Annotated in this window: 18 protein-coding genes and 3 pseudogenes (2 of these 21 running past the window's edge); 17 read left to right on the plus strand and 4 right to left on the minus strand. The window is 72.1% G+C overall.

Going from position 1 to position 57,671, the window contains the following annotated elements; genetic code table 11:
- From B7R87_RS01305 to B7R87_RS01375, 14 genes and pseudogenes are all read left to right on the plus strand, one after another.
- Positions 1–613, plus strand: the 3' portion of a protein-coding gene (locus B7R87_RS01305) for an ABC transporter permease (RefSeq protein WP_006350928.1). 323 nt of this gene lie to the left of the window's left edge; only the last 613 of its 936 coding nucleotides appear in the window; its start codon lies beyond the left edge, outside the window; it ends in the stop codon at positions 611–613.
- On the plus strand, positions 610–1,506 hold the full coding sequence (locus B7R87_RS01310; protein WP_130585415.1) for an ABC transporter permease: 897 nt from the start codon (positions 610–612) through the stop codon (positions 1,504–1,506). Before B7R87_RS01305 ends, B7R87_RS01310 begins: the two co-directional genes overlap by 4 nt.
- A complete protein-coding gene (locus B7R87_RS01315; protein WP_130585416.1) occupies positions 1,493–3,361 on the plus strand; it encodes a dipeptide ABC transporter ATP-binding protein in 1,869 nt (622 codons plus the stop codon). Before B7R87_RS01310 ends, B7R87_RS01315 begins: the two co-directional genes overlap by 14 nt.
- A 109-nt stretch (positions 3,362–3,470) precedes the next feature.
- The gene (locus B7R87_RS01320) at positions 3,471–4,526 is read left to right on the plus strand and encodes a 3-oxoacyl-ACP synthase III family protein (RefSeq protein WP_006350926.1); all 1,056 of its coding nucleotides are present in this window, start codon (positions 3,471–3,473) and stop codon (positions 4,524–4,526) included.
- A 4-nt stretch (positions 4,527–4,530) separates the two neighbouring features.
- Complete coding sequence (locus B7R87_RS01325) at positions 4,531–5,406, plus strand: 2-oxo acid dehydrogenase subunit E2 (RefSeq protein WP_006350925.1); 876 nt, start codon at positions 4,531–4,533, stop codon at positions 5,404–5,406.
- Positions 5,407–5,425: 19 nt separating this feature from the next.
- Positions 5,426–6,598 (plus strand): alpha/beta fold hydrolase, encoded by a 1,173-nt coding sequence (locus tag B7R87_RS01330; protein ID WP_198965069.1) that lies wholly within the window; start codon positions 5,426–5,428, stop codon positions 6,596–6,598.
- Between the two features lie 342 nt (positions 6,599–6,940).
- A pseudogene (locus B7R87_RS01335) lies at positions 6,941–14,914 on the plus strand (type I polyketide synthase); the annotation flags it as partial.
- Between the two features lie 275 nt (positions 14,915–15,189).
- A pseudogene (locus B7R87_RS34250) lies at positions 15,190–15,327 on the plus strand (hypothetical protein); the annotation flags it as partial.
- Positions 15,328–15,410: 83 nt separating this feature from the next.
- Positions 15,411–18,905 carry an SDR family NAD(P)-dependent oxidoreductase gene (locus B7R87_RS33345; protein ID WP_332903366.1) on the plus strand — a complete coding sequence of 1,165 codons (3,495 nt, stop codon included), beginning with the start codon at positions 15,411–15,413 and terminating at the stop codon, positions 18,903–18,905.
- A 39-nt stretch (positions 18,906–18,944) separates the two neighbouring features.
- Positions 18,945–26,641 (plus strand): annotated as a pseudogene (locus B7R87_RS34360) (type I polyketide synthase); the annotation flags it as partial.
- Between the two features lie 371 nt (positions 26,642–27,012).
- Positions 27,013–29,751: a type I polyketide synthase gene (locus tag B7R87_RS01360; RefSeq protein ID WP_233169011.1), complete on the plus strand. Its 2,739-nt coding sequence runs from the start codon at positions 27,013–27,015 to the stop codon at positions 29,749–29,751.
- 70 nt (positions 29,752–29,821) lie between these two features.
- Positions 29,822–34,576: a type I polyketide synthase gene (locus tag B7R87_RS01365; RefSeq protein WP_130585451.1), complete on the plus strand. Its 4,755-nt coding sequence runs from the start codon at positions 29,822–29,824 to the stop codon at positions 34,574–34,576.
- On the plus strand, positions 34,498–36,078 hold the full coding sequence (locus B7R87_RS01370) for an FAD-dependent monooxygenase (protein ID WP_100249299.1): 1,581 nt from the start codon (positions 34,498–34,500) through the stop codon (positions 36,076–36,078). Before B7R87_RS01365 ends, B7R87_RS01370 begins: the two co-directional genes overlap by 79 nt.
- Positions 36,075–37,283, plus strand: a complete 1,209-nt coding sequence (locus B7R87_RS01375) for an FAD-dependent monooxygenase (RefSeq protein WP_006350911.1) — start codon at positions 36,075–36,077, stop codon at positions 37,281–37,283. Before B7R87_RS01370 ends, B7R87_RS01375 begins: the two co-directional genes overlap by 4 nt.
- A 125-nt stretch (positions 37,284–37,408) precedes the next feature.
- Here the strand turns inward: B7R87_RS01375 and B7R87_RS01380 are convergent, their stop codons facing one another.
- Positions 37,409–38,947, minus strand: coding sequence for an MFS transporter (locus B7R87_RS01380; RefSeq protein ID WP_006350910.1), 1,539 nt, complete (start codon positions 38,945–38,947; stop codon positions 37,409–37,411).
- 226 nt (positions 38,948–39,173) lie between these two features.
- Between B7R87_RS01380 and B7R87_RS01385 the strand changes: the two genes are divergently transcribed.
- Positions 39,174–39,818 carry a TetR/AcrR family transcriptional regulator gene (locus tag B7R87_RS01385; protein WP_045853196.1) on the plus strand — a complete coding sequence of 215 codons (645 nt, stop codon included), beginning with the start codon at positions 39,174–39,176 and terminating at the stop codon, positions 39,816–39,818.
- Positions 39,819–40,026: 208 nt separating this feature from the next.
- On the opposite strand, the gene B7R87_RS01390 is transcribed toward B7R87_RS01385, so the two are convergent.
- A complete protein-coding gene (locus tag B7R87_RS01390) occupies positions 40,027–41,115 on the minus strand; it encodes an LLM class flavin-dependent oxidoreductase (RefSeq protein ID WP_233168733.1) in 1,089 nt (362 codons plus the stop codon).
- A 612-nt stretch (positions 41,116–41,727) separates the two neighbouring features.
- On the opposite strand from B7R87_RS01390, the gene B7R87_RS01395 reads away from it, so the two are divergent.
- Together B7R87_RS01395 and B7R87_RS01400 are read left to right on the plus strand one after the other, a co-directional pair.
- Positions 41,728–44,640, plus strand: a complete 2,913-nt coding sequence (locus tag B7R87_RS01395) for a helix-turn-helix transcriptional regulator (protein ID WP_130585452.1) — start codon at positions 41,728–41,730, stop codon at positions 44,638–44,640.
- Positions 44,641–44,767: 127 nt separating this feature from the next.
- The gene (locus B7R87_RS01400; RefSeq protein ID WP_006350905.1) at positions 44,768–45,277 is read left to right on the plus strand and encodes a flavin reductase family protein; all 510 of its coding nucleotides are present in this window, start codon (positions 44,768–44,770) and stop codon (positions 45,275–45,277) included.
- 141 nt (positions 45,278–45,418) lie between these two features.
- Here B7R87_RS01400 and B7R87_RS01405 read toward each other — a convergent pair whose 3' ends face one another.
- Together B7R87_RS01405 and B7R87_RS34025 are read right to left on the minus strand one after the other, a co-directional pair.
- On the minus strand, positions 45,419–46,162 hold the full coding sequence (locus B7R87_RS01405; protein ID WP_233168735.1) for an AfsR/SARP family transcriptional regulator: 744 nt from the start codon (positions 46,160–46,162) through the stop codon (positions 45,419–45,421).
- Between the two features lie 191 nt (positions 46,163–46,353).
- Positions 46,354–57,671: the 3' portion of a type I polyketide synthase gene (locus B7R87_RS34025; RefSeq protein WP_157997761.1), read on the minus strand. It continues 7,975 nt past the right edge of the window; only the last 11,318 of its 19,293 coding nucleotides appear in the window; the start codon falls outside the window, past its right edge; its stop codon occupies positions 46,354–46,356.

The following is a 57,671-nucleotide window of genomic DNA, read 5'->3' on the forward strand; positions in this document are numbered from 1 at the left end:
CGGCTTCGCGCTGGGCTGCGCCTTCGCCCTGCCGCTCGCGGTGGCCACCGCGGGCCGCCGCCCCGGGCTGCGGCGGCTCTCGGCCGCGGTCGAGCTGGTACTCGTCTCCACCCCCGCCTTCTGGGTGGGTGTGCTGCTGCTCGCCCTGCTGTCCTTCCGCTGGCAGCTCTTCCCGGCGGCGGGCGGCGAGGGTGTCCGGGCGCTGGTGCTGCCCGCGGTGACCCTGGCACTGTCCCTGGTCGGGGTGTTCGCACAGGTGCTGCGGGAGTCGATGGAGCACTCCCTCGGCCAGCCGTACGCACTGGCGTCCCGGGCCCGGGGCGCCACGGAGACCGATCTCAGGCTCCGGCACGCGCTGCGGCATTCGCTGGTACCCCTGGTCACCCTGTCGGGCTGGACCATCGGGGCCCTGCTCAGCGGCACCGTGATCATCGAGACGGTCTTCAGCCGTCAGGGTCTCGGTCGGCTGATGACGGCCGCCGTCAACAGCCGTGACCTGCCCGTGGTGACGGGGCTGGTGATCGCGTCCGCCGCCCTGTTCGTCGTCGTCAACATCCTCGTCGACTGGCTGTATCCGGTGATCGACCCACGGCTGAAGGAGGCGGTCGCATGACCACCGCGATCACCGGTACCGGCGCCGAGCCCGCCGCCGTGCGTACGGCGGCCCCGGAGCGCCGCCGCCGGATCCGGGTCCCGCACGCCGGGGCCACGGTCGCCGCCGCCCTGCTGGTCCTGCTGGCCCTCGCCGCCGTCTGGCCGGGGCTGTTCGCCACCCACGCGCCCCACGCGGTGGACCCGATCAGCGCCCTCCGGGGTCCTTCGGGCTCGCATCTGCTGGGCACGGACGAACTGGGCCGGGACGTGTTCAGCCGGCTCGTCCACGGCACCCGGCTCTCCCTACTGCTCGGTCTGGGTGCCACCGCGCTGGCCGCGGTGACGGGCATCCTCCTCGGCGTACTGGCGGCCACCTCGCCCCGGGCCGTCGACGAGGCGATCATGCGCGTCAACGATGTGCTGCTGGCCTTCCCCGGGCTGCTGCTGGCGCTGCTGGTCGTGGCGACCCTCGGCCCCGGCACCCGCAACGCGACGATCGCGATCGGCCTCTCCATGACCCCCGGCTTCATCCGGCTGGCCCGGGCCCAGGCGCTGACGGTGCGGAACGCCGACTATGTGACGGCGTCCCTGGGGCTGGGGGTGCGGCCCTCGGCGGTGTACCGCCGCCATCTGCTGCCCAACGCGATGCCGCCGGTCCTGGTCTTCGCCACGCTGAACGTCGGTACGGCGATCCTCTCCGGATCGGCCCTCAGCTTCCTGGGCCTGGGCCCCCAGCCGCCGACCCCCGAGTGGGGGGCGATGCTCGCGGAGGGCCGCAATTATCTGGACGCCGCGTGGACGGCCGCCGTCTGTCCCGGGCTGCTGATCACGCTGACGGTGGCGGCGATTCACGTCCTGGGCGGGGCCGCCCGGGCCCGAGTGGAAGGGACGGGTCCCCGTGGGACGCACTGACGAGGACGGGCAGGGCACGGCGCCGCTGCTCGTGGTACGGGGGCTGCGGGTGTCGTTCCCGGCCCCGGCGGGCGGCCGGGCGGTCGCGGCCGTACGCGGGGTGGACCTCACCCTGGCGGCCGGTGAATGCCTGGCCGTGGTCGGCGAGTCCGGCTCGGGCAAGACCGTGACCGGGCGGGCCCTGCTGGGCCTCGCGGGTCCGGCGGCGCGGGTGACGGCCGACCGGCACGAGCTGTCGGGCCGGGACGTACGGGAGCTGGACGAGCGCGGTTGGCGGACGCTGCGCGGCCGGCACGCGGGCCTGGTGCCGCAGGACGCGCTGGTATCGCTGGACCCGCTGCGCCGCGTGGGCACCGAGGTGACGGAGGCGCTGCGCACGCACCGGCTGGCCGGCCGCCGGGACCGGCCGGACCGGGCCGTCGGACTGCTGGAGAAGGTGGGGGTGCCGGAGCCCGCGATCCGGGCCCGCCAGTATCCGCACGAGCTGTCGGGCGGTCTGCGGCAGCGTGCGCTGATCGCGGCGGCACTGGCCGCCGGTCCCGGGCTGATCGTCGCCGACGAGCCGACCACGGCCCTGGACGCTACCGTGCAGGCCCGCATCCTGGACCTGCTGGCCGAACGCCGGGACAACGGCGCCGGGGTGCTGCTGATCAGCCACGATCTGGCGGTGGTCGCCAGGCTGGCGGACCGGGTCGCGGTGATGCACCGCGGTGTGGTCGTCGAGGAAGGGCCGGCCCGGCACCTGCTGCGCGCCCCCGCCCACCCGTACACCCGGGATCTGCTGCGCGCGGTGCCCGGATCGGGCACCCGCGGCACCCGGCTGTCGTCCCGCACCGCGCAGGACACCGCGCTGGACACCGCCGTTCCCGGCGAAGCCTGCGGATACGCGGACCGCTGCTCCCTCGCCGTGGAGCAGTGCCGTGCCGGAGAGCCGCCGCTGGTCCGGCTGCGGGGCGACGAGGGTCCGCTGGTGCGCTGCCCCCGCACCGGCGAGCCGTGGCCGGAGCCGGTGACCGTCGCACGCCGGCCGGCACCGTCCGGCGGCGGCCGGGCCGAGGTGCTGACCGCGGAGGCGCTGAACGCGTCCTTCCCCCTGCCCGGCGGAGGGCGGCGGCAGGCCGTGCGCGGGGTGTCGTTCACCCTGTCCGCCGGTGAGACGCTGGGCGTCCTCGGGGAGTCCGGTTCGGGCAAGAGCACCGTGGCGCGGATCCTGATGGGGCTGCTGGAACCGGACGGCGGCCGGGTGACGTTCCTCGGCGAGCCCTGGAGCGGGCTCCGGGAGCGCGAGCGCCGCGGGCGGCGGCGAAGCATCCAGCTGGTGCACCAGGATCCCTTCGGTGCCCTCGACCCCCGCTGGACCGTGCGGCAGGTGGTCGGGGAGGCGTTCGACGTCGCGGGCGTCAGCCGTCCGGGGCGGGCGAAGGAGCGCGAAGGGCAGGTGCGGGAGGTGCTGCGGCAGGTGGGCCTCGACGATGCGGTGCTGCACCGCCGCCCCCGCGACCTCTCCGGCGGCCAGCGGCAGCGGGTGGCCGTCGCCCGGGCGCTGGCGCCCGGGCCCGCGGTCCTGGTCTGCGACGAACCCGTTTCGGCTCTGGACGTCTCCGTACAGGCCCAGGTGCTCGACCTGTTCGCGGACATCCAGGCGTCGACCGATGTGGCCATGGTGTTCATCTCGCACGACATCGGCGTGATCCACCATCTCAGCGACCGGGTGCTGGTCATGCGGGACGGTGCCGTGGTGGAGGAGGGCGCGGCCGACGACGTACTGCTGCGTCCGCGGACCGCCTGGACCCGTGAACTGCTGGACGCCGTACCGCGGGCGGAACACGCATGGCGGGAGCCCCTGGTCCCCTGACGTCCACCGAACCACCCCGGGCCGGAGCTCTACCGCGGCCGAGCCGGGGCCCGAGTCCGACGCACGAGTCCGACGCACGAGTCCGTGTCCGCATCAGAGAGGTCAGCCCATGCCGTCCGCAGCCCCCACGTCCGACGACCGGCAGGTCCGCGTCCTGTCGGCGGCAACGGCCCTGCCGGGGCCGCCGGTGGACAATGCCGCCCTCGCCCGCCGGTTCGGCATGAGCCCCTCCTGGCAGGAGTGGGTCGACGTCTTCATCGGCACCCGCACCCGGCATCTCTCCATCGACCTGGAGACCGACGAACCGCTCTGCACCCTCGCGGACCTCGGCGAGTCCGCCGGACGGCAGGCCCTCGAAGCCGCCGGGCTGGATCCGGGCGCGGTCGATCTGCTGGTCCTGGGCACCGCGACCCCCGATCTGCTGATGCCCACCACCGCCAGTGTCGTCGCCGACCGGCTGGGCATCGACGATCTGCCCGTCTTCCAGCTCCAGTCCGGTTGTACGGGTGCCCTCCAGGCGATGAGCGTGGCGGCGCAGCTGCTGCGTGCCGGGGACCACCGGACCGCCCTGGTGATCGGCGGCGACGTCTGCGCCAGGGCCTTCGACCTCACGGCCGATCTGCGGACGATGCCACCCGAGGAGATGATCAACGCGGTGCTGTTCGGGGACGGCGCGGGTGCGGTGGTCCTGACGACGCTGCCCGTGCCGGGGGCGGTGACGCTGCGCCGGGTCCGTACCCGGCTGGTCGGACTGGGCCGGGAGCCCGGGCAGACCCTGGCCTGGTTCGGCCCCAACGAGCGCGACCGCGGCCTGCCGTCGGTGACGGAGGACTACAAGGCCATCGAGCGGCTCGTCCCGGAGATGGCGGTCGAGGTGTACGGCGAACTCCTCGCCGATCTGGGCTGGGAGGCGGACGAACTGGACTATCTGCTGCCGCCCCAGCTGTCGACCCGGATGACCGGGACGATCATGACGGCGCTCGGCGGAGGCGGCCGGGCGCGGGAGATCAGCTGTGTCACCCGCAGCGGCAACAACGGCAACGGCCTCCCGTTTCTGCAGTTGGAGGAGGTGCTGCCGCTGATGGCGCCCGGGGAACGCGCGCTGGGCATCGCCATCGAGTCCAGCAAGTGGATCAAATCCGGTTTCGCCCTGGAGAGGGAGTGACGTCATGGCCGCGACCCGGGTGGCGCGTGAGCGCCGCCATACCGTCTACTTCCTCAACGCCGTCCGGGACTTCGCGCCGGTCCATCTGGACACCGAGGTCGATATGACCGCCGTCCGGCGCCACCGGCTCACGGCACGGGACGCGGGGCGCCGCTACTCCCCCGTCGCCTATGTGCTCCACGCGGCGGGCCGGGCGCTGGCCGCCCGTCCCGAAGCCAATGCGGCGGTACGGGGCCGGATCTGGCCGCGGCTGGCACGCTACGACTCCGTCGCGGGCAAGCTGGCCCTGGACCGGACGCTCGGCGGGCGGCGCGTGGTGCTGGCCACGGTGATCCCCGGGCTGGAACGGGCGACGCTGGACACGATTCAGCGGCAGATCGACCGGGTCAGGGACGGCGACCCGGACACCCTGCCGGAGTTCGCGGGGGTCCGCAGGCTGCACCGGCTGCCCGCGCTGGTGGCCCCGCTGGCGTACCACGTGGCGACCCGCCGGCTGGCGGGCCGGGACCGGCGCAGCGGAACCTTCTCCGTCAGCTCCCTGGGCCACGGTCCGGTCGACGGCTTCCACTCGGTCGGCGGCACCACGGTGACCCTCGGGGTGGGCCGGATCCTGGACCGGCCGGTGGTCCGTAGCGGAGCGGTGACCGTGGCCCCGGTGCTGCGGCTGAACCTCACCTTCGACCACCGCGTGATCGACGGCGCCGAGGCGACCGATCTGCTGGCCGCCGTCAAGGAGGGGCTGGAGGGTTTCGCGGGCGACGAGGCGACGGACACGGTGGCCGGGGCGAACGGGACGGAAGCCGCCGTACGGGCCACCGGAAGCAGTGCGTCCCGTGCGACCGGCGCCGAAGCCCCGGCCGCACGGCCGGACCGGACCTGACGACACCCGGGAGCAGAACGTGACCGAACACAGCGCACCCCGCACCGATCCGGCCGGCCCCGGCCCCGTACCGGATGCCCGGCCCGTACCACCGCCCGCCAACGACCTCGCGGAGCTGAAGCAGTACGTCGCGGTCCATGCCAAGGCGCAGCGGATCCCGCCCGCGGTCCACGCCGATGTCATGGCCCGGATCAGGACCGACGATCCGGAGGGGCCCGGTTCCTGGGCGTACGAATGGTTCCGCGCCGGTGAGGCGGCGGAGGCCGCGGGGCAGCCGCTGGACGCCTGCCGCGCCTTCACCATGGCCCGCTTCCCGTACGTCGACGGCCCGGCCAGGGCCCGCGCCCTGGAGCGGGCCGCCGCGGCGTTCGACAGCTGGCGGCGCGACGGCACCCCCATCGAACCGCACTCCGTCGAACTCCCCGGGGGCACGGTCCGCTGCTGGACCGCCGGGCTCTCCGCGCGGGAGCCCCGTCCCCTTCTGCTGTTCACGGGCGGCATCGTGAGCACCAAGGAGCAGTGGGCGCCGGTGCTGACCCGGGTGGCGCGGCTCGGGATGGCCGGAGTGGTCACCGAGCTGCCCGGAGCGGGCGAGAACACCCTGGTGTACGGGCCGGAGAGCCCCGCGATGTTCTCGCGGGTGCTGGATTCGGTGGCCGACCGGGCCCAGGTGGACCGGACGTACGCGGTGGCGCTCAGCTTCAGCGGCCATCTCGCGCTGCGCTGCGCCCTCGACGACGGGCGGCTGCGCGGGGTGGCCACGGCCGGGGCACCGGTCCGGAAGTTCTTCACCGAGGCGCTGCCCGGCGGGACCGTACCGGCCGTCACCGTGAACACCCTGGCGCATCTCACCCGTCTGCCGCCCGCCGAGGTGCCCGGCCGGCTGCGGGACTGGGCCCTGTCCGACGCCGAGCTGGCGGCCATCGACATACCCGTCGGTTATCTGGTGAGCCGTCGTGACGAGATCGTGCCGCCGGGCGAGGCGGCGCTGCTGAGGCGTCAGGTGCGGCGGCTCGACGTGGTGGAGAACGACGATGTGCACGGCTCGCCCCGGCACGCGGGAGACACCCCGTTGTGGATGGTGCTGTCGCTGCTGCGGATGCGCGGTGAGCGGAGCGCCCGGCGGGCCGTGGTCTCCGCGCTCTGGCGTACGGCCCGGCTCCGCAGCCGGTGGGCGGCACGGACCGGCTGACCGGCCCGAAACGGGGCTACCGGCAGTTGCTCCGCACCGGCGGGACCCCGGGCGCCCACCGGGGCGGCGCAACCTCCGTATGCTCCGCACCGGTGGGCGCCGGTCTCTGCCTGCCCGGGCCCGGCCGTCGCACGCCACCGGCGAACGGCCCCAGGGGTCGGGCAACGCGCTAGCCGCGTCGGTAGCCGTTCTTTAGAGGAGCGTTGGCCCAGGACACGAGGGTGGTTGCGTGGCCCCCGGGCGTATCGCGCCCCCGGCGGGCCGCCGTTCCTCCCGCCCCGGCCGCCCCCTGTTTCCCGAGGGCAGTGCCGGTCCTTCCCCGATCCGGAGGGCAGTGTCCGTATGGCCAACGAGGACAAGCTCCGCGACTACCTCAGGCGGGTGACCGCCGATCTCCACCAGGCCCGTCTGCGCCTGCGGGAGTACGAGTCCGAGCGTCATGAGCCGATCGCGGTGGTCGGTATCGGCTGCCGGTATCCGGGCGGGGCGGACTCCCCCGAGGCGCTGTGGCAGTTGGTCCGTGACGAGACGGACGCCGTCGGCGGTTTCCCGGCCGACCGCGGCTGGGATCTCGACGCCCTCTACCATCCGGACCCCGACCATCCCGGCACCTCCTACGCCCGGGAGGGCGGGTTCCTCTACGACGCGCACCGGTTCGACGCCGAGTTCTTCGGGATGAGCCCGCGCGAGGCCCTGGCCACCGACCCGCAGCAGCGGCTGCTGCTGGAGACCTCCTGGGAGGCGGTCGAACGCGCCGGGATCAACCCGGTGGCCCTGCGCGGCAGCCGTACCGGAGTCTTCGCCGGGGTCATGTACAACGACTACGCCTCACGGATCACCCGGCCACCGCAGGGCTTCGAGGGGTACATCGGGGCCGGGAGCGCGGGGAGCATCGCCTCGGGCCGGGTGGCCTACACGCTGGGTCTTGAGGGTCCGGCGGTGTCGGTGGACACGGCCTGTTCGTCGTCGCTGGTCGCGATCCACCTCGCGGCCCAGGCCCTGCGGCGCGGGGAATGCACCCTGGCGCTGGCGGGCGGGGTCACCGTCATGGCCACCCCGAACACCTTCGTCGAGTTCAGCCGGCAGCGGGGGCTGGCGCCCGACGGACGGTGCAAGCCCTTCGCGGCCGCCGCAGACGGCACCGGCTGGGCGGAGGGCGTCGGCATGGTGGTGCTGGAGAAGCTGTCCGACGCCCGGCGGAACGGTCATCCGGTGCTGGCGGTGATCCGGGGTTCCGCGATCAACCAGGACGGTGCCAGCAGTCAGCTGACCGCGCCCAACGGCCCCAGCCAGGAGCGGGTGATCCGGCAGGCGCTGGACAGTGCGGGTCTGACGCCCGCCGATGTCGACGCGGTCGAGGCCCACGGCACCGGAACCACCCTCGGCGACCCCATTGAAGCCGGGGCCCTCCACCGCACCTACGGCACCGAACGACCCACCGGCCAACCCCTCTACCTGGGCAGCATCAAATCCAATATCGGCCACACGCAGGCCGCCGCGGGCATCGCAAGCCTCATCAAGATGATCATGGCGATGCGGTACGGAGAGCTCCCCAGGACCCTCCATATCGACGAGCCCACCCCCCACTCCTCCTGGGACGGTTCCCTCCAACTCCTCACCGCCGCCCGGCCCTGGCCCGATACCGACCGGCCCCGACGGGCCGCGGTCTCCTCCTTCGGCATCAGCGGCACCAACGCCCATCTCATCGTCGAACAGCCCCCGGCGACCACCGATGCGGCGGATCCCGCAGACCCGGCAGACCCCCGGAACTCTGAACCGCCGGGTACCGCGGTGCCCGTACCGTGGCTGCTCAGTGCCCGTACCGAACCGGCTCTGCGCGCCCAGGCCGCCCGGCTCCGGGCCCATCTCGACGCCCGTCCCGGACCGGACGACGCCTCCGTCGCCCATGCGCTGGCGGCGACGCGTCCGTCGTTCGTCCGTCGCGCGGCCGTCGTCGGCGGGTCCCGGCAGGAGATCGGCGCGGCGCTGGACGCGCTGGCCCGCGGTGAGCGCGCGCCGGGGGCGGTGCGCGGTACGGCCTTCGCGGGTGAGCACCGGATCGTGTTCCTCTTCTCGGGCCAGGGCAGTCAGCGCCCGGGCATGGGACGCGAACTCCATGCCGCGTTCCCCGTTTTCGCCGATGCCCTCGACGATGTCTGCGGACGCCTCGACCCGCACCTCCCGCGGCCGCTGCGCGAGGTGATGTTCGCCGGTGATCCGGGCGAGGACCCCCTGCTCTCCCGCACCCTGTACACGCAGCCCGCCCTCTTCGCCCTGCAGACCGCGCTGCACCGGCTGCTGGGCTCGTGGGGTGTCCGGCCGGACCGGGTGGCGGGCCACTCGGTCGGGGAGATCGCGGCGGCCCGTGCCGCCGGGCTGATCGGCCTCGACGACGCCTGTGCGCTGGTCGCCGCCCGCGGCAGGCTGATGGACGGGCTTCCCGCGGGCGGCGCCATGCTCTCCGTACGCGCCGGGGAGGAGGCGGTGGCGGCGCTTCTCGACGACGGGCCGTGGGCGGGCGGGGTCTGGCTGGCGGCCGTGAACGGCCCGGAGGCGACCGTGGTGTCCGGGGACGAGTCCGCCGTCGACGCCCTGGCGCTCCACCTGGCGGAGTCGGGTCACCGGACCCGCAGGCTGGCCGTCGCGCGGGCCTTCCACTCGGCGCTGATGGACCCGGTCCTGGACGAGCTGCGGGCGGTCGCGGCGGAGATACGGTTCCGGCCGCCCGCCGTCCCGCTGGTCTCGACCCTCACCGGGCGGCCGGCGGCGTTCGAGGAGCTGGCGTCGCCGGAGTACTGGGTCCGGCAGGCCCGGGAGACGGTCCGGTTCCACCAGGCGGTGACGGCCCTGCGGGAGGACGGGGTGACCGCCTGGGTCGAACTGGGCCCGGACAACACGCTGACGGCGCTCGCCGGGCCCGCCGTGGGCGATACGGCCGTGGTGACGGCCGTACTCGACCGGCGTCTGCCGGAGGCGACGGCGGCCGTGACCGCGGTCGCCCGGCTGCACACGAGCGGTGTGCCCGTCGAAACGGCCGTCCTGGTCCCGGCGCCCTCCGGCCCTCCTTCCGCGTCCGGCGGCGTGGGGGCACCTTCGGTTTCCCTGCCGACGTACCCCTTCCAGCGCACCTCGTACTGGCTGGAGGCCGACGAGCCCGCGGATCTCGCCGCGGCGGGTCTGCGCAGTGCCGGGCATCCGCTGCTCCGCGGGGAGTTGTCGCTGGCCGACGGCGGACGTCAGGTGTTCACGGGCAGGCTGACGCCCGGGGCGCTGCCGTGGCTGGCGGACCATACGGTGGCGGGCACCCCGGTCCTCCCCGGTGCCGCCCTCGTCGAACTGGCCCTGCACGCCGGTGCGGGCGCCGGCTGCGGCACGGTCGAGGAACTGGTCCTGGAGGCGCCCCTGGCCGTACCGGAGGAGGGCTGCCGGATCCAGCTCCTGCTGGAGCCCGCCGACGGGAAGGGCCGCCGGGCGTTCACCGTCCATGCGCACCCCGAGGGCGGCGAAGCCCTGTGGGACCGTCATGCCGCGGGCACGCTCGCCCCGCCCGGCGCCGTACCCACTCCCGCTCCCGCTCCCGGCACCGGTGGTGTTCCCGTGGAGTGGCCGCCGCCGGGCGCGGTTCCCGTCGAGGTGTCCGGGCTGTACGAGCGGCTGCCCGAACGGGGGTACGGCTACGGGCCGTCGTTCCGGGGTCTGCACGCCGTCTGGCGTTCGGGCCGCACCCTCTATGCCGAGGTCCGGCTGCCGGAGGAGGCCCGCGACCGCGCCGGACGGTTTGCCCTGCATCCGGCCCTGCTGGACGCCGCGCTGCACCCCCTCTTCCTGGACGAGGCTGCCGGGGGCGCCGGGGAGGAGCGGCCGGATCGCGTACGCCTGCCGTTCTCCTGGTCGGGTGTGACCCTGCGGGCCGACGGCGCGACCGCGCTGCGGGTACGGATCGGGCCGCACGGCAGCGGCGACGGCACCTGGACCCTGGAGCTGGCGGACGGCGAAGGGCGGCCGGTGGCCGAGGTCGCATCGCTGGCGCTGCACGACGTCCCCGTCGAGCGCATCACGGCCGGTTCCGGCTCCGCCGGGCCGCTGTACGAGGTGCGCTGGCCGTCCCTGGACGGCGTACCGGAGGCATCGGGCGAGGCACCGCCCGCCGTCGTGGACCTCTCCGTCGTGGACCGGGATGTCCTGGCCGCGGCGCCGCCCGGAGTGCCGCTGCCCGATCTGGTGGTGGCCGTCCCTCCTGTGCCCGGGGTGTCCGGCGACGGCACCCTGCCCGGGCGGGTGCGGACGGCCGTCGGCCGGATCCTCGCCTTCGTCGGGGGGTGGCTCGCGGACGACCGCCGCGGGGACAGCACGCTGACACTCCTCACCGGCCTGGCTGTACGGACGGGCCACGAGGCGCCCGGGTCCGGTGCCGACCTGGCGTCGGCGCCGCTGTGGGGGATGCTCCGCTCCGTCCAGAGCGAGCACCCCGGCCGGATCGTTCTCGTCGACGACGACGGGACACCGGCGTCCCGGGCGGTGCTCGGCGCCGCCCTGCGCACCGGGGAACCGCAACTGGCCCTGCGCGGCGGCACCGTCCGGGTGCCGCGGCTGGCCAGGGTCGCCCCCTCGGTCCACGGCACCGGTCCCGGACCCGTATTCGATCCGGACCGTACGGTCCTCGTCACCGGCGGCACCGGAACGCTCGGCGGTCTGGTGGCCCGTCATCTGGTCACGGAGCACGGTGTCCGGCATCTGCTGCTGACCAGCCGCAGCGGCCCGGCCGCGGAGGGCGCCGCCGAACTGCTCGCGGAGCTGGCCGCGCTGGGCGCCGACACCGCGCTCGTCGCCTGCGACACGGCCGACCGGGACGCCGTCGCCGCACTGCTCCGGGACCGCGCGGGGCGGCCGCCGCTGGGGGCCGTGGTGCATACGGCGGGCGTCCTCGACGACGGCGTGTTCGAAAGCCTCACCCCCGAGCGGTTCGACACCGTGCTCCGCGCCAAGGCGGACAGCGCCTGGCATCTTCACGAACTGACCGCGGACGCCGAACTGACGGCGTTCGTCCTGTTCTCGTCGCTCGCGGGCGTCGTGGGCAACGCGGGTCAGGCCGGCTATGCGGCCGCCAACGCCTTCCTCGACGCGCTGGCGGCCGAGCGCCGGGCCGCCGGACTGCCCGGAACCTCCCTGGCCTGGGGCCCCTGGGCCGAACGCAGCGCGATGACCGGCGGGCTGTCGGCGGCGGACCGGCAGCGCGCCCGGCGGTCGGGCGTACTGCCTCTGCCGACGCGGACCGCGCTGGCGCTGTTCGACGCCGCCCTGTCGGCGGACGTACCCCTCGCGGTGCCGGTACGGCTCGACCTCGCGGCCCTCCGCGCGACCGCGCCGGACACCGGGGGGCCGCTGCTGCGCGGTCTCGTCGGGCCGCCGCGCCGCAGGGCGGCCGGGAACGGCACCCCGGCAGCAGCGTCCCTGGCCCCGCTGGACCCGGCGGACCGGCCAGCCGCCCTGATCGACCTCGTACGGGGACAGGTGGCCGAAGTGCTGGGCCATACGGATCCCCAGGCCATCGACACCGAGCGGGCTCTCAGCGAACTCGGCTTCGATTCCCTGACCGCCCTCGAACTCCGCAACCGGCTCAACGAGACGACGGGTCTCCAGCTCCCGGCGACCCTGGTCTTCGACCGTCCGACCGTGGCGGCGCTCGCCGCCGAACTCGCCGCCCGGCTCTCCGGCGCGCCGTCGACCGTCCCCTCCGGCTCCGGCAGACCGGCCGCGACCGCGCTTCCGGCCGACGACGAGCCGATCGCGGTGGTCGGCATCGGCTGCCGGTATCCGGGCGGGGCGGACTCCCCCGAGGCGCTGTGGCGGCTCGTCTCGGAGGGCATCGACGCGGTCGGCGCCTTCCCCGCCGACCGGGGCTGGGACACGGAGCGGCTGTACGACCCCGATCCGGACCGGACCGGGCACACGTATGTACGCGAGGGCGGGTTCCTCTACGACGCGCACCGGTTCGACGCCGAGTTCTTCGGGATGAGCCCGCGCGAGGCCCTGGCCACCGACCCGCAGCAGCGGCTGCTGCTGGAGACCTCCTGGGAGGCGATCGAACGCGCCGGGATCAACCCGGCGGCCCTGCGCGGCAGCCGTACCGGAGTCTTCGCCGGGGTCATGTACAACGACTACGCCTCACGGATGCTGTTCCCGGCCGAGACACCGGAGGAGGTCGAGGGGTATCTCGGCTACGGCAGTGCGGGCAGCGTCGCGTCCGGCCGCGTGGCCTACGCCCTCGGTCTTGAAGGTCCGGCGGTGTCGGTGGACACGGCCTGTTCGTCGTCGCTGGTCGCGATCCACCTCGCGGCCCAGGCGCTGCGTCGCGGCGAATGCACCCTCGCCCTCGCGGGGGGTGTCACCGTCATGGCCACCCCGGCGACTTTCATCGAGTTCAGCCGGCAGCGGGGGCTGGCGCCCGACGGACGGTGCAAACCCTTCGCGGCGGCCGCCGACGGCACCGGCTGGGGCGAGGGGGTCGGAGTCGTCGTCCTCGAACGCCTCTCGGAGGCACGCCGGAACGGTCATCCGGTGCTGGCGGTGATCCGGGGTTCCGCGATCAACCAGGACGGTGCGTCGAACGGCCTCACCTCACCCAACGGCCCCGCGCAGGAACGCGTCATCCGCCAGGCACTGGAGAGTGCGGGACTGACCCCCGCCGATGTCGACGCCGTCGAAGCCCACGGCACGGGAACCACCCTCGGCGACCCCATCGAAGCCCAGGCCCTCCACCACACCTACGGCACCGACCGGCCCGCCGACCGGCCTCTCTACCTGGGCAGTATCAAATCCAATATCGGCCACACGCAGGCCGCCGCGGGCATCGCAAGCCTCATCAAAATGACCATGGCCATGCACCACGGGCGCCTGCCGGAGACCCTCCATATCGACGAACCCAGTCCGCACACCCCCTGGGACGGCTCCCTCCAACTCCTCACCACCGCGCAGGACTGGCCCGACACCGGCCGACCGCGACGCGCCGCCGTCTCCTCCTTCGGCATCAGCGGCACCAACGCCCACCTCATCCTCGAACAACCCCCCACCGAAGAACCCGAACCGGCGGATCCGGTGGCGGCGGTGCCGTGGATGTTCTCCGCGCAGTCGGAAGGCGCACTGCGGGAAGTCGCCGTACGGCTCCAGACCATGCTGGCCGACGATCCGGACACGGACATCGCAGCGGTCAGCCGGTCGCTCGCGGTGTCCCGGGCGCAACTGCCGCACCGTGCCGTCGTCGTGGGCGAGGACCGGGCGGAACTCCTCACCGGGCTGGGGGTGGTGGGCCGGGGTGGTGAGGCGGCGAATGTGGTCAGGGGGACCGCGGCGTCACGTCCGCTGACCGTGTTCGTCTTCCCGGGCCAGGGCTCCCAGTGGCCCGGAATGGCCCGCGAACTCCTCGACACCCAGCCGGTCTTCGCGGAACATCTCACCGCCTGCCACCACGCCCTCGCGCCCCACACCGACTGGTCACTCCTGGACCTCATCAACACCACCGACACCGCACCCGACCTCGACCGCACCGACGTCGTCCAACCCGCACTCTTCGCCGTCATGGTCTCCCTCGCCCGCCTCTGGCAACACCACGGCATCCACCCCGACGCCGTCATCGGCCACTCCCAGGGCGAAATCGCCGCAGCCCACATCGCCGGCGCCCTCACCCTCCACGACGCCGCAAAAATCGCCGCTCTGCGCAGCAAGGCCCTCACTTCCCTGGCGGGTACGGGAGGGATGGCGTCCGTACCTCTCCCGGCCGAAGAGGTGGCCGAGCGGCTGCTCCCGTACGGGTCCGCCCTGTCCGTCGCGGCTACGAACAGCCCGGTCTCCACCGTGGTATCCGGGGATGCCGGGGCCGTCGCGGACTTCGTGGAGGCGTGCAAGGCGGACCGGATCCGGGCGCGCACCATTCCGGTGGACTACGCGTCCCACTCACCTCATGTCGACGGGATCCGCGACGAGCTGCTGCACCTGCTGGAGGGGGTGGTGCCGGAGCACCCCTCCATCCCGTTCTACTCCACCCTCACCGGAACCCTCCTCACCCCCCACACCCCCCTCAACCCCACCTACTGGTACGACAACCTCCGCCACCCCGTCCACTTCCACCAAGCCCTCACCCACCTCACCACCCACCACCCAAGCCAACCCCTCCACACCATCGAAATCAGCCCCCACCCCATCCTCACCCCCGCCATCCACGACACCCACCCCACAACCACCACCACCCACACCCTCCACCGCAAACACCCCAACCACACCACCTACCTCACCAACCTCGCCCACACCTGGACCCACGGCACCCCCACCACCTGGCACCCCACCCACACCGGAACAGCCAGCACCAGCACCAGCACCAGCACCCACACCCCGACACCCCACACCCCCCTCCCCACCTACCCCTTCCAACACCACACCTACTGGCTCACCCCCACACCACCCACCACCCCCACAACCCCCACCACCCAACCCAACCCCCACCCCATCCTCACCACCAAAACCACCCTCGCCACCGACCACCACCTCTACACCGGAACCATCACCCCCACACCCACCCCTGGACCACCCACCACACCATCCTCAACACACCCCTCCTCCCCGGCACCACCCACCTCGAACTCGCCCACCACATCGGCACCCAACACCACACCCCCCACATCAACGAACTCACCCTCCACACCCCCACACCCACCCACCCCCACCAACCCACCCACCTCCAAGCACACCTCACACCCCCCAACCCCCAAGGCCACCGCACCCTCACCATCCACACCACCACCAACCCCCACACCACCCCCTGGACCCACCACGCCACCGCCACCCTCACCCCCACACCCACCACCACACCACCACCCACACCCCCACCACCTGGCCACCACCCCACACCACACCCCTCAACCTCACCCACCACTACCCCACCCTCCACACCCACGGATACACCTACGGACCCACCCTCCAAGGACTCACCCAAGCCCACCAACACCCCAACGGCACCCTCTACGCCCACACCCAACAACACCCCACCACCCACACCACAAACCACCACCACACCCTCCACCCCACACTCCTCGACACCACCCTCCACCTCCTCCCGCTCAGCGGTCCCGAACCGGACCCGGAGCTGATCCGGATCCCGTTCGCCTGGAAGAACGTGCAGTTCTTCGCCACCGGTGTCACCGAGCTACGGGTGCAGTGCATTCCGCGTGACGACGATTCGGTGTCGCTCTGGCTCACGGACACCTCCGGCGCCCCGGTGCTGTATGCCGAGGAGTTGAGCGTCCGTACGGTCTCCCGGGCCCGGCTCGCGCGTACGCTCGGCGCCTCGGACGGAGCCGGGGACGGGCTCTACCGGCTGGACTGGGAGGCGCTGCCCCCGGCCCGGGGCACGGTGCGGGCCCGGCGGTACGCGATCATCGGTCCCGCGGATCGCGGCGAGCCGCTGCGCCGGGCGCTGGCCTCGTCGGGCGGCCGGGTTGACGTCTACCCGGATCCGGCGGATCTGACCGATGCCCTCGATACGGGCGCGCCCGTACCCGATACAGTGCTGGCCCTCCCCTCGCCCGTACCGCCGTCCGGGACCGTTTCCGTGCCCGACGCGGTACGCGCTCTCGCGCACCGGACGCTGGAGCTGCTCCAGGCCTGGACGGCCGACGAACGGCTGGCCGCGACGGTACTGGCCGTGACGACCGGGGGCGCGGTGGCGGCCCGCCCCGGCGAGACGGTCACCGACCCGGGCGAAGCCGCTCTCTGGGGTCTGCTGCGTTCGGCACAGGCCGAACATCCGGGTGCCTTCGCCCTGCTCGACCTGGACGGCTCCGGGGATTCGCTGAGGGCACTGCCCGCGGCTGTCGCCGCGATCCGGGACGCCGACGAGCCGCAGCTCGCCGTACGGGAGGGCGCCTTGTTCGTCCCCAGGCTGGCGCCCGCAGCGGACGGCGACGCCCTGACCGTGCCGGACGGTCCCGATGCGGATGCCTGGGTGCTCGACGCCCGGCCCCGGGGCACGCTGGAGAATCTGGCGCTGAGGCCGTCGACCGCGGCCGGCGCGGAACTGGAGCCGGGGCAGATCCGGGTCTCCGTCCGCGCGGCCGGACTGAACTTCCGGGACGTCCTGATCGCGCTGGACATGTATCCGGGCAACGCGCCGATCGGCAGCGAGGCCGCGGGCGTGGTCCGGGAGGTCGGCTCCGATGTGACGGACCTGCGGCCCGGCGACCGGGTGTTCGGGCTGTTCCCCGGCGGTGTCGGCCCGGTGGCGGTGACCGACCGCCGGCTGGTGGCGCGGATTCCGGAGGGCTGGTCGTTCCCGCAGGCCGCGGTGGTTCCCGTGGTGTATCTGACCGCCTACTACGGGCTGGCCGATCTGGCGGCGCTCGGCGCGGGCGAATCGGTGCTGATCCACGCCGCGGCCGGCGGGGTGGGACTGGCCGCGATGCAGTTGGCGCGCCACTGGGGTGCCGAGGTGTACGGGACGGCGAGCCGTGGCAAGTGGGAGCTGCTCCGGCAGGCCGGGCTGCCGCCGGAGCGGATCGCGTCGTCGCGGGACACGGAGTTCGCCGACGCGTTCCTGGCGGCCACCGGCGGCCGCGGCATGGACGTCGTCCTCAACTCGCTGGCCGGGGAGTTCGTCGACGCGTCGCTGCGGCTGCTGCCGCGCGGCGGCCGTTTCGTCGAGATGGGCAAGCTGGACGTCCGTGACGCGGAGGAGACGGCGCGGCAGAATCCCGGGGTCCGGTACCGGCAGTTCGACATGGTGGAGGCCGGTCCTGAGCGGATCCGGGAGATGCTGGCGGAGATCCTGGCGCTGTTCGACACGGGTGCCCTGCAGCCACTGCCGGTCACTGCCTGGCCTGCGGCGAGTGCCTTGGAGGCGTTCCGCCATCTGGGCCAGGCGCGGCACGTCGGGAAGGTGGCACTGCGGGTGCCGCGGCCGCTGGACCCTCAGGGGACGGTGCTGATCACGGGAGGTACCGGCACGCTCGGCAGCCTTCTCGCCCGCCACCTCGTCACCGAACACCACATCACCCACCTCCACCTCGTCAGCCGCACCGGACCCGACACCCCCACCGCCCAAAACCTCCACACCGAACTCACCCGACTCGGCGCTCACATCACCATCACCGCCTGCGACACCGCCGACCCCCAAGCACTCCACCACCTCCTCACCACCATCCCCACCGAACACCCCCTCACCGCCGTCGTCCACGCCGCCGGGGTGCTCAGCGATGCGACGGTGACGTCGATGACGGAGGAGCAGCTCGACACGGTGCTCCGGTCGAAGGTGGATGCGGCGTGGCATCTGCACGAGTTGACGGCCGGTGCGGATCTCGCGGCGTTCGTGCTGTTCTCTTCGGCCGCGGGCACGCTGGGCGGGCCCGGTCAGGCGAACTACGCGGCCGGGAACGCGTTCCTGGACGCGCTGGCCCGGCAGCGGTCCCGGGCCGGTCTTCCGGCTTCGTCCGTGGTGTGGGGTCTGTGGGAGGACTCCAGTGGGATGACGGGCCATCTGACGGAGGGTGATGTACGGCGGCTGGGCCGGGGCGGGCTGCGGCCCCTGTCGTCGGCGGATGGCCTGGCGATGTTCGATGCGGCGCTGAGGTCGGCGGAGCCGGTGCTTGTCGCGGCCCGGATCGACGCCGGGGCGTTCGCGGCCGGAAACGGCATCGGCGGGGTTCCGGTGGTGCTGCGTTCGCTGGTACGGACGGATCCCGCCGCTCCCGTGGGCGGGTCCCGGCCGGGTCCGGAGCCCGGGGCCGGCCCTTCGCTGTCCGAGCGGCTGGCCGGGCTGACGGAGGCCGAGGCGGACGATGTCGTACTGGAGCTGATCCGGGAACAGGTGGCCGTCGTTCTGGGGCATCGGGGGTCCGATGCCGTACCGGCCGAGGAGGCGTTCAAGGATCTGGGCTTCGACTCGCTGACCGCCGTGGAGCTGCGCAATCGGCTCGGTGCGGCAACCGGTCTTGCGTTGGCGTCGACGCTGGTGTTCGACCATCCCACGCCGCAGGCCCTGGCGGAGCACGTCCGTTCCCGGATTGCCGCCACGGCTGTGGAGGAGGGGGCGGTACGGGAGGCGGGAGCGCCCGTACTGGCGGAGATCGAAGGGCTCGCGCGCACGCTCTTCGCGCTGTCCTCCCGGTCCCCCGAAGACCCGGACGGTGTCGAGGAGCGGCTACGGCAGCTGCTGCGCGACTGGCAGGAGCGCACCCGCCCCGCCGAGCGGGCGGACGATCTCTCATCGGCCTCCGACGACGATCTGTTCGAGGCGCTGGACCACGAATTCGGCACGGCCTGACCGGCCGGACCACGGACGTAACCGAGGAGTCGATCGCATATGGACGACGTGGAGAACGCGGGACGGGCGGGGCACGCCGGGCGGACCGAAGGCACGGGGCAGACGGAGAAGGCGGAGAACTCCGGCAGGCTCCGTGAGTACCTCCGGCGTGCCACGGCCGAGTTGCGGCAGGCCAATCAGAAGCTGCGCGACGCGGAGGAGGCGGAGCGGGAGCCGGTCGCGGTGATCGGGATCGGCTGCCGCTACCCCGGCGGCATCCGCAACCCCGACGACCTCTGGAACCTCGTCGCCGACGGCACCGACGCCATCGGCGGCTTCCCCACCGACCGCGGCTGGAACCTCGACACCCTCTACCACCCCGACCCCGACCACCCCGGCACCACCCATGTGCGGCACGGCGGCTTCCTCTACGACGCCCCCGCCTTCGACCCCGCCTTCTTCAACATCAGCCCCCGCGAAGCCCTCGCCACCGACCCCCAACAACGCCTCCTCCTCGAAACCACCTGGGAAGCCCTCGAACACGCCCGCATCGACCCCACCACCCTCCACTCCACCCCCACCGGCACCTACACCGGAGTGATTTCGCAGGAGTATTCGCCGCGGGCGGGTGAGCCCTGTGGGGAGTCCGAGGGTTTCTTCCTCGCGGGCAACACGACGAGTGTGGCGTCGGGGCGGGTGGCCTACACCCTCGGTCTTGAGGGACCGGCGGTCACCGTCGACACCGCCTGCTCCTCGTCCCTCGTCGCCGTCCATCTGGCGGCCCAGGCCCTGCGCCGCGGCGAATGCGCCCTCGCGCTCGCCGGGGGTGCGACGGTGATGGCGAAGCCGAGTCTGTTCACGGAGTTCAGCAGGCAGGGCGGGCTGGCGCCGGACGGGCGGTGCAAGCCGTTCGCGGCGGGCGCCGACGGGACGGGGTTTGCCGAGGGTGTGGGTGTGGTGGTGCTGGAGCGGCTGTCGGACGCTCAGCGGAACGGGCGCCGGATTCTGGCGGTGATCCGGGGTTCCGCGATCAACCAGGACGGCGCGTCGAACGGGCTCACCTCACCCAACGGCCCCGCGCAGGAGCGGGTGATCCGCCAGGCGCTCCACAACGCAGGGCTGACCCCTGCCGATATCGACGCCGTCGAAGCCCACGGCACCGGAACCACCCTCGGCGACCCCATCGAAGCCCAAGCCCTCCACCACACCTACGGCACCGACCGGCCCACCCACCAACCCCTCTACCTCGGCAGCATCAAATCCAACATCGGCCACACCCAAGCCGCCGCAGGCATCGCAAGCCTCATCAAAATGACCATGGCCATGCACCACGGACAACTACCGGAAAGCCTCCACATCGACGAACCCACCCCCCACACCCCCTGGGACGGCTCCCTCCAACTCCTCACCACCACCCAGAACTGGCCCGACACCGACCGACCCCGACGCGCCGCCGTCTCCTCCTTCGGCATCAGCGGCACCAACGCCCACCTCATCCTCGAACAACCCCCCACCGAAGAGCCCGAACCCCCACCCACCCCCGTACCGCCACACCCCTCCCGTGGCTGGTGTCGGCCGCTTCCCCGGACGCGCTGCGCGATCAGGCCCGTACCCTGCACGAGCGGCTCTCCGCCGCGGACGGCGAACACCCCGCGGACATCGGGTACTCCCTCGCCGTGACCCGTGGCGCGCTGGGTCACCGGGCGTCCGTCACCGGCCGGGACCGTGAGGAGCAGTTGGCCGGGCTCGCCGCCCTGGCCGCGGGGGAGTCCGCTGCCGGGGTGCTGACGGCGGAGCCCAGGGCACCGGGGAAGACGGTCTTCGTCTTCCCGGGTCAGGGCAGCCAGTGGGCGGGGATGGGGCTGAAGCTGCTGGCGGAGTCGGCCGTGTTCCGGGAGGAGTTCGAGGCCGTGGAGCGGGCGCTTCTGCCGCATCTGGACTGGTCGCCCGGCGGGGTGCTGCGGGGTGAGCCGGGGCAGCCTTCGCTGGAGCGTGTCGACGTGGTGCAGCCCCTGCTGTTCGCGGTCATGGTCTCCCTGGCCGGGCTGTGGCGGGCGTCGGGGGTCGAACCGGCGGCGGTCGTCGGGCATTCGCAGGGGGAGATCGCCGCCGCCTATGTGGCGGGGGCGCTGTCCCTGGAGGACGCGGCCCGGATCGTGGCCTCCCGCAGTCTGGTCCTGACCCGGCTGGTGGGCCGCGGCGGCATGGTGTCCGTGGCGGCGGGCGAGCAGCGGGTGGCGGGGCTCCTCGCCCCCTGGGAGGGCCGGCTGTCGGTCGCCGCCGTCAACGGTCCCGCGTCCGTCATCGTCTCCGGCGACGGCGAAGCGCTGGACGAGCTGCTGGCTGTCTGCGCCGGAGCGGACCTGCGGGCGCGCCGGGTCCAGGTGGACTACGCCTCGCATTCGGCGCATGTGGACGAGGTGCGCGCGGACGTCGTGGGCGGGCTGGCGGGGATCGCGCCGCGGGCCGCGCGGATCGCGTTCTGGTCGACCGTCACCGGGGCCCGGCTGGACACCGCGGAGCTGACCCCGGAGTACTGGTTCCGGAATCTGCGGGAGCCGGTACGGCTGGCGGACACGGTACGGGCCCTCGCGGGCCGCGGACACCACACGTTTCTGGAGATCAGCCCGCACCCCGTGCTGGGTCTCGGGCTCAGCGGCACCCTCGACGACTGCGTGGCGGACGGCGCGGGTGCCGTGCTCGGGACCCTGCGGCGTGACGAAGGCGACCGGTCGCGCTTTCTGCGGTCGCTGGCTGAGGCGCATGTCCGGGGTGTCCGGGTCGACTGGGAGCGGGCGTACGCGGGTGGGCCGTACCGGACGGTGGAGCTGCCGACGTACGCCTTCCAGCACCGGTCGTACTGGTTTGCGCACCACGCTCCGCACGGAACCGTCGCTGCCCCGGCCGTCGCGGACGGGCCGTTCTGGTCGGCCGTGGCGGATCCGGACGCCTCGGCGCTGGCCGGGCTGCTGGGGGTGGCCGAGGACGCGCCGCTGACGGCGGTGCTGCCCGCGCTGTCCGCCTGGCAGCGGCATTCCGCCGAGGCGGGGGCGGTGGACCGCTGGCGCTACCGGGTGGTGTGGAAGCCGCTCGCGGGCGCCGCGGCCACGCGCCGGGTCGACGGGGACTGGCTGCTGGTCGAACCCGACGTACCGGAGGCGAAGCCGTACGCCGACGCCTGCCGGTCCGCGCTGGAGCGGTCCGGCGTGCGGGTGGTCACGGTCCGGATCGGCGCGGACGGCACCGGGCGGGCGGCGGTCGCGGAACGCGTACGGGCGGCCGTCGGCGAAGGTGCGGACGCTCTCGGCGGTGTGCTGTCGCTCGCCGGGCTGGACGAGACGCGGGACCCCGGGCTGCCGTCGACGCCACGCGGTCTCGCCCTGACGGTCTCCCTGGTACAGGCGCTGGGCGATCTCGCTGTGGCCGCACCGTTGTGGTGCGTCACCCGGGGCGCGGTGGCCGCCTCCCCGGGCGAGCCGCTGCCCGCACCGGACCAGTCGCTGGTGTGGGGGCTCGGCCGGGTGGTGGCGCAGGAGCACCACGCGCGCTGGGGCGGGCTGGTGGATCTGGCCGCGGACCGGGCGGACGGTGCCGCGGGCGAGCTGCTGATACGGGCGCTGGGGGCGCCGGGCCGGGACGACCAGATGGCGCTGCGGGCGTCCGGTCTGCTGGGCCGGCGGGTGGTCCGGGCCCCCGCGGCCGGTGCGGCCCCCGGGCCCGGCTACCGTCCCCGCGGCACGGTGCTCGTCACCGGCGGGACCGGCGCGGTGGGCGGGCATGTGGCGCGCTGGCTGGCCCGGAGCGGTGTCCCGCACCTGGTACTGGCGTCCCGGCGCGGTGAAGAGGCTCCGGGCGCGGCGGAGCTGGGCGCCGAACTGGCAGCGCTGGGCAGTCGGGTGACGTTCGCCGCCTGCGACGTCTCGGACCGGGATGCGCTGGAGCGGCTGCTCGACGGGATATCCGGAGACGAACCGCTGACCGCGGTGATGCACACCGCCGCGGTCCTCGACGACGGGCCCGTGGACCGACTCGACGCCGAACGTCTGGAGCGGACCCTGCGGGTCAAGGTGGACACCGCCCGTCATCTGCACACGCTCACGGAGGGGCTGGACCTGGACGCGTTCGTGCTGTTCTCGTCCACCTCCGGCATGTTCGCCGCGGCCGGTCAGGGGAACTACGCGCCCGGCAACGCCTTCCTGGACGCGTTCGCCCTGTGGCGCCGGGAGCGGGGACTCACTGCCGTCTCCGTCGCCTGGGGCGCCTGGGGCGGCGGCGGGATGGCCGAGAAGCGGGCGGTGAGCGCCCTCCTGAACCGGCACGGTGTACCGGCGATGGACCCGCTGCTGGCCACGGCTGCGCTGGAGCAGGTGCTGACCCACGGGGAGACGGCCGTCGCGGTCGCGAACATCGACTGGGGCCGTTTCCACACGGCGTTCACCGCGGTCCGGCCGAGCCCGCTCTTCGAGGACGTGCCCGAGGCGGCGGGGACGGTGGACACCGGTGCCGGTGGCGATGCCGGGGACGGCGGCACCGGGCCGGTGGACGGTGGTTTCGCCGGCCGGCTGGCCGCCGCCACCGGCCGGGCCCGGCGGTTGCTGCTGGAGGACCTCGTGCGGCGGACGGCAGCGGCCGTCCTGGGGTACGGGGAAGCCGCCGAACTGGACGGCGGGCGGGCCCTGAAGGAGGCAGGTCTGGACTCCGTGACGGCCGTCGAACTGCGCAACCGGCTGGGGGCCGCGACCGGGCTCCAGCTGCCCGCGACCCTGGCGTTCGACCATCCCACCCCACGGGCCCTCGCCGGATTCCTCGACGCCCGGGCCGGCTCCGGCAGTTCCGCTGATTCCGGCAGTTCGGGTGAGCCGCACTCCGAGGCGCTGGCCGCGCTGGAGAGGGCCCTCGCCGGACCGGACGCCGCGGACGGAGCCGTCGAGTCCGTTCTGCCCGGGCTGCGGTCCCTGCTCGGGCGGCTGGAGGCGGCGGCCGGGGACCGGCGTGGCCGGTCCCCGGACGCGGACCTGGACGGCGCGACCCACGAGGACGTCTTCGCCCTGCTCGACCGGGAGCTGGGGCGCGCCTGAGCCGCCGCCACCGAACGCCCGCAGGGCCCCGTCGATCCGTACGGGACCGGCGGGGCCCGCGATCCGACCCCCACCCCACCCCCGACCCCACCTCGACGGCGCATGAGGACGAATGAGGCTCCCATGACGGAAGAACAGAAGCTCTTCGACTATCTGAAGCGGGCGACCGGCGATCTCCAGCAGACCCGCCGCCGTCTGCAGGAGGTGGAGTCGGCGGCGCGGGAGCCGGTCGCGGTGGTCGGCATCGGCTGCCGGTATCCGGGCGGGGCGGACTCCCCCGAGGCGCTGTGGCAGCTCGTCTCGGAGGGCAGGGACGCCATCACCTCGTTCCCCACCGGGCGCGGCTGGCTGCTGGACGAGTTGTACGACCCGGATCCGGAGCACCCCGGCACGTCCTATGTGCGGGAGGGCGGCTTCCTCCACGACGCGGACCGGTTCGACGCCGGAGTGTTCGGGATCAGCCCCCGGGAGGCGCTGGCCATGGACCCCCAGCAGCGGCTGCTGCTGGAGACGTCCTGGGAGGCGCTGGAGCGGGCCACCCTCAATGCCGACCGGCTGCGCGGCAGTGCGACGGGGGTGTTCGTGGGGGCGACGTTCACCGATTACGGGCACGGTCTGACGGCGGTGCCCGAAGGGGTCGAGGGATATCTGATCACGGGCAGCACGGGCAGTGTGCTGTCCGGTCGGATCGCCTACACGCTCGGGCTCGAAGGCCCGGCCGTGACGGTGGACACGGCCTGTTCGTCGTCGCTGGTCGCGATCCACCTGGCCGTGCAGGCGCTGCGGCGCGGCGAGTGCACCCTGGCGCTGGCGGGCGGTGCGGTGGTGATGGCGGAGCCGAACGTGTTCGTCGAGTTCAGCCGGCAGGGCGGGCTGGCGCCGGACGCGCGCTGCAAGCCGTTCGCGGCCGCCGCCGACGGCACCAGCCTCGCGGAGGGCGTGGGCATGGTGGTGCTGGAGAAGCTGTCCGACGCCCGGCGGAACGGTCATCCGGTGCTTGCGGTGATCCGGGGTTCCGCGATCAACCAGGACGGTGCGTCGAACGGGCTCACCTCACCCAACGGCCCCGCGCAGGAGCGGGTCATCCGCCAGGCACTGGAGAGTGCGGGACTGACCCCCGCCGATGTCGACGCCGTCGAAGCCCACGGCACGGGAACCACCCTCGGTGACCCCATCGAAGCCCAGGCCCTCCACCACACCTACGGCACCGACCGGCCCGCCGACCGGCCTCTCTACCTGGGCAGTATCAAATCCAATATCGGCCACACGCAGGCCGCCGCGGGCATCGCCAGCCTCATCAAATTGACCATGGCCATGCACCACGGCCTGCTCCCTCAGACCCTCCATATCGACGAACCCACCCCCCACTCGTCCTGGGACGGATCCCTCCAACTCCTCACCACCGCGCAGGACTGGCCCGACACCGGCCGACCGCGACGCGCCGCCGTCTCCTCCTTCGGCATCAGCGGCACCAACGCCCACCTCATCCTCGAACAACCCCCCACCGAAGAACCCGAACCGGCAGCCGACGGGCCCGCGGGACCGGCGCCGCTCGCCCACAGCGTTCCGTGGGTCCTGTCGGCCCACGACGAGGGGGCGCTCAGGGCGCGGGCCCGTCAGCTCCGGCGTCTGGTGGCCTCGGCCCCGGAACCGGATCTGGCCCGCATCGGAGCGGCACTGGCCGAGACCCGTGCGGAGTTCACCGAGCGCGCGGTGGTCCTGGGGGCGTCCCGGGAGGAATTCCACGAGGCCCTCGGCGTCCTGGGCCGGGGTGGTGAGGCGGCGAATGTGGTCAGGGGGACAGCGGCGTCACGTCCGCTGACCGTTTTCGTCTTCCCGGGCCAGGGCTCCCAGTGGCCCGGCATGGCCCGCGAACTCCTCGACACCCAGCCGGTCTTCGCGGAACATCTCACCGCCTGCCACCACGCCCTCGCGCCCCACACCGACTGGTCACTCCTCGACCTCATCAACACCACCGACACTGCACCCGACCTCGACCGCACCGACGTCGTCCAACCCGCACTCTTCGCCGTCATGGTCTCCCTCGCCCGCCTCTGGCAACACCACGGCATCCACCCCGACGCCGTCATCGGCCACTCCCAGGGCGAAATCGCCGCAGCCCACATCGCCGGCGCCCTCACCCTCCACGACGCCGCAAAAATCGCCGCCGTACGCTCCCGGCTCCTCGCCACGGACGCGCCGCCCGGCGGCATGGCCTCGGTCGCGCTCCCGGCCGACCGGATCGAACCGCTGCTCAAAGGCTTCGGAGATCTGCACACGGCCGCCTACAACGGTCCCACCACCACCGTCGTCGCGGGTGACGCGACGGCCCTGGAGGCCTTGGTGGCCGAAGTACGCGAACAGGGCCACCACGCCCGGATCATCAACGTCGGCTACGCATCCCACACCCCGCACATCGAAGTCCTGCGGGAGCGACTGATCAGCGCTCTGGAGGGGGTGGTGCCGGAGCACCCCTCCATCCCCTTCTACTCCACCCTCACCGGAACCCTCCTCACCCCCCACACCCCTCTCAACCCCACCTACTGGTACGACAACCTCCGCCACCCCGTCCACTTCCACCAAGCCCTCACCCACCTCACCACCCACCACCCGAGCCAACCCCTCCACACCATCGAAATCAGCCCCCACCCCATCCTCACCCCCGCCATCCACGACACCCACCCCACAACCATCACCACCCACACCCTCCACCGCAAACACCCCAACCACACCACCTACCTCACCAACCTCGCCCACACCTGGACCCACGGCACCCCCACCACCTGGCACCCCACCCACACCAACACAGGCACCGCCACCGGCACCGGCACCGGCACCCAGACCCCGACACCCCACACACCCCTCCCCACCTACCCCTTCCAACACCACACCTACTGGCTCACCCCCACACCACCCACCACCCCCACAACCCCCACCACCCAACCCAACCCCCACCCCATCCTCACCACCAAAACCACCCTCGCCACCGACCACCACCTCTACACCGGAACCATCACCCCCACACCCACCCCTGGACCACCCACCACACCATCCTCAACACACCCCTCCTCCCCGGCACCACCCACCTCGAACTCGCCCACCACATCGGCACCCAACACCACACCCCCCACATCAACGAACTCACCCTCCACACCCCCACACCCACCCACCCCCACCAACCCACCCACCTCCAAGCACACCTCACACCCCCCAACCCCCAAGGCCACCGCACCCTCACCATCCACACCACCACCAACCCCCACACCACCCCCTGGACCCACCACGCCACCGCCACCCTCACCCCCACACCCACCACCACACCACCCCCCACACCCCCCACCACCTGGCCACCACCCCACACCACACCCCTCAACCTCACCCACCACTACCCCACCCTCCACACCCACGGATACACCTACGGACCCACCCTCCAAGGACTCACCCAAGCCCACCAACACCCCAACGGCACCCTCTACGCCCACACCCAACAACACCCCACCACCCACACCACACCCCACCACCACACCCTCCACCCCACACTCCTCGACACCACCCTCCACCTCCTCCCGCTTCTCCACAGCGACCGGGCACGTCTGCCGTTCTCCTGGAGCGGAGTGACGATCTACCAGGAGGGCGTCACCGAGCTGCGGGTACGGATCAGCACGACCGGCCCCGAAACGGTCCGGGTGGAGATGTTCGACACCGGGAACCGGCCGGTCGCCCTGATCGAATCCCTCTCCGTCCGTCCGGTCACCCCCGCCCAACTCGCCCGGCTGATCGGTGTGGACAGCGATCCGCTCCACCGCGTCGACTGGGTCGTACCGGAGCAGTCCGTCGACAGCGATACCGCGCAGGATCTGAACTGGGCCGTCGTCGGTCCCGGTACGGAGCAACTTCGCTCGGCCCTGGCGTCGGCGGACGTCGTGGCCGCTCACTACCCCGACTTGGCGGCGCTCGGCCGTGCCGTGGAGCAGGGGGCCACCGTCCCGGACACCGTTCTGACCGGGGCCGAAAGCACCTGGTCAGAAAGCGCCGGAGCCGGAAGGCACGGTGTGGTCCCGGCCTCGCGCGCCGCCGCCGGAGCCGTACTGAACCTGCTCCAGGGCTGGCTGTCCGCGCCGTGGGCCCGGGACAGCAGGCTGGTCGTGGCCACCCGGAGCGCGGTCGCGACCGGGCCCGACGAGGATGTTCCCGCCCTGGCCGAGGCCCCTGTCTGGGGTCTTCTCCGCAGTGCCCTCACCGAGCATCCGCAGCAGTTCGCCGTGGTGGACACGGACGGTACGGAGGAGTCCGCCCGGGCCCTGGCAGGCGCCGTGGCCACGGGTGAGGACCAGCTGGCCGTCCGTACCGGAGCCGTACGGGTACCCCGGCTGAGCCGGGTGACCGAACCACTGGACACGGAGAGCCCCACGGAGACCCTCTTCGGATCCGGGACGGTGCTGATCACGGGCGGTACCGGCACCCTCGGCAGCCTTCTCGCCCGCCACCTCGTCACCGAACACCACATCACCCACCTCCACCTCGTCAGCCGCACCGGACCCGACAGCCCCACCGCCCAAAACCTCCACACAGAACTCACCCGACTCGGCGCCCACATCACCATCACCGCCTGCGACACCGCCGACCCCCAAGCCCTCCACCACCTCCTCACCACCATCCCCACCGAACACCCCCTCACCGCCGTCGTCCACGCCGCCGGAACCCTCGACGACACCGTGGTCGAAGGGCTGACGCCCGAGCGGCTGGACAGCGTCTTCCGGGCGAAGGTCGACGCGGCCTGGCACCTCCACGAGCTGACCCGGGAGCTGGACCTCCGCGCGTTCGTGCTGTTCTCGTCGGCGGCCGGGGTGATCGGTGCTCCGGGGCAGGGCAACTATGCGGCGGCGAACACCTTCCTCGACGCGCTGGCGCACCACCGCCGGGCGCTCGGTCTTCCGGCGACCTCCGTCGCCTGGGGCCGGTGGGAGGAGGCGAGCGGGCTGACGGGGAAGCTCGACGGGACCGATCTGGCCCGGATCGCCCGGGGCGGTGTCGCCGCCCTGCCGACCGGCACCGGTCTGCGGATGTTCGACCGTGCCCTGGCCGGAGGCGGCCCCCTGGTGGTCGGCGCCAGGCTGGACCCGGCGGCCCTCTCACCGTCCGACGGTGCGCCGGCCGCGGGGACCGTACCGGCAGTGCTGCGTTCACTGGTACGGACGGCTGCCCCGGCGGCCGGGAACGGCACCGCAGGACCCGTACCGCTGGCACAGACGCTGGGAGCCCTGCCCGAGGAGGAGCGGGACGGGTTCGTCCTCCGGCTGGTACGGGCCGAAGCAGCACGGGTGCTCGGTCATGCCTCGCCCGATTCGGTACCCCGGGACCGTCCGCTCAAGGAGCTGGGGTTCGACTCCCTGACCGCCGTCGAACTGCGCAACCGTCTCGGTGCACAGGCCGGTCTGAAACTGCCCGCGACGCTGGTGTTCGACCATCCCACACCGCTCGCGATCAGTGCGTTCCTCCGTTCGCAGATCGCCCCGGAGGAGACCGATCCCGCCGCCGCGCTCCTGGCCGAGCTGGACCGGATCGAAGAGACGCTGGTTGCGACGGCCCTGGAGGCGCCCCTGCGGGACCGGGTCTCGCAGAAGCTACGGGATCTGACGAACCGTTGGGAGGCCCCGCCGGACGGTGCTGCCGCCCCGGACGGAGTACCCCCGACGGAGGTCGTGGACGTCGGGGATTCGATCCGGTCGGCGTCCCGCGACGAGTTGCTCAGCTTTATCGACACCCAGCTCGGACGGGCCCGCCGATGAGGCGCGGCCCGGGCGCCGGACGAGGGAGCCCGGCAAGATCCGAAAGAGGCGACCTAGGAGGCCGGACCCCATGACGGAACCGGAGAGGACCACGGACGAGGAACTGGTCACCTATCTCAAGTGGGTGACGGCGGAACTCGCGGACAAGCAGCGGGAGCTGTCGGAGGTACGGGAGGCGGAGCGGGAGCCGGTCGCGGTGATCGGGATCGGCTGCCGCTACCCCGGCGGCATCCGCAACCCCGACGACCTCTGGAACCTCGTCGCCAACGGCACCGACGCCATAGGCGACTTCCCCACCGACCGCGGCTGGAACCTCGACACCCTCTACCACCCCGACCCCGACCACCCCGGCACCACCTACGTCCGCCACGGCGGCTTCCTCTACGACGCCCCCGCCTTCGACCCCGCCTTCTTCAACATCAGCCCCCGCGAAGCCCTCGCCACCGACCCCCAACAACGCCTCCTCCTCGAAACCACCTGGGAAGCCCTCGAACACGCCCGCATCGACCCCACCACCCTCCACTCCACCCCCACCGGCACCTACACCGGAGTGATGTACGGCGATTACGGCGCCCGGCTCTATCCGGCGCCGCGCGGCTACGAGGGCTTCGTGGGGAACGGCAGTGCCGGAAGTGTGGCGTCGGGGCGGGTGGCCTACACCCTCGGGTTGGAGGGACCGGCGGTCACCGTCGACACCGCCTGCTCCTCGTCCCTCGTCGCGATCCACCTCGCGGCCCAGGCCCTGCGCCGCGGCGAATGCACCCTCGCGCTCGCCGGGGGTGTCACCGTCATGGCCACCCCTGCCATCTTCACCGAGTTCAGCGAGCAGCGGGGGCTGGCGTCCGACGGGCGGTGCAAGTCCTTCGCCGCGGCCGCGGACGGCACCGGCTGGGGCGAGGGTGTCGGAGTCGTCGTCCTCGAACGCCTCTCGGACGCCCGTCGCCACGGGCGCCGGATCCTGTCGGTGATCCGGGGCTCCGCCATCAACCAGGACGGCGCGTCGAACGGGCTCACCTCACCCAACGGCCCCGCACAGGAACGCGTCATCCGCCAGGCACTCCACAACGCAGGCCTCACCCCCACCGACATCGACGCCGTCGAAGCCCACGGCACCGGAACCACCCTCGGTGACCCCATCGAAGCCCAAGCCCTCCACCACACCTACGGCACCAACCGCCCCACCCACCAACCCCTCTACCTCGGCAGCATCAAATCCAACATCGGCCACACCCAAGCCGCCGCAGGCATCGCAAGCCTCATCAAAATGACCATGGCCATGCACCACGGACAACTACCGGAAACCCTCCATATCGACGAACCCACCCCCCACACCCCCTGGAACGGCTCCCTCCAACTCCTCACCACCACCCAGAACTGGCCCGACACCGACCGACCCCGACGCGCCGCCGTCTCCTCCTTCGGCATCAGCGGCACCAACGCCCACCTCATCCTCGAACAACCCCCCACCGAAAAACCCGAACCCCCCACCCACCCCCGTACCACCCCACCCCTCCCGTGGCTGCTCACCGCCCGCTCCGAATCCGCCCTCCGAGCGCAGGCCGCGCGTCTGGCCGAGTATCTGGAGGCCTCGCCGGAGCTGCGCCCGGAGGACGTCGGGCATTCGCTCGCCGTCACCCGTGCGCCGCTGAACCGGCGGGCCGCGGTGACCGGCGGCAGCGCCGCCGTACTGCGGGAGAGGCTCGCCGCGCTGGCGCGCGGGGAGAGCGCGCCCGGTGTGTACGAGGGGCCCGCACGGCCCCCGGGCGGAGTCACGGCGTTCCTCTTCTCGGGTCAGGGCAGTCAGCGCCCCGGCATGGGGCGTGAACTGCACTCCGTTTTCCCCGTCTTCGCGGACGCACTCGACGACGTCTGTGACCGTCTCGACCCCCATCTCCCGCGCCCCCTGCGCGAGGTGATGTTCACCGACGACCCCGGCGACGACGCTCTCCTCACCCGTACCCAGTACGCGCAGCCCGCCCTCTTCGCCCTCCAGACCGCTCTCCACCGTCTGCTTCTGCAGGCCGGAGTGGTGCCCGAGATCCTGCTCGGGCATTCGGTCGGGGAGATCGCCGCGGCCCATGCCGCCGGGGCCCTCGGTCTCGACGACGCCTGTGCGCTGGTCGCCGCCCGCGGCAGGCTGATGGAGCAGGCGCCGGCGACGGGCGCCATGGTGTCCGTGCGCGCGCCCGAGCAGCAGGTCCTGGCGTCTCTGCGGGGGCTGGAGGACAGAGTCGCGATCGCGGCGGTCAACGGCCCGGCCTCCACGGTGATCTCGGGGGACGCGGACGCGGTCGAAGAGGTCGCCGCCCGGTGGGCGGAGCTGGGCCGCAGAACCCGGCGCCTCCGGGTGAGCCATGCGTTCCACTCCCCGCACATGGACCCCGTGCTGGAGGACTTCCGGCAGATCGCGAAGGGACTCGCCGTCCGGGCACCGAGGATCCCCCTGGTGTCGTCGGTCACCGGCGGACTGGCCGATCCCGGGCTGCTGGCGTCCCCCGACTACTGGGTGCGCCAGGTGCGGGACCCGGTCCGCTTCCTCGACGGGGTGCGCACCCTGGACTCCCGGGGCGTCGGCGTCTTCGTCGAGCTGGGGCCGGACGCGGTCTGCATCCCGATGGCGCGGGAGTCCGTGCCGGCGGGCGGGCCCGGGGCGCCCGAGCGGCCGTTCGTGCCCCTGCTGCGGCGGGACCGGCCCGAAGCGGAATCGGCGCTCGGGGCCCTGGCGCGGCTCTTCGTCCACGGGCTGGACGTGGACTGGCGGAAGATTTCGGCGGGCACCGGGGCGCGGGAGGTGGATCTGCCGACGTACGCCTTCCAGCACCGCTCGTACTGGCTGGACCCCGATCCGGCGCCGCCCGTCACCTCGTCGCCCTCGGAGGAGAGCTGGTGGGCGGCGGTCGACGGCGAGGACCCGGCCGCGCTGGCGGGCCTGGTCGGTCTGCCGGACGAGGCGGATCCGGCGCTCGCGGAGCTGCTGCCCGCGCTCGCCGCCTGGCGCCGGGAGGAGCGACGGTGGTTCCGGTGGGACTGGCAGCGGTCCGGTGAGCCGGGCGGACCGGAACCCGCACCGGCACCGGGCTGGTGGCCGGTGCTGATTCCAGCCGGGCACGAACGCGGCCCGCTGGTGGAGGCGGTGGTGGCCGCCTTGGAGGAGCGCGGGCTCCGTCCCGTACCCCTGTCCTGGGAACCGGCGGGCGCCGAGGCGGAACCGCTGGCGCGCGCCCTGCGGCGGTCCGCCGGGGCCGAGGGCGGGCCGCCCGCCGGGGCGGTGTCGCTGCTGGCGCTGCTGGACGGGCTCCACACGCCGGAGGGAGCGGTCGCCGGGTACGGGCCGGAGGCGGCCGAGGCCCTGCTGACGGCGGTCCGTTCACTGGGCTGGGCCGCCCAGGTGTGGCATCTGACCTGCGGTGCCTTCCCGGTGGCGGAGGACGGCCGGGCCGATCCGGGGCCGGGTCTGCCGTTGCAGGCCAGGCTCTGGGGAGCGGCGGACGCGCTGGCGGGCGGTTTCCCGGACCAGTGGGGAGGCCTGGTCGACGTACCGGCCGACCCCGGCGTACTGGACGAGCGGTTCCGGCGGCGGCTGGCGACCGTCCTGGGCGGCGGACCGGCGGGGTCCCCCCGGGAACGGCAGGTGGCGCTGCGGGCGTCCGGTGTCCATGTGCGCCGGGTGCGTGCCGTACCACGGCCGGTGGCCCGGGCCGAGCCTCCCGTGCCGGGTCCGGCGGCCGCGCTGGTCACCGGCGGGGCGGTCGGGCTCGCGGCGCACGCCGCGCGCCGGATGGTCGCCGAAGGCGTGACGGAGCTTCTGCTCGCCGACTGTGCGGATCCGGCCGGGCCCGAGGTGGCCGCGCTGGTGGCCGAGTTGTCCGCGGCGGGGGCCGGGGTGGTGCCCGGCGGGTACGACTCCGCCGATGCGGCCGCCATGGCCGGAGCGGTGGCGGGCCTTCCGGCCGGGCTGCCCCTGCGGGCCGTGGTCCATGCCCGGCGGGACGCGGGCGACGCGGCGTGCCGGGCCGCGCTGGTGGCGTACGGGATCGCGGCGGAGCGTGACGGGACGGCCTTCGTCGCGTTCACCTCGGCGGCCGGAGCGGTACCGGGCGGCGGGGACCGGGCGGCGGCGGAGACGGCGGCCTTCGTGCACTCCCTCGCCCTGTGGCGGCGTGCGTCCGGCGGAGCCGCGGGAGTGATCGCCTGGGGGGAGGGGCCGGAGGCCGGCGCGGAGTCCGCGTTCCAGGTGCGGCCCGGCCCGGCACTGGCCCTGCTGGGCGGGGTCCCGGTGTCGGACGGCGGGGTGCTGCTGCTGGCGGCCGTGCCCGCGGCGGACTCCGCCGAGTCCCCCGGAGCAGCCGACGGCTCGGGAGACTCGGGAGGCTCGGGGGGCTCAGGAGACGCGGGAGACGCGGAAGGCTCGGACCGTTCGGCGGTGTTCCGCGGCCGGTTCGCCGCCGCCGACGGGCCGGGCCGTGAGGCGCTGCTGATGGGGCTGGTCCGGGTGAACGCCGCCGACATCCTGGGGCTGAACCGCCCTGAGGACCTCGGTGTCGACGACGGCTTCATCGAGGCGGGCTTCTCCTCGTTCACCGCACTCGAACTGCGCGACCGGATCGGGACGGCCACGGGTCTGACGCTGTCGCCGAAGGCCGTCTACGACCACCCCACCCCCAGGGCCCTGGTGGGCGCCCTGCTCACGGCTGCCCTGTCGACGCTCGTCCGTGCCGGTACCGGCCGGGACGGAGACCCCGCAGCATCCGGAAGCCCGGAAGAGACCAGAGAAACCACAGAGACCACAGAACGCACAAAAAGCACAGAAAGGCAGCAATCGTGACCTCTCCTGTCATCGTCGTCGGTGCGGGCCCCACCGGCCTTACCCTCGCGGCCGAACTCCGGATCGCGGGAGTGCCCGTGGTGCTGCTGGAGCGCGACCCCGTCCCCCGGGGCGAGTCCCGGGGCATGGGCCTGCACGCCCGTACGGTGGAGGTGCTCCACCAGCGCGGTGCGGGACACCGCTTCCGTACCCCGGACACCCCGGTCTGGCCCCGGCTCCACTTCTCCCTGTTCTGGCTGGACCTGTCCGAGACCGGTGACGACGCCTACACCCTGGCGGTGCCCCAGTGGCGGACCGAACAGGTGCTGGAGGAGTGGGCCGTCGAACTCGGCACCGAGATCCGGCGCGGCCACGAAGTGATCGGCGTGGACCAGTCGGAGGAGGAGGTCACGGTCCGGGTGCGCGGCCCGGAGGGCGAATACGCGCTGGCGGGCGCCTATCTGGTGGGGGCCGACGGAGGACACAGCGCGGTACGGAAACTGACGGGCTTCGCGTTCCCCGGCACCGGCTCGTCCTTCTACGGCGTCCTGGGCGATCTGGCCGTACCGCCGGGTGGCACCGCGGACTACCGGGTGAACCTCTACCCCGGCGGGCTGTACGCGGAGGTTCCCCTGGAAGGCGGCACCAAACTGCGGCTGATGACGACCGAGTTCGACGTCGAACCCCCGCCCGCGGGCACCCCGGTGACGGACGACGAACTGAGGGCCGCCGTCAAACGGCTCACCGGCAGCGAGCGCGAGTTCGACACGACGCTGTGGCGGTCCCGGTTCGGCAATGCGACCCGGATCGCGGAGCAGTACCGCATCGGCCGGGTGTTCCTCGCCGGGGACGCCGCCCATGTGCACTATCCGATCGGCGGCCAGGGCCTGAACACCGGCGTCCAGGACGCGGTCAACCTGGGCTGGAAGCTGGCCGCCGCGGTCCGCGGCGACGCCCCCGACGGGCTGCTCGACTCGTACCACGACGAACGTCATCCGGTGGGCCGCCAGGTCTGCATGAACACCCAGGCGCAGATCGCGCTGATGCACCCGCTGGACTCGGTCGGTCCGCTGCGGGAGCTCTTCGGTGAACTGGCCGCACTGCCCGAGGTCAACCGCTACCTCCTGGAGATGGTCACCGGCACCGGATTCCGGTACGCCATGCCCTACGCGGACGGGTCCGCGCACGAGCTGCTGGGGCTGCGGGTGCCGGACCTCCCCCTGGTGACCGCGGACGGCGACGGTCCGGACGGGATCGCCGCCGCCCTGCACCCGGGGCGGGCGGTGCTGCTGCACCTCGACCCGGACACCGCTCCCCCGCCGACCGCGGGCTGGGGCGACCGGCTGCGTACCGTCGTCGCCCGGCCGGTGCCCGGGCTCGACGCCACCAGCCTGCTGATCCGCCCCGACGGCCATATCGCCCATGCCGGACACGACCCCCACGATCCCCTGCTCCGGACCGCGCTGACCACCTGGCTGGGCGAACCCGGTTCCCACGACGGTGCCGAAGGGCGGACGGCATGAGCCCGATCGACCCGGTGAGCCCGGTGAGCCCGGTGAACCTGCGAACGGCGTACGACGCCGATGTCGTCGTGGTGGGCGCCGGTCCGGCCGGTCTGCTGCTCGCCGCCGAACTGGCAGGGTCGGGGGTACGGGCCCTGGTGCTGGAGCGGGACGCCGAGGCCCGGGTCTCCCCGGGTGTGGCGCTGAACGGTTCCGTCGTGCTGACCCTGGAGCGGCTGGGTCTGATGGAGACGCTGCGCCGGGAGGCCGTACCCCTGCCGCGGGTGCACTTCGGACTGCTGTGGGTGGATCTGGACCGGGTACGGCCCCGGCCGCCGGATCCGGTGCTGCTGCCGCAGTCGAGGCTGGAGGCCGTGCTCGCGGAGCATGCGGCCGCGCGGGGAGCGGTCGTCCGCCGCGGCCACGAGGTGCTCGGGCTGGAGCAGGACGGCGAGGGCGTGGCGGTGGAGGTACGCGGCCCGGACGGGGAGCCTCAGGTCGTCCGCGCCCTGTTCCTGGTGGGGGCGGACGGTCCGGAGAGCGTGGTGCGGCGGGCCGCCGGGATCGGCGTCACCCGTACGGCTCCGACGGTTTCGGGGCTCGTCGCGGACGCGGAGGCCGATCCGGCGGCGCTGGCGCCCGAACACCTCGGGGCCGCGTTCTCGGCCGCCGGTCTGTACATGGGGGTGCCGGTCGGGCCCCGTAAGGTACGGCTGATGACCACCGAGTTCGGCAGGCGGGCCCCGGACGGGGCGCCGACGAGGGACGAACTGACCGCGGCAGTGGCCGCGCTGACCGGCTCGGAGCCGAAGGTGGAGGGCCTGTACCGGCCGCCGGTCCGCTACGACGACCGGACCGCTCTCGCCGACGCCTACCGCTCGGGCCGGGTGTTCCTCGCCGGGGACGCCGCGCATACGCACTATCCGCTGGGCGGGCTCGCGCTCGGCGCCGCGCTGGCGGACGCGGTGAGCCTGGGCGGGACGCTGGCCGCCGCGGTCCGGGGCGAAGCCTCCGAGGGGCTGCTCGACTCGTACCACGCGGAGCGGCATCCGGTGGGGCGGCGGATCATCACCGTGACCCGGGCCCAGTCGGCCCTGCTGCATCCGCTGGAGCGGGTCGGTCCGCTGCGGGAGCTCTTCGGTGAACTGCTCGGGCTGGGCAGCGCGAACGAGCACCTGGCCCGGGCCGTCAGCGGACTGGAGTCCCCCGGTCCCGGCGCCGGCTGATCCGGCACATAGCGACCGACGGCCTCTCCGCATCTTCGCGGAGAGGCCGTCGGCACGGGCGGACGGCCCCGGGGGTTCGCGGCGCCCCAGCGCCGCGAAGGCCGACCGCTGTCTGCGGGGTCCGGTCAGTGCGTCTCTACGGCGCCCTGACCCTTGGCGCCCGATTCGGCCGCGCCGGATTCGGGATCGGAGGCGGGCGCGGCCACCGGCGCCGGGGGCGCAGCGGACCCGGCCCGGACCAGAGTGACGGCGAGGAGTGCGGCTACGGAGAAGCCGAGGCCCACCCAGAACGCCAGCGAACTGCCCTCGGCCAGGCTGTAGTTCGCGATTCCCGCGGGGTCGAGTCCGGCCGGCGGGTCCGCGGCGGCGTCCCGGGCGGCGTTGGTGAACACGGTGACCAGCACCGCGAGCCCCAGGGAACCGCCGACCTGCTGCATGGCGTTGAGGGTGCTGGAAGCGGCGCCCGACTCGTGCGGCGGGACGCCGGAGACGGCGACCACCGTCAGCGGCACGGTGAAGAAGCCGACGCCCACGCCGAACAGGAGCATGGGGCCGAGCAGTCCGCCGAGATAGCTGCTGCCGGCGTCGATCTGGGCCAGCCAGGCCATACCGGCGCCGACCAGGACCACACCCACCAGCATGAACGTCTTGGCACCCACCTGGGCCAGCTGTTTGGTGACGACTCCGGCCGCGATCATCAGGGCCAGCGCGACGGGTACGAAGGCGAACCCGGCCTTCAGCGGGCTGAAGTCGAGCACCTTCTGCACGAACTGGGTGAGGAAGAAGAACATTCCGGTCATCGTGCCGGAGAGCAGCAGCATCCCGGCGAACATGATCGACCGGTCGCGGTCCGCGAACAGGCTCAGCGGCAGGATGGGCTGGTTCGCGCGGGACTCCCAGATCAGGAACCAGACCAGCAGGACGACGGCCACGGCGAAGGAGCCGAGGGCCAGTCCGTCGCTCCAGCCGTCCTCGGCCGCACGGATGAAGCCGTACACCAGGAGTGTCATACCGACCGTGGAGGTCAGGGCGCCCGTGATGTCGAAGCGGCTGCCGCGGATCCGGTCCGTCTCCTTGATGTAGACGGGGACGAGCAGCAGCAGGAGCAGACCGAAGGGCACATTGACGAACATCACCCAGCGCCAGGACAGCCAGTCGGTGAGGACACCTCCCAGCACCAGTCCGATGGCGGCGCCCGATCCGGAGACCGCGCCGTAGACACCCACGGCACGGGTACGGGCGGGGCCCTCCTCGAAGGTGGTGGCGATCAGCGCCAGGGTCCCGGGGGCCGCGAAGGCGGCGCCGACACCCTGGGCGGCGCGGGACACCAGCAGCAGTTCGTCCGAGTTGGCGAGACCGCCGATCAGCGAGGCCACGGTGAACACCAGGACACCGGCGAGGAAGACCCGGCGCCGCCCCAGGATGTCCCCGGCGCGGCCACCGAGGAGCAGCAGTCCGCCGAACGCGAGGGCATAGGCGTTGAGCACCCAGGACAGACCGGCTTCCGAGAAGTCCAGGGCCCGCTGCATCTCGGGCAGGGCAACGTTGACGATGGTCGCGTCGAGGATCACCATGAGCTGGCAGGTGACGATCAGCAGCAGCGCGATGGAGGGGTTCCGGGACGTGGAACTCGCCGGCTGCGAGGGGGGTGACGAGCTCGTCACAACAGCCTCCAGAAGGGCTATTCTTCGCATGGATGACAAAGTGAGATGTCCTGCGCTCATCGGGCACATCGGTGCGAGTGACGCGACAGGGGTGCGGCGCGAGGGAGGCAGCCCTCGGGCCGGAAGCCGTTCATATGGCGTAACAGGGGCCCGCTAGGCTAAGAGGAGGGCTCCTCCACCTAGAATACGGAGGACGCCTCCGTATGACAACCCGCCAGGAGCCGCTATGCCCAGAAGTGCCGATCCCCACCGTGCGATGCGTTCCGATGCCCACCGCAACTACCAGCGACTGCTCGCCGCCGCCGAAGGCGTGTTCGGCGAGTCGGGGGCCGATGCCTCCCTGGAGGAGGTCGCCCGCCGGGCGGGCGTCGGCATCGGCACGCTCTACCGCCATTTCCCCACCCGCAAGGCGCTGCTGGAGGCCATGCTGCGCGGCGGCATCGACGCCCTGGAGATCAGGGCCGAGGAGCTGATCACGGCCGAGGACTCCGCCGCCGCACTGGCCGAGTGGATGCGGGCCCTGCGCGACCACGCCACCCGCTACCGGGGGCTCTCGGCCGCTCTGATGGTGGATCTGCTGGACGAGAACTCCGGCGTGGCCGCCACCTGCGGCTCGATGCTCCAGGCGGCCACGGCGCTGCTGCACCGGGCCCAGCACGAGGGCACGGTGCGCGGCGATGTGACCATCGGCGACGCGGTCACCATGGTCAATGCGGTGGCCTGGTCGGTGGAGCAGTCCGCCACCGGCGCCGAGCAGGGTGAGCGGGTCTTCGAGCTGATGATGGACGCCCTGCGCTGTGTCGAAGCCGAACGCCGCCACCGCCCGCAGCCGGTGCGGCGGACTCGGGCGGCGGGGGGCATCGCCCCGTGATGGCCGACCCGGGGGGGCAGGCCCTTCCCGGGTGCGGCGCTCCGAGGTGACAACCAGGCGTGCGGTACGGGCGGTTGCCCGGGCGCGCGGACGAAGGCCCCGGCCTTCCGGGGCCGGAAGCCGGATGCGTACCGCAGCCCGGGAAAGCAGTCGAGCGGTACCTCGTTCGCGCAGGGCCCGGCCGCGCGACGGCGGGGGGGCGCGGACGTCAGAGGGCGCCTTCGGACGCCTTTCGGTGGGTGACGAGCTTCAGATCGGCGGCCAGGTCGCGGAGGATCTCGTAGCTGGCCACGCGGGCGGAGTAGTCCTCGATGACCGTCATGGCCATCAGCTCGTCGGCGCCGGTGTCCGCGAGCAGCTCTTCCAGCCGGGGCGCCAGTGAGTCGGGGCCGCCGATGAACTGCCGGCCGAGATGGCCGTCGACGAGGCGGCGTTCGCCGTCGCTGAACCGGTAGGCGCCCGCCTCGTCCGTGGTGCGGTACTCCGTCTGCCGTGGATCGCGCATCGACATGGCGGTGGCCAGCCTTATGGGGGCGGCCAGCCTGAGGGCCTCCGCGTCGGTGGGGGCGGCTATCACGAAGGCGGCGACGATGCTGTGGGGGCGGTCCAGCAGTCCGGAGGGCCGGAACTCCTCGCGGTAGACGCGCAGTGCGGGCACCGCGAGCTGGGCATTGAAGTGGTAGGCGTAGGCGAAGGGGAGGCCGAGCGCCGCGGCGAGGCGGGCGCTGCTGGGGCTGGAGCCCAGCAGCCACATGGCGGGGGCGTTTCCGGCGGCGGGTACGGCGCTGATCCGGGCGGGCGCCCCGGCGCTCTCGGGGGTGAAGTACTGGGCCAGCTCGACTATCTGCTGGGGGAACTCCTCCGCCGCCATGGGGCCGGCGTTGCGCCGCAGCGCCTGGGCGGTGGCGGGGTCGGTGCCCGGGGCGCGGCCGAGTCCCAGGTCGATCCGTCCGGGGTGGAGGGCTTCGAGGGTGCCGAACTGCTCCGCGACGACGAGCGGGGGGTGGTTCGGCAGCATCACTCCCCCGGCCCCCACCCGGATGGAGCGGGTGACTCCGGCGATCTGCCCGATCAGGACGGGCGGCGACGAGCTGGCGACTCCCGGGGCGTTGTGGTGCTCCGTCAGCCAGTAGCGGTGGTAGCCGAGTTCCTCGACGGCGCGCGCCAGGTCGAGGGTTTCGCGCAGCGCCTGCGCGGGAGTCGAACCGGACCAGACCGGGGACAGGTCGAGGACGGAGAGCGGGACGGACGGCGAACCGGTCACGGGGGATGCCTCCAGGGCCGAAGAAGGAGTCACGGGAGTCACGGGAGTTGCGGGAATCACGGGAAATCACAGCACGTCACGGGAGCACAAGGCGGAACAGCAGGGAAACAGCGGGACCAGAGAGGGAGCAGGGGCGGAACGGCCAGGGGAACAGGCCGGTTTCGCGCGGGGCAGCGTCGGAACTCGGAAATCCGGAAGGCGAAACCCGGAAGGTGGGGTGCGGTCCGGGCGCTCCGGCCCGGCCGCAGTCCGGCACAAGGAGCGGCGGGCCCGCCGAAGCCGGACTGCCGACACCCAAAAACCCGGGCTCTCACCGGGCAGCGCCTGCCTGCGCAGCCTTGGTGAACCCCCTGTGTGTTTCATGAACTACGATACGGAGGACTCCTCCGATTCGCAACAATTCCGCGTTACCCTGAAGACGTTTCCGCCACCGACATCAAGCCGGGGGCGAACCGTTCCAGCCCGATCGGCCTCTTGTGGAGGGGGTTTGGCACACCTGTCGCCACCCGGGGACCGCAGTCCGAACGGGGTCGCACCGACCGACGGCCCGCCCGTCGGAGCCGGGAGTGTCCGCCGCCCGCGCCTCCCCCACTCCAACGGCAGCCGTCGACCGGCGTCACGCAGCGGAAGGGGACCAGTCAGGCCATGCCGGAACCGAGGACACTCCACCCGCCACAGCCACAGAACCTGAGATCAGCGGAGCTGAAACGGCTTCTCGAAGCGTTCGACCGCCGCCCGGCGCAACGCAGTACCGTCCTGGAGGTCCTCGGGGAGCCCGGCTCGGGCAAGTCCACGCTCCTGGGCGAGCTGGCGCGGCACGCGGACGGGCGCGGGCTGACCGTGCTCAGGGCCCGGTCCGCGCCCGCGGAGCGGGAGATGCCGTTCCACGCGCTGCTCCAGGCCTTCACCCAGCCGTCGCCGGTGCCGTTCACGCCCCTCGGCGGAGCGTCGTCGCTGCGGCCGCTCCGTCAGGCCACCGCACCGGAGCCCGTCACCTACGGCTTCCTGCCCGCGCTGCGCGTCATGACGCCGCAGGCCATGCGGGAACTCTTCGCGGAGTTCGTCCACCAGGACACCGCGCTTCTCCTGGACGACTTCCACTGGGCGGACCCGTCCTCCGCCCAATTGGTGGAGGATCTGCTGCGTACCCCGCTGAGCGCTCCCCTGACCGTCGTGATCGCACACCGCCCCCGGCAGACGCACCCCCGGTTACGCCAGGCCCTGCTCCATGCGGCCGCCGTCGGTTCCGGGCACCGCGAAGAACTGCCGCCGCTGTCCCGGGTCCAGTCCGCCCGGCTGCTCGGTCTCGCCCCGGCCGACGAGCGGCTGCCTCCGGTGCACCGCGCGGGCGAGGGCAATCCGACCCTGCTGCGGCTGGCGCTCGCCGACGCGATGAACCCCCGGATCCGGGGTCTCGTGGACGACGGCCCCGTACCGGACGACATCGCCGCCGCTCTCATCGGCGATATCGCCACCCTGGGCAGCACCCATGCGCTGGTGGCGGCGACCGCCGCCGTCATCGGAGAGCGCTTCGACCTGCCCGCGGTGGCCGCGGTGGCCGAGCTGACGTACGACGAGGTGTGCCGCGCGGGTTCGCAGCTGGCCGGCCGGGACATCTTCCGCGCCACGGACTCCGGCGGCGCACAGTTCGCCTTCAGGAACGCCGGACTGCGCCGCCTCGTCTACAACCGGGCCGATCCGTGCTGGCGGATGCGCGCGCACCGCCGCGCGATGAACGCCCTGTCCTGCGACGGCACCCCGGCGGCCGTCGTCGCCCGCCATATCGAACGCTCCCTGCCCGAAGGCTGCACCTCGGACCTGGAGACCCTGACCCGTGCGGCGCGCGAGGCGCTGCCCGCCGGTCCGGAGGCCGCCGCACACTGGCTCCGGCTGGCCCTGCGCATCATGCCCCGGCAGTTCCAGGGCACCGCCCTCCACCGGGATCTGCTGATCAGGGTCACGAGGCTGCTGGCGACCACGGGCGGCCTGGCCGACAACCGCGATCTCCTGGACGAGCTGCTGCTGAGGGCCGGTTCCCTCGCCGGGCCCGAACGCCTCTCGGTGGTGATCGGCTGCGCCTGGATGCATACGCTGCTGGGCGATTTCGACCGGGCCCGCGGTCTGCTGACGGCCGATCTGGCCCGGGCCCGTGAAACCGGCTCCGCCGAACGGGCCCCCCTGATCCTCCAGCTCGACCTGCTCGACCTCCACGAAGGACGGCCCGGTGCGCCGCACGCCGCCGAAACGGCGCTGGCGCTGGCCCGGGCCCACGGCGACCGGGTGACCGAAGCCGGGGCACTCGCCCGGACCGCGCTGCACCGGGCGATGGACCGGGACGCGGGCGGGGTCGCCGAGGCCACCGGACGGGCGACGGCGGCGCTCGGCGCCCTTGACGCCCTTGGCACCCTTGGCACCCCTCACAACGAGGAGCCGGCGCTACGGCCCGAGTATCCGGCCGTAGCGGGCTGGGCCCTCGCGCTGCTCGGCAACGCCCGGGCCGCGGAGGAACACTTCCGGCGCGGACTGCCCCTGGCCCGGACGTCCCCCTCCGGCCACTCCGAACCGTTCCTACTGACCGGACTGGCGTACGCCTACGGGCTCAGCGGCCGGCTGCACACGGCGCTGCAGACCGCAGCAGAGGCCCGTACCGCGGTCCGACCCTGCGCACCGGGCCAGGTGCAGGCCGTGGCCACGGCCGTGGAGGCCTGGTGCCTGGCGGCTCTCCACGGCCGGGACGACCCCCGCGCCGAGGCCCTCGCGGCGGAGGCCGAGGCATCCCTGTCCTGGTACAGCAGCGGGCTCGGGAGCATCACCGCACTGCGCCTGGCCGACGCGGCGCGACTGCGGGGCGAGCCGGAGCACGCCATGGCCCTGCTGCTGACCACGGGCAACGGCCCCGAACTCCCCGAACTGCCCGCCTCCCTGCGGGCCGAGGCCTACGAGGTGCTGACCTGCTGCGCCGTCGCCACCGGCGACCGGTCCGCCCGGGAGTACGCCGACCGGGCGCGGACGGCGGCCCGGGCGTTCACCGGTCTGCGGCACGCCGCGGCCCACGGCGAGATGGCCCGCGCCCATGTGCTGCGCACCACCCCGTCGCTCGCCGTCACCCTGTATCTGTCGGCGGCGCGGCACTTCTCGGAGGCGGGGATGGTCTGGTGGCAGGCGCGGGCGCTGCATCTGGCGGCCTACTGCGCCGGGGAAGCGGGCGACCACGGCAGGAGGACGTCCCTGCTGACGCTGGCCGACGCCCTGGCCCGGCGGTGCGGCGAATCCTGGCCGCCCCCCTTCCCGGCCCGCGCGGTCCGCCCCCCGGCCGTGACGGAGCCGGGTCCGCGGCCCTCCACCGGCGCAACGGCCCCGCCGCATCCCCTCACCGGCCTCAGCAGCAGGGAACGGGAGGTCGCCGTGCTGGCCGGTATGGGGCTGAAGACCAAGGAGGTCGCCCAGCGGCTGTCGTTGAGCCCCCGCACAGTGGACAGCCATCTCAACCGCATCTACCGCAAGCTCGACATCACCTCACGGGCCTCTCTGGTACGGATCCTGGCCAGGGCCGACTGAAGGGCGCCCCGGGCCGGGACGGTTTCCGCCGAACCGTCCGGCCGCCTTCCCAAGCGGAGGCTCCCTCCGTATACTGAGTGCCGTCCGCAGCCGACGGCTGCACCACGACGTCTGCCGGAGGTCGCCGATGACCGCATCCGATATGGCACCCTTCGGCGCGCACCGCAGCACCCTCCCTCACGAGAGCGGTCTCCGCGAGGTGTTCGCTGCTTTCGCGACCGGAGTCACGGTCGTCGCCGCGACCGATCCACGGACCGGCCGGCCTTTCGGATTCACGACCAGCTCGTTCACCTCGGTGGCGCTCGACCCGCCGCTGATACTCCTCAGCGTCGACCACGCCCACCCCGTCTGGCCGCGGGTCCGCGACCGCCGGTACTGGTGCGTCAACGTCCTGGCGGAGCAGCACACCACCGCGGCGGGCCCGGACGGCGGTTTCCCGGCGCCGGGCTGGTCCCGCTCCCCGCACGGCGCGCCCGTGCTCGACGGTGCGCTGGCCTGGCTGGAGTGCTCCCTGGAGGCCGAGCACCGTACGGGCGACCGCCGCATCGTCGTGGCCCGGGTCGTCCATCTGGACACCCATGCGCCGGGCCGTCCGCTCGTCCGATTCCGGAACCGGCGGGGCACGTTCACGGATTGATGCGGTCGGCGGCGGGCCGCCTGGGCCCGAACAAGAAATTCCGCCGGCGCCCGGGAGCACCGGCGGAATTTCCGCCGCATCATCCGAACCGCTACGGCCCCGGGGGATCACGGGCCGCGGCAGGATACCGAGGAAGGGGGTTCAGCCGACCGGGCTGAGCCGCATTCTCTCCGCATCGTCGTGCAGAATTGCGTGGTGCAGTTCCCTCAGGGAGGCACAGGGCTCAAGACCGATTTCGTTCTGGAGCAGGGTCCGGGCCTTCCGATAGGTCTGGAGTGCGTCGGCGCGCCGGTCGCAGCGGTAGAGGGCGAGCATCAGCTGGCGGTAGAACGCCTCGTGGAGCGGATATTCCCTCAGCAGGGCGTGGAGACCGGGCACCAGCTCATGGTGGTGGTCGAGCATGAGCCGGCATTCCGTCGTCGTCTCCAGCATCTCCAGCCGCGCCTCCGCCAGCCAGGTGGCGAATCCGCTGACGATCGGCCCGTCGCCCAGCCGGGCCGGTTCGTCACCTCGCGGAAACGCCTGGGCCTGCTCGAACGCCGCGATGGCGCCGTGGTAGTCGCCGGTCCGCATCAGCCGCCGACCCCGGTCGAGCAGCTCCCGGAACACGTCCACGTCCAACTCTCCGGGGTTCACCCGGATGAGGTATCCGGGGGAGCGCGTGACGATCGGATGTCCCGATGTCCCGTCGGGCGGAATCAGCTTGCGCAGTTGCGATACATAGACATGGAGCGCCGCCGTGGCGCGCCTGGGTGGCCTTTCGCCCCAGATTTCCAGGACGAGCCGGTCAATGGAGACCACCTGATTCGCCCTCAGCAGGAGAGCCGCCAGCAGAATCCCCACTTTCCTGGCCCTGGGTTCCAGATAACGTTCCCCGTCACGCATGCGTAGGTTCCCGAGCATCTCGAACTTCACTTGTCCCCCTGTTTCGGTGATCCCGGGCCCCCGTTCGGCCCGCAATACCTCATACGGAATCTGTAACACCGAGCGTCGCAGAACGCCCGTACGATTCGGCATCCAGGAAATTACCTAAGCAGATGTGATCTGCGCCACATCTACCTACTGGTGGGGGTTCGTCAACTCAGCTCCTGGTCGATGAAGTCGAAGATCTCGTCGTCGGACGCGGTCTCCAGCCTGCTGCCCAGTCCGGCCTCGGGCGAGGCGGACGACAGCTCTCCCAGCAGCCGTTCGAGATGGTCCCGCAGCCGGTCCCGGAGGCCGTCGTCGGCCGTTGCCTGCGGCAGTACGGCGTCGAGCGCCTCCAGCGCGGATGCGAGCCCGGGCCCGGCGCCGGGGGCTTCCCGGGTGGTGTGCGGGGTGGCCGAAGTGTTCGGGGTGTCCGGGGTATCCGGGGTGGACAGTTCGGCGAGCAGATGCCGGGAGAGCGCTTCGGAGGTCGGATGGTCGAAGACGAGGGTGGTGGACAGCTGCCGGCCGGTGAGGGCGTTCAGCCGGTTCCGCAGTTCCACGGCCGTCAGGGAGTCGAAGCCCAGGTCGAGGAGTCCCCGGTCCATGTCCAGTGCGCCCGGTTCCGTGAAGCCGAGGATCGCCGCCACTTCACCGCGTACCACCTCGCGGACGATCCGCAGGCGCCCGGTCTCGTCCTGGGCGGCGGCGAGCCTGCCGACGACGTCCGGGGTGCGCGGGCGGGCCGGGGCCCGGCGCGTCGGGGTGGACCGTACGAGCTCCCGGTAGAGCGGCGGCACCTCCTCCCCCGTCACGGCCCGGGTGCGCAGGGAGGGCAGGTCGAGACGGACGGGTACGGCGAGGGGTCGGCCGGCGGCCAGCGCCTCGTCGAACAGTTCGACACCCCGGGCCGGGTCGAGGGCGGCGACACCGCTCCGTTCCAGCCGGGCCAGATCGGCCCGGTTGAGGCCCGCGGTGAGGGAGCTGTCCCCTTCCCACAGGCCCCACGCCAGCGAGGTGCCGGGCAGTCCGATGGCCCGCCGGTGGGCAGCGAGCGCGTCGAGGAAGGTGTTGGCCGACGCATAGGCGGCCTGCCCGGGGTTGCCGAGTATCCCGGCGAAGGAGGAGTAGAGCACGAACGCTTCCGGTGCGTGCTCCAGGGTGAGTTCATGGAGGTTCCAGGCGGCGTCCGCCTTCGGCCGCAGGACTGCGGCCGTCCGCTCGCCGGTCAGCGACCCCACCAGGCCGTCGTCGGTGATTCCCGCAGCGTGGACGACGATCCCCGGCGGACGGTCGGACGGGATCGACGCCAGCAGCCGGGCCAGGGCGTCCCGGTCCGCCGCGTCGCAGGCGGCGAAGGTGACCTCGGCACCCGCTTCGGCCAGTTCGGTCCGCAGTTCGCGGGCTCCGTCGGCGTCCGGGCCGCGGCGGCTGGTGAGCAGCACATGGCGGATACCGTGGTGGGTGACCAGATGCCGTGCCAGCGCGCGGCCCAGCTGTCCGGTGCCGCCGGTGATCAGGGCGGTCCGGCCGGTGTCGAACTTCGGCCCCTCCGCGCTCCGGGGCGGCCGGAGGCGGGCGAGCCGGGGAACGAGCAACCGTCCTTCCCGCACGGCGAACCGGTCGTCGGCTCCGCTGTTCAGAACCGCACCGAAGGTCCCGTTGGGCAGTGTCGGCTCCGGCCCGGGGGTGCCGGGGTGCGGAAGGTCCAGCAGGACGAAGCGGCCGGGGTGTTCGGACTGGGCGGACCGCAGCAGTCCCCCCACCGGTGAGGTGCCGAGCCCGGGTACGCCGTCATCGGGACCGGCCGCCACGGCGCCGTACGTCACCACGATCAGCCTGGTCGTGGGAGGCAGGTCGGCCGCCGACCACTGCTGTACGAGGGCGAGCGCGTCGCGCGCGGACCGGTGGGCCTCCTCCAGCGGTCCGGAGCCGGGTTCCGCGGCGCCGGTGAAAACGGCGATCGCTCCGTCGGGCGCGGGGGTGCCTTCGGCCGTGGCGGCAGCGAGGGCCGCCGGATCCCGGTACCGGGGCTGCCCGGGTACGGCGAGGGAGGCCGGGAGGTCCCCGTGGCCGAGTACGGCGAGGGCCGGAGCGGCCGGGTCCGGGGTGGGCGGGCCGGCGGGGACCCATGCGACTTCGTAGAGGGAGTCCCCGCCCGCGCCCGCCGCGGACATGAGTCCCGCCAGTTGCCCCGGGTCGAGGGGGCGCAGGCTCAGGACGTCCGCCGTCAGTACGGGCCGACCGTCCGGGTCGGTTGCGACCAGGCCGTATCCGTCCTGTCCTGCGGGGACGAACCGGACCTGCAGCCCGGCCGTGGCGTCGCCGTCGTACAGCCGCACTCCCGACCAGGAGAACGGCAGTTTCAGCCGGTCGTCCGAACCGTGTCCGAGGACATGGAGCGCGGCGTCCAGGAGTGCCGGGTGCACCAGGTAGCGGCCGGGGTCGCCCGTCGTAGCGGCGGGGGGCTCCACTTCGGCGAAGAGTGTGCCGTCGGAGCCGTGCCGGGCGGCGCTGAGGCCCTGGAACGCCGGACCATAGCCGTAGCCGAGGCCGTCGAGCCGTGCGTAGAGGGCGTCCGGGGACAGGGGTGCCGCGTCCGTCGGGGCCGAAGCGGCTGCGGCGGGGAGCGGCGGGGGTTCGGCCGCGGTCAGATATCCGTGGGCGTGGCGGATCCACGGCAGGCCACCGCGGCCTTCGGCCGCCTCGTCCGGGCGGGCGTAGACCACGATCTCGTGGAGCCCGTTCTCGTCGGCTTCGGCAACGGTGACCTGGAGTGTGGTGGGGGTGTGGTCGGGGAGGGCGAGGGGGGTTTCCAGGGTGAGTTCCCGCACCTCCGCCAGGCCGAGCTGTTCACCCGCGACCAGCGCAAGCTCCAGGAACGCCGTCCCCGGCAGCACCACCGTCCCCGCCACCGCATGATCCACCAGCCAGGGATGAGAATCACGACCCACCCGCCCCGTGAACAACCACCCCGCACCACCAGCCATCTCCACCCGCGCACCCAGCAGCCCATGCCCCGCATCCACCAACCCCAGACCACCCGCATCCCCCACCCGCCGACCCGCATCCAGCCAGAACCGCTCCCGCTGAAACGCATACGTCGGCAAATCCACCACCCCACCACCGGCACTACCGGAACCACCGGAACCACCGTCAGTGCCAGTTTCGGTGTCAGCACTCGTTCCGGCGTTCAGCGCATCGAGCACCACCGGCCAGTCCACCCCACCACCCCGGACAAACACCCGCCCCACACCCTCCACCAACGACTCCACCTCACCACGACCCCGCCGCAACAACGCCACCCCATCCACCAACGACGACAACGACGCCCCCGGACCCACCTCCACCACCGTCGACACACCCAACCCCCGCAACGCCTCCACCCCCTCATGAAAACGCACCGTCTCCCGCACATGCCGCACCCAATACCCCGGATCCGACAACAACCCCACCCCCGCCACCCCACCCGTCACATTCGACACCACCGGAACCACCGGCTCACCCAACACCAACCCCTCCACCACCCGACCAAACTCCCCCAACACCGGCTCCACCAACGGCGAATGAAACGCATGCGACACCCCCAACCAACGCCCCTCCACACCCAAACCCTCCACCACCCGACCCACATCCCCCACCGGACCCGACAACACCACCCGATCCACACCATTCACCGCAGCCACCGACACCCGATCCCACCCCGCAACCGCCTCCAACGCCACACCCTCCGAAACCCCCACCGACACCATCCCCCCACCACCAGGCAACCCACCCAACAACCCCGCCCGAGCCACCACCAAACGCCCCGCATCCTCCAACGACAACACCCCCGCCACAAAAGCCGCCACCACCTCACCCACCGAATGACCCACCACCACATCCGGCACCACACCCCACGACTCCAACAACCGAAACAACGCCACCTCAAAAGCAAACAACGCCGGCTGCGTAAACTCCGTCCGCCCCAACAACCCCTCATCCCCACCCCACATCACCTCACGCAACCCCAAACCCAACACACCCAACACCTCATCAAGCACCCCAGCAAACACCGGAAACACCTCATACAACTCCCGACCCATCCCCAACCGCTGACTCCCCTGACCAGAAAACACAAAGGCCAGGCCCCCCTTCGTCGGCTGTTCGACCACCGCATCACCGGATGCCACCGCATCCAGCCTGCCGATCAGCTCCTCACGGTCACGGCCGACCACCACGGCCCGGTGGTCGAAGGCGGTACGGGTCGTCACCAGCGACCGCGCCACCGCACCCGGACCCGCATCCACCGCACCCCCGGACACCAGGGCCGTCCGCAACCGGCCCGCCTGCGCCCGCAACGCCCCCTCACTCCGCCCCGACACCACCCACGGCACCACACCCGAACCACCCGCCGACACCGCATCAACACCCACACCCGCCGACACCGGCCGCAGTTCAGCAGGAGCCTGCTCCACGATCACATGCGCATTCGTCCCGCTGATCCCGAACGACGACACACCCGCCCGCCGCACCCGGCCCACCTCAGGCCACCCCACCGCCTCAACCGCCAGCCGCACCCCACCCGACTCCCAGTCCACCAACGACGACGGCACCCCCACATGCAACGTCCGCGGCACCACACCACGCTCCATCGCCAACACCATCTTCATCACCCCACCCACACCCGCAGCCGCCTGCGCATGCCCCACATTCGACTTCAACGACCCCAACCACAACGGCACACCCCCCACCCCACGATCAACCCCATACACACCCAACAACGCCCCCGCCTCAATCGGATCCCCCAACCCCGTCCCCGTCCCATGCCCCTCCACCACATCCACATCCCCACCCACCAAACCACCCGACAACAACGCCGCCCGAATCACCCGCTCCTGAGACGGACCATTCGGCGCCGTCAACCCATTCGACGCACCATCCTGATTCACCGCAGAACCCCGCACCACACCCAACACCCGATGACCCAACCGCACCGCATCCGACAACCGCTCCACCAACAACAACCCCACACCCTCACTCCACCCCGTCCCATCCGCCCCCTCCGCAAACGCCTTGCAACGACCATCAGGTGCCAAACCCCGTTGACGGCTGAACTCGATAAAGGTATTCGGAGTGGACATCACCGTCACCCCACCGGCGATCGCCATATCGCACTCGCCCTGCCGCAGCGCCTGCACCGCCAGATGCAACGCCACCAACGACGACGAGCACGCCGTATCCACCGTCACCGCCGGACCTTCGAGACCCAGGGTGTAGGCCACCCGGCCCGAGGCCACACTTCCGGCGCTTCCGTTGAGCAGATAGCCCTCCAGGTCCTCCGGCATGGTGTGCAGTCGTGAGGCGTAGTCGTTGTACATGACGCCGGCGAAGACACCGGTCCGGCTGCCACGCATCGACCTCGGGTCGATCCCCGCCCGCTCGAACACCTCCCACGACGTCTCCAGCAACAACCGCTGCTGCGGATCCGTCGCCAACGCCTCCCGCGGACTCATCCCGAAAAACTCGGCATCAAAATCAGCCGCACCATAAAGAAAACCACCACGCCGCGCATACGACGTCCCCGCACGATCCGGATCATCATCAAACAACCGATCCAAATCCCACCCACGATCCCGCGGAAACTCCCCCACCACCTCACCCTCAGCCATCAACAAATCCCACAAATCCTCCGGCGAATCCACCCCACCCGGAAAACGGCACGCCATCCCCACAATCACCACCGGCTCATCCAACACCCCCACCGAAACCCGGTTATCACCGACCACCACAACCGCCGCCGACCCGTCACCTCCATCCATACTCTCCAGCAGGAAGCCCGCCAACGAGGCCGGGCTCGGATAGTCAAAAGCCACCGTCGACGGCAATTCCAGCCCCGTCACCACACCCAGCCGATTCCGCAACTCCACCGCCGTCAGCGAATCAAAACCGAGGTGCTGGAAGTCGCTCTCGGCGTTGATATCGGCCGCCCCGGAATAGCCGAGGACGGATGCGGTCTCCGTCCGGACGGTCTCCAGCAGGAGTCTGCGCCGGCCGTCCTCGTCGAGGTCAGCGAGTTGCCGCCGGAAGCCCGCAGCTCCGGGCCGGGACTCCTCCTTCGGGTGCGGGGTGCGGACCAGTTCGCGCAGGATCACGGGCAGCTCGGCGCCTCGTTCGCGGAGGGCGGGCAAGTTGAGCCGTACCGGAACGACCTCCGCACGACCCGAGCGGAGACCGAGCTCGAAGAGGGTGAGCGCGTCCTCCGTGGGCAGCGGGTCGATTCCCGTACGGCGCAATCGCGCCCTGTCCGTCTCGGTGAGGTGGTCGGTCATGCCGGTCGCCTGCTCCCACAACCCCCACCGCAACGACACCCCCGGCAACCCCAACCCACGCCGCAACTCCACCAACCCATCAACAAACCCATTCGCCGCCGCATACCCCGCCTGACCCGCCGTCCCCACCACACCCGCCACCGACGAAAACACCACAAACGCCTCCACCCCCACCTCACACGCCACCTCATGCAAAAACCACCCCGCATCCGCCTTCGCCCGCAACACCCCCTCCAACCGCTCCACCGACAACCCACCCACCGTCACGTCATCCAACACACCCGCCACATGCACCACACCCGACAACCCACCCGGCAACCCCTCCACCACACCCCGCAACCCCACCCGATCACCCACATCACACCCCACCACCAACACCTCAGCCCCCAACCCCACCAACTCATCCCGCAACCCCACCGCCCCCGGAGCACCCAACCCCCGACGACTCACCAACACCAACCGACGCACCCCAAACCCCTCCACCAACCGCCGCGCCACCACACCACCCAAACCACCCGTCCCACCCGACACCAACACCCACCCCGACCCAAACGAAACACCACCACCAGAAACAACATCTGAACCAACAGAACCCGAACCAACAGAACCCGAACCCACCCTCACCAAACGCGGAACCAAAACCTCACCACCCCGCACCACCACCTGCCACTCCCCCACACCCACCGCCCACGACACCAACCCACCCAAACCATCCCCCACCACACCCTCATCCCCATCCACATCCACATCAACCAGCACCACCCGCCCCGGAAACTCCGCCTCCACCGACCGCACCAAACCCCACACACCCGACACCACCGGATCCACCACCACACCCCCCACACCCACACCACCACGCGTCACCACAACAACCCCACCACCACCCTCCAACACACCACGCACCCCACCCAACACACCACCCAAAACCACCCGCAAACCCTCCACCACACCCAACCCCACCGGCACCACACACTCCACCACCACAAACCCCTCAACCCCACCACCACCCAAACCACCCACCGACACACCCACCCCACGCCACTCCACACCGAACAGATCGGGGTGGCGACCCGCTCCGTCGAGAAGGCGCGCGGGCTCGGTGTCCCGGACGGTGAGTGCGGCAACCGACGCGACCGGCTCACCGGACCCGTCCCCGAGGGCGAGCCGGACCGTGCCCGTGGCAGTGGGGGTCAGCCGGACCCTCAGTCCGTCCAGGCCGCCGGAGCGGTGCACGCGTACGCCCGACCAGGAGAAGGGCAGTACCACGCGCCCGCTGGGTGCGCTCACGCCGTCGACCTGGTCCAGAGCCAGCGGATGCAGCGCCGCGTCGAAGAGAGCGGGGTGGATGACAAAACGTTCGGTGTCTGCAGGGGAGCGGGGAGGCCGTACCTCGGCCAGGACCTCGACCCCCAGACGCCAGGCGGCGCGGAGCCCCTGGAACGCCGGGCCGTACTCGTACCCGCGGTCCGCCAGCCAGGCGTACGCCTCGTCGACCGGGATCGGGACGGCACCGGCCGGCGGCCAGACGGCATCGGCCATCGACAGGGCGGGACGTGCCTCCTCCCCTGCCGGGGCGAGCGACCCGGTGGCATGCCGGACCCAGTCGGCTCCGTCGTTCTGCTGCGAGTAGATGTTGACCGCGCACAGACCGGTCTCGTCCGCCGATTCCACGACGACTTGGAGTGTGGTGGGGGTGTGGTCGGGGAGGGCGAGGGGGGTTTCCAGGGTGAGTTCCCGCACCTCCGCCAGGCCGAGCTGTTCACCCGCGACCAGCGCAAGCTCCAGGAACGCCGTCCCCGGCAGCACCACCGTCCCCGCCACCGCATGATCCACCAGCCAGGGATGAGAATCACGACCCACCCGCCCCGTGAACAACCACCCCGCACCACCCGCCATCTCCACCCGCGCACCCAACAGCCCATGCCCCGCATCCACCAACCCCAGACCACCCGCATCCCCCACCCGCCGACCCGCATCCAGCCAGAACCGCTCCCGCTGAAACGCATACGTCGGCAAATCCACCACCCCACCACCGGCACTACCGGAACCACCTTCAGTGCCAGTTTCGGTGTCAGCACTCGTTCCGGCGTTCAGCGCATCAAGCACCACCGGCCAGTCCACCCCACCACCCCGGACAAACACCCGCCCCACACCCTCCACCAACGACTCCACCTCACCACGACCCCGCCGCAACAACGCCACCCCATCCACCAACGACGACAACGACGCCCCCGGACCCACCTCCACCACCGTCGACACACCCAACCCCCGCAACGCCTCCACCCCCTCATGAAAACGCACCGTCTCCCGCACATGCCGCACCCAATACCCCGGATCCGACAACAACCCCACCCCCGCCACCCCACCCGTCACATTCGACACCACCGGAACCACCGGCTCACCCAACACCAACCCCTCCACCACCCGACCAAACTCCCCCAACACCGGCTCCACCAACGGCGAATGAAACGCATGCGACACCCCCAACCAACGCCCCTCCACACCCAAACCCTCCACCACCCGACCCACATCCCCCACCGGACCCGACAACACCACCCGATCCACACCATTCACCGCAGCCACCGACACCCGATCCCACCCCGCAACCGCCTCCAACGCCACACCCTCCGAAACCCCCACCGACACCATCCCCCCACCACCAGGCAACCCACCCAACAACCCCGCCCGAGCCACCACCAAACGCCCCGCATCCTCCAACGACAACACCCCCGCCACAAAAGCCGCCACCACCTCACCCACCGAATGACCCACCACCACATCCGGCACCACACCCCACGACTCCAACAACCGAAACAACGCCACCTCAAAAGCAAACAACGCCGGCTGCGTAAACTCCGTCCGCCCCAACAACCCCTCATCCCCACCCCACATCACCTCACGCAACCCCAAACCCAACACACCCAACACCTCATCAAACACCCCAGCAAACACCGGAAACACCTCATACAACTCCCGACCCATCCCCAACCGCTGACTCCCCTGACCAGAAAACACAAAGGCGACCTTGCCGAGTTCTCCGGAGTTTCCCTGGACGAGGTGGGGTGAGCCGATGCCCGAGGCAAGGGCGTCGAGTCCCTCCACCAGGGCGGCGCGATCCGAGCCCACCACCACGGCCCGGTGGTCGAAGACCGTACGAGTCGTCACCAGCGACCGCGCCACCGCACCCGGATCCGCGTCGACCGCACCCCCGGACACCAGGGCCGTCCGCAACCGGCCCGCCTGCGCCCGCAACGCCCTCTCACTCCGCCCCGACACCACCCACGGCACCAGACCAGAGGAACGGCCACTGTCCGCCTCCAGCCGGGGAGCCCGGAGTTCGACAGGGGGCTGCTCGACAATGACGTGGGCGTTCGTCCCGCTGATCCCGAACGACGACACACCCGCCCGCCGCACCCGACCCACCTCAGGCCACCCCACCGCCTCAACCGCCAACCGCACCCCACCCGACTCCCAGTCCACCAACGACGACGGCACCCCCACATGCAACGTCCGCGGCACCACACCACGCTCCATCGCCAACACCATCTTCATCACCCCACCCACACCCGCAGCCGCCTGCGCATGCCCCACATTCGACTTCAACGACCCCAACCACAACGGCACACCCCCCACCCCACGATCAACCCCATACACACCCAACAACGCCCCCGCCTCAATCGGATCCCCCAACCCCGTCCCCGTCCCATGCCCCTCCACCACATCCACATCCCCACCCACCAAACCACCCGACAACAACGCCGCCCGAATCACCCGCTCCTGAGACGGACCATTCGGCGCCGTCAACCCATTCGACGCACCATCCTGATTCACCGCAGAACCCCGCACCACACCCAACACCCGATGACCCAACCGCACCGCATCCGACAACCGCTCCACCAACAACAACCCCACGCCTTCGGAGAACGCGGTTCCGTCGGCGGAGTCGGCGAATGCCTTGCAGCGGCCGTCCACCGAGAGTCCGTGCTGACGGCTGAACTCGATGAAGGTGTTCGGGGTGGACATCACCGTCACCCCACCGGCGATCGCCATATCGCACTCGCCCTGCCGCAGCGCCTGCACCGCCAGATGCAACGCCACCAACGACGACGAGCACGCCGTATCGACCGAGACAGCGGGGCCTTCGAGACCAAGGGTGTAGGCCACCCGGCCGGAGGCCACACTGCTGTAGCTGCCGTTGCGGAGGTAGCCCTCCAGCTCCTCGGGGACCTCCTGGACCCGTGAGGCGTAGTCGTTGTACATGACCCCGGTGAAGACACCGGTCCGGCTGCCGCGCATCGACCTCGGGTCGATCCCCGCCCGCTCGAACACCTCCCACGACGTCTCCAGCAACAACCGCTGCTGCGGATCCGTCGCCAACGCCTCCCGCGGACTCATCCCGAAAAACTCGGCATCAAAATCAGCCGCACCATAAAGAAAACCACCACGCCGCGCATACGACGTCCCCGCATGATCCGGATCATCATCAAACAACCGATCCAAATCCCACCCACGATCCCGCGGAAACTCCCCCACCACCTCACCCTCAGCCATCAACAAATCCCACAAATCCTCCGGCGAATCCACCCCACCCGGAAAACGGCACGCCATCCCCACAATCACCACCGGCTCATCCAACACCCCCACCGAAACCCGGTTATCACCGACCACCGCAACCGCGGCCGACCCGCCGGCACCACCCACACCTTCCAGCAAAAAGCCCGCCAACGACACCGGACTCGGATAGTCAAAAACCACCGTCGACGGCAATTCCAGCCCCGTCACCACACCCAGCCGATTCCGCAACTCCACCGCCGTCAGCGAATCAAAACCGAGTTCTTTGAAGGCCCGGTCCAGTGGGACCGAAGCGCCGTTGTCGGCATGGCCGAGTACGGTTGCGACCTCGGCCCTGACGAGCTCCAGCACCGCCTGTTCCCGCCGGTCCGCCGGCCGCGCGGCCATCTCCTCGGCCCAGCTCGGTCCGGAGCCCGCCGCGGACGGCAGCGCCCGGCGGGCCGGAGCCCGTACCAGCTCCCGGAAGAGGGGCGGTACGCCCTCGGTTGCAGCGCGCCTGCGCAGGGCGGCGAGGTCCAGTCGGGCCGGAACGGGCAACGGATCGCCGTGCGCCAGCGCGGTCTCGAACAGCGCCAGCCCCTGTTCGGTCGGCATGGGGGCCACTC

It is taken from the genome of Streptomyces tsukubensis (assembly GCF_003932715.1).
Classification (GTDB): Bacteria; Actinomycetota; Actinomycetes; order Streptomycetales; family Streptomycetaceae; genus Streptomyces; species Streptomyces tsukubensis.

Bases quoted from the DNA above. Each gene is read 5' to 3' on its own strand.
- B7R87_RS01395 (WP_130585452.1), top strand. From the start codon at position 41,728: ATGCCGGAACCGAGGACACTCCACCCGCCACAGCCACAGAACCTGAGA.
- B7R87_RS01325 (WP_006350925.1), top strand. From the start codon at position 4,531: ATGGCCGCGACCCGGGTGGCGCGTGAGCGCCGCCATACCGTCTACTTC.
- B7R87_RS01385 (WP_045853196.1), top strand. From the start codon at position 39,174: ATGCCCAGAAGTGCCGATCCCCACCGTGCGATGCGTTCCGATGCCCAC.
- B7R87_RS01310 (WP_130585415.1), top strand. From the start codon at position 610: ATGACCACCGCGATCACCGGTACCGGCGCCGAGCCCGCCGCCGTGCGT.
- B7R87_RS01365 (WP_130585451.1), top strand. From the start codon at position 29,822: ATGACGGAACCGGAGAGGACCACGGACGAGGAACTGGTCACCTATCTC.
- B7R87_RS01405 (WP_233168735.1), bottom strand. From the start codon at position 46,162: ATGCGTGACGGGGAACGTTATCTGGAACCCAGGGCCAGGAAAGTGGGG.
- B7R87_RS01375 (WP_006350911.1), top strand. From the start codon at position 36,075: ATGAGCCCGATCGACCCGGTGAGCCCGGTGAGCCCGGTGAACCTGCGA.
- B7R87_RS01400 (WP_006350905.1), top strand. From the start codon at position 44,768: ATGACCGCATCCGATATGGCACCCTTCGGCGCGCACCGCAGCACCCTC.
- B7R87_RS01320 (WP_006350926.1), top strand. From the start codon at position 3,471: ATGCCGTCCGCAGCCCCCACGTCCGACGACCGGCAGGTCCGCGTCCTG.